Origin of the sequence: Amycolatopsis sp. NPDC051128 (assembly GCF_040682715.1) — a bacterium.
In the GTDB taxonomy this organism is placed as follows: domain Bacteria; phylum Actinomycetota; class Actinomycetes; order Mycobacteriales; family Pseudonocardiaceae; genus Amycolatopsis.
On record NZ_JBFBBN010000022.1, the window covers coordinates 1 to 56,448 of the forward strand.

The window sequence follows — 56,448 nt, forward strand, 5'->3', positions numbered from 1 at the left end:
GGGCGCCGTCCGGTCTTCAGACCGCGGCCCCCTGCTGCAACCGGAGGCCGATCACGGTGGCCTCGCGGAGCCGTGAATGTCGCATTGAGGGACTTGAAGTCCCTCAATGCGACATTCACGGACTTACGCCTCGGCGAAGTCGTCGTATGCGGCGGTCATGCGGCCCATGGTGCCCGAATCAGCGCGACGGCGTCACGAAGCCCGTGTCGTACGCGCGGATCACCGCCTGGGTGCGGTCCCGCGCCCCCAGTTTCGCCAGCACGTTGCCCACATGCGTCTTCACCGTCTGGACGCCCACGTAGAGCTCGCCCGCGATCTCCACATTGGACAGTCCGCCGGCCATCAGCCGCAGCACTTCGCGCTCGCGTTCGGTCAGCCCGGCCGTGGCCAGGCCGTCGCCGGCCGGGGCGGGGGCGTGCTGGGCGGCCAGCCGGCGGATCGCCGCCGGGAACAGCAGGGATTCCCCGGCCACGACGGTCCGGATCGCCGCGATGATCTCCTCCGGGCGGGCGCGCTTGAGCAGGAAGCCGCTGGCTCCGGCGACGAGCGCGTCGTAGACGTAGTCGTCGTTCTCGAAGGTGGTCACCACGATGACCTTCGGCGGCTCGTCCACAGTGGACATCAGGTGAGTGGTGGCCCGGATCCCGTCGACCGCGGGCATCCGCACGTCCATCAGCACGACGTCGGGGCGCAGCCGGGCGACCAGCCCGGGCACCTCGGCGCCGTCGGTGGCCTCCCCGACCACCGAAAGGCCGTCCTCGCTGTCCACGATCGCGCGGAGCCCGGCCCGGATCAGCGGCTCGTCGTCCACCAGCAGCACACCCACGCTCATCGCCCGCTCCCCCACGGCACCCGCACCACGACCTCCCACGCCCCGTCCACCGGCCCCGCCGACAGCTCACCGCCCAGCACCGCCACCCGCTCGGCCATCCCCCGCAGGCCACGGCCGCCCCCGGCCCGGCGCGGACTGCTCCCGAGCGGGTTGGCGACCCGCGCGCGGAGCTCGTGCGCCGCGACGCCGACGACCACCGTCACCGGGACCCTACCGGCGTGACGCACCGCGTTGGTCAGGCATTCCTGCAGGATCCGGTACACCTCGCGGGACACCACCGGCGGCACGGCGGCCAGGTCGCCGCCGAGGTCGGCGGTGACGTCGGTGCCGGCGAGCCGGGTCGTTTCGAGCAGCGCCGGCAGCGCGGCGAGCGTCGGCAGCGGTGCCCGGCCGGCCGCCTCCTCCCGCAGCAGCCCGAGGACGTGGTCGAGGTCGTCGAGCGCGGTGCGGGCGGACTCCTCGATGGCGCCCAGCGCCCGTTCGGTGAAGTCCGGGTCGGTGCGCAGCGTCCGCCGGGCGGCGCCCGCCTGGAGCGTGACGACGCTCAGCGCGTGCCCGACCGAGTCGTGCAGCTCCCTGGCCAGCCGGTTGCGTTCGGCGAGCTGCTCGGTCCGCCGTTCGAGCCGGGCGATCCGGTCCGCGGCGGTCGTCCCGAGCAGCGCGGTCGCGGCCCGGCGCAGCAATCCGCCGGTCACGCTGACGGCGTAGACCAGCACCACCAAGCCGAGCAGGAAGACCACGGGCAGCCACACCGACGGCCAGCCCGTCGGCACGGTGACGGCGTCGCCCTCCTCGGTCTGGAAGAGCCGGCCGGTGAACACGGCGCTGATCGACAGCCCGATCGCGACGGGAGCGGCGAGGCTGAAGAAGCTGACGACGAACCCGGCGCCGACGTGCAGCACGAACATCACCGCGGCGCGCCGCCGCCCCTGGCGGGTGTGCGGTTTCGCGGGCGCGTCCGGCACCGGGTCGTCGAGCAGCTCACGGACCGCGGTCGACTCGAGGACGTGGACGGCGGGCAAGAACGCCGTCCCGGCCAGGACGGCCAAGGTGAGCAGCCCGCCGACGAGGGCGGCCCGTTCCAGCGTGGTGACGAACGGCAGCAGCGACGGCACGGCAACCGCGGAGAACAGCAGGTAGGGCACGCTGATGGCGCCGCCGAGGACGAGGTAGACCCAGCGGCGGTAGGTCGCCTTGCTCGTCAGGGGCCGGAGGATGCGCACCGGCCGATCTTCGCAGCCCGGCACGCGGCCGCGCCTCCCTCTTGCGGTGGAACCGCCTCAGCCCTCGCTCTCGGCCGGGGTGACGACGGTGCGGCGGAAGTGGTTGAAGATGACCGACGTCCGGACGTCGACGATCTCCCGGCGCTGGGTCAGCCGGTCGAGGACGAACCCGCTCAGCTGGTCGTTGTCGGCGACGGCGATGTGCAGCAGGAAGTCGTCACTGCCGGACATGACGAAGACGGAAAGCACCTCGGGCAGTCCGGTCACGAAGGCGCGGAAGGATTCGATGACGGCCCGATCGGGCGGCCGCAGCCGCACGGCGACCATCGCCTGCACGGGCCGGCCGATCTTCTTCAGGTCGACGTCGACGGTGTGCCCGCGCACGATCCCGCGCCGGGTCAGGTCCCGCACCCGTTCGAGACAGGTCGACTGCGCGATGTGCAGGCGGCGGGCGAGTTCCTTGTTGGTCTGCTTGGCGTCCTCCTGGAGGAGGGTCAGCAGGGCCGTGTCAAGTTCGTCCATCGGGCCTTGCTCCGCTTCTCAGACTCGTAATATTCGTGATTTTCGAGAGTTCACCGAATCTAGCACGGCATTCGCCGGTTGCGTTCCGGCTGTTCTTTACCGTGGCGCCATGATCACCGATTCACCTCGCCGGAGCCTGTCCGTCGCCGCCGTCCTGGGCGCGGCGCTGATCTGGAGCAGTTCGTTCGCGGTCACCAAGGTGGCGCTGGCGGAGATCCCGCCGATGACGCTGGGCGCGCTGCGGTTCGTGCTGGCGGCGCTGATCCTGGGGGCGGTGGTGCACACCGGCCCGGAGCGCCGGCGCCTGCCATCAGCCCGGGAGCGGCTGTCCATCGGCTTGGCGGGCCTGCTGGGGATCACGGCGTACTTCGCGCTGGAGAACGTGGGCGTCGATCTCGCGTCGGCTTCCGATGCGACGCTGATCGTCGCGTCCTACCCGATTTTGACGCTGGTCTTGTCCGGCCGCACGGCGTTCTCCCCGGTTCGGCTGACGGGCATGCTGGTGGCGGTCGCGGGCGTGTGGCTGGTGGTCCGGGGCGACGGCTCGCACTCGCTGTGGGGCGACGTGTTCCTCATCGCGGGCGGCGTGGCCTGGGCGGCGTACAACATCCTGGCGCGGCGGGACGGATCCGGCGCTTCGCCGATCGTGGTGACGTACTACCAGACGCTGGCCGGGGCGGGCGGGTTCGTGCTGCTGTCACTGTCCGAAGTGGACCGGTGGAGCGTGCCGAGCGGGGCGAACGTGCTGCGGATCGTCTTTCTGGCGGGACTTTGCTCGGTGGCCGGGTTCTTGCTGTACAACCACGGACTCCGGCAGCTGGAGGCGAGTGTCGCGGTGAACCTGCTGAACATCGTCCCGGTGGCGGGACTGGGGTGGGCGGTCGTGCTGGCCGGGGAGAGGCTCACGCCGTCACAGCTCCTCGGTGGCGCCGTGGTCATCGCCGGGGTCACGCTCGGCCTGCACCGGAGGAAGGACGTGGCCTCCGGTGCGGATGCCGCACCGGAGGCCACGACGAGGTGCCTCAGTGGGCAGCTGTGCGCGTCTCCGCCGTGCCGGCCACCAAGCCGTTGACCCACAACGACTGCACCTTCACCGCCTCACCCGCGGACGGCTTGGCGTTCTTGCACGCCGTCCCCGGGCCGTGGCCCGACATCAGCTCGGTGCACGGGCCGCTGTAGTGGTCCGGCAGGCCCAGGTTGTGCCCCAGCTCGTGGGCCGCGATGCGCGTCGGGTCGTAGCCCTCGGCTACCTGGCTCGTGTCCAGGTAGATCTGGCCGCGGCCGTGGCCGTTCGTGCTCGTGTACGAGCCGCCGCTGTGCACCTCGTGGAACACGATCGTCGCGCCCGTGCTCCGCTTGACCAGCTTCACGTCCGTCACCGCCGCGTTCCAGTTGGCCGCGCCCTGGTCGATCTGGCTCAAGTAGTCCGGGGCGCCCGACGAGCTGTAGTACAGCGTCGTGACCGCGGCCGCCGAGGCGGCCGGGGCGGTGGCCAGGGCCAGGCCCAGCGGGGCCGCGATGGCCAGAGCGACCACCCGGCCCATCACGCGTCCGTTCATCGTGTCTCCTTCGTCCGGTTCAGAGAGCACTTCACCGTGGTTCGCGCGATCAGGTTAGAAGGTCACCACCGCGGCGGCCACGGCCGAAAGTCGTTCCCCCGCAGGAGGGAGACTTCTCCCGCCGCCGCGTGAGCCACCGGGCCCGGCCGCCGTGGTCTGCTCGTTCCCGGCGAAAGGGAACCGATGGACATCTTGCTGGGCCTGCTGACCCTCCCCCTGTACGTACTCCTGCTGTGGCCGCTCGTCGCCGCGGCGCGGCGCGTGCTCGGCGTCCGGATCGGCGTCGTGCGCGCCCTGTGCGCCGCCGCCTTCGGGTGGCTCGTCGCCGGCGGCATCGGGCAGGCGTTCCCCGGTTCGCTGCTGCACAACGGCGGCGCGGCGATCGGCCTGCTGATCCCGTTGGCGGGCAGTGCTTTCCTCGCCACACTGATCTTCCTGTTCGTCGCCGAGATGGCGTTCCCCCACGGCATCGGGCTCGGCCGGCTGCGGGGCCGGCTCTCCCGCACCCGCCGGTACGCGCAGATCAGCCGGATCGCGGTCAAGCACGGCCTCGGCCGCTACCTCACCGGCCGGCGCGAACCCGGCCTCGCACCGGGGCGGCACGCCAAGCTCGCGCGGTCCCTGCGCCGCGCGCTGGAGGAGGGCGGCGTGACGTTCGTGAAGCTCGGCCAGTTGCTCTCCACCCGCGCGGACCTGCTGCCTCCGGTGTTCGCCGACGAACTCGGCCTGCTCCAGGACCAGGTCGCGCCCGCCCGCGCCGACGCCGTGTGGGCCCTGCTCGCCGACGAACTCGGCGGCTCCCCCGACGACGTCTTCGCCGAGTTCGACCCCGAACCCCTGGCTGCCGCGTCGGTCGCGCAGGTCTACCGCGCGAAGCTGCGCGGCGGCGAAGACGTCGTGGTCAAGGTCCAGCGGCCGGGCGTGCGGGAGCAGGCCGAACGCGACATCGCCATCGTCCGGCGCGTCGCCGCGGCGCTGGAGGACCGCGCGGACTGGGCGCGTTCGCTCGGCGTCGCCGAACTGGCCGAGGGGTTCGCCGCCGCGCTGGCCGAGGAACTCGACTTCACCATCGAAGCCCGCAACATCACCGCCGTGGCCGCCACGGGTTCTCCGGACGTTGCGCTCCCGAAAGTCCACAAAGGACTCTCGACCGACCGCGTGCTGGTGATGTCGCGCCTGGACGGCAAGCCGCTCGCCGCGGCGAAGGACGCCCTGCCGCCGGCCGAGCGCAAGCGGCTGGCGCGGTCGCTGCTGCGCTGCCTGCTCGACCAGGTGATGATCGGCGGCGTCTTCCACGCCGACCCCCACCCGGGCAACCTCATGCTGCTGGGCGACGGCCGCCTGGGCCTGCTCGACTTCGGCTCGGTCGGCCGCCTCGACGCCGGGCTGCGCGGCGGCCTGCAGAACCTGCTACTCGCCCTGGACCGCGGCGACCCGGCAGGCCTGCGCGACGGGCTCCTCGAGATCGTCGACCGCACCGTCGAGATCGACGAACAGCGCCTCGAACGCGCCCTCGGCGCCCTGGTCGCCCGGCACTTCGGCCCCGGCCGCACGCCGGACCTCGACCTGTTCACCGGGTTGTTCCGGGTGGTCGCGGACTTCCGGCTCAGCGTGCCGCCGCCGGTGGCCGCGGTGTTCCGCGCGCTGGCCACGGTGGAGGGCACCCTGGCCGCGCTGGACCCCGGCTTCGACGTCGTCGCCGAGTCCCGCGCGTTCGCCGTCGAGCAGGTCGGCGCCGGGCTGCGGCCGGGCTCACTGGGCCGCACGGCGGCCGGCGAGCTGATGGCGCTGCTGCCGGTGCTGCGCCGCATCCCCCGCCGCATCGACCGGATCGGCGCGGCGCTGGAGGAGGGCAGGCTGTCGGTGAACGTCCGGCTGTTCTCCGACGAACGCGACCGCGACGTCGTCACCGGCCTGGTCCACGAAGCCTGCTGGCCTTCGTCGGCGCGGCGACCGGGCTGATGGCGGTGTTCCTGCTGACCGGCTCGGGCGGCCCGCACATCGCCGCGGACCTGACGCTGCACCAGGTGTTCGGCTACAACCTGCTGGTGATCAGCGCCCTGGTGGGACTGCGGCTGCTGTTCGTCGTTTTCCGGCGGTCCGGACGAGCGTCACGATCAGCCCGATGAGCCCGGCGAAGAAAGACGACCACGGCCACGATCCACCAACGGTGTTACCCGGTCCGCGGCGCGTACATGATCACCGCGACCCCCGCCAGGCAGAGCAACGCGCCGATCACGTCGTAGCGATCGGGCCGGTAACCGTCCGCGACCATCCCCCAGACCAGCGACCCCGCCACGAACACGCCCCCGTACGCGGCGAGGATGCGGCCGAAGTGGGCGTCCGGCTGGAGGGTCGCGACGAAGCCGTACACCCCCAGCGCCACCACTCCGCCGCCGATCCACCACAGACCACGGCTTTCGCGGATGCCTTGCCAGATCAGCCAGGCACCGCCGATTTCGCACACCGCCGCGGCCAGGAACAGGAGGATCGACCGCAGGACCACCCCGGGATACTAACCCCGTGCCGTTCACGCTGAGTCATCCCGCCGGCGTGCTCCCGCTGGCGAGGCACCCCCTGATGCCGTCGGCACTCGTCGCCGGGTCGGTCGCGCCGGACCTCTTCTGGTTCCTGCCGGCGCCGGAAGGGTTCGGCCTCTCCCGGACCCACGAGTCCGCGGCGGTCCTCTGGCTCGACCCGCTCCTCGCGCTGGCCCTGCTCGCCGTCTTCCACCTGCTGCTGAAGCGTCCGCTCCTGGCGCTCGCGCCGCGTCCCCTGGCCGAACGGCTCCCCCGCCGTCCGTTCAGCTGGAAACGACCGGGCTGGATCGCCCTGTCGCTCGTGCTCGGCGCCGCCACGCACGTCGGCTGGGACGCCTTCACCCACGAAAACGGCGGGCCGGCGTTCCTGCGGATCCCGATCGTCACCGGTGTCGACGTCGGACGGCTGATCCAGCTGATCAGCACCCTCGGCGGGGCCGCTGTGCTCGCCTGGTGGCTGCGGCACTGGTACCGCACCGCGCCGGTCACGCCGGCACCGCCGGGCATCCACCACCGGAAGACCGTCGCGGTGTTCCTGGCGGGCGGCGCGCTGGCGGGCGTGCTGATTTCCGTCCTGCCGTTCCTGGCCCACCACGACCCGATGACCAGGGCGGGCGTCGTCGGCAACGCCACGTACCTGCTGGCCACCGGCGCCTGCAGCGGTTTCGCCGTGGCCCTTGGCTTCTACGCGCTGGGCTGGCACGCGCGGTATAGGGCGTTATACGCAAAGCGGGCCACCCCGGAGGGTGACCCGCTCGACGCGAACGAACTCAGACGGTGAAGCCGAGGGCGCGCAGCTGCTCGCGGCCGTCCTCGGTGATCTTCTCCGGGCCCCACGGCGGCATCCAGACCCAGTTGATCCGGAAGTCCTTGACCAGGCCGCCGGACGTCAGCGCCGCCGACGTCTGGTCCTCGATGACGTCGGTCAGCGGGCAGGCCGCCGAGGTGAGCGTCATGTCGATCGTCGCCGTGTTGTCCGGCTCGACGCGGATGTCGTAGACCAGTCCGAGGTCGACGACGTTGATGCCGAGTTCCGGGTCGACGACGTCGCGCATCGCCTCCTCGACGTCCTCGAGCTTGGCGAGTTCGAGGTCCTGCGTCGCGGTGGTCTCGGCGTCGAGGTCGGCGGCGGTGCGTCCCTCACGAGTGGCGGTTTCTTCGGTCATGCTTTCTCAGCTCCACTGGTGGTCCGGGCGACGGCGTCTTTGAAAGCCATCCAGCCGAGGAGGGCGCACTTCACGCGGGCCGGGTACTTGGCGACGCCCGCGAAGGCGATCCCGTCCTCCAGCACGTCCTCGTCCGGCTCGACCTTTCCCTTGCCCTGCATCAGTTCCACGAAGGCGTCCATGGTGGTGAACGCCTCTTCAAGCGTGCGGCCGACGACGAGATCCGTCAAGACCGACGTCGAGGCCTGGCTGATCGAGCAGCCCTGGCCGTCGTAGGAGACGTCGGCGACCTTCCCGTCGTCGAGCTTGACCCGCAGCGTCACCTCGTCGCCGCAGGTCGGGTTGACCTGGAACGACTCGGCGTCGAACGGGTCGCGCAGGCCACGCCCGTGCGGGTTCTTGTAGTGGTCCAGGATGATCTCCTGGTACATGCTTTCGAGGTTCACTGGGCCACCCCGAAGAACTTCTGGGCCTCGCGAACACCCGCCACCAAAGCGTCCACTTCGGACAGCGTGTTGTACAGGTAGAACGACGCCCGCACGGTCGCCTGGGCGCCGCACGCCCGGTGCAGCGGCCACGCGCAGTGGTGGCCGACGCGGACGGCGATGCCGAGGCTGTCGAGCACCTGGCCGGCGTCGTGCGGGTGCACGCCGTCGATCACGAACGACACAGTCGCGCCGCGGTCCTTCAGATCGGTCGGCCCGATGATCCGGACGCCGGGGATGGCGGAGATGCCCTCGATGGCCGCCGCGGCGAGCTCGTGCTCGTGCGCCGCGATCCGGTCCATGCCGATGGCCGAGAGGTAGTCGACGGCCGCGCCGAGGCCGATGGCCTGCGACGTCATCGGGACCCCGGCCTCGAACCGCTGCGGCGGCGGCGCGAAGGTCGAGCCCTCCATGCGGACCATCTCGATCATCGACCCGCCGGTGAGGAACGGCGGCATCGCTTCGAGCAGCTCGGTGCGGCCGTAAAGAACGCCGATGCCGGACGGGCCGAGCATCTTGTGCCCGGAGAACACCGCGAAGTCGACACCCAGCGCGTGGAAGTCGACCGCGAAGTGCGGAACCGACTGACACGCGTCGAGCACAGTCAGCGCGCCGACGGCCTTGGCCTTCTCGACGAGCAGCGAAACCGGGTTGACCGTGCCGAGCACGTTGGACTGGTGCGCGAACGCGACGACCTTGGTCTTCGGCGTGATCAGCTCGTCCACATCGGACAGCTCGAGCCTGCCGTCCGCGGTGACCTTGAACCACTTCAGCGTCGCCCCGGTGCGCTGGCACAGCTGCTGCCACGGCACGAGGTTCGCGTGGTGCTCCATCTCGGTGACGACGATCTCGTCGCCCGGGCCGACCACGAAACGCGAGGCTTCGGCGCCGGCCGTCGCGGCGTTGCTCATCGAGTACGCGACGAGGTTGATGCCCTCGGTCGCGTTCTTGGTGAACACCAGCTCCTCGGGGGCGGCGCCGACGAACTCCGCGACCTTCGCACGCGCGGACTCGTAGGCGTCGGTGGCCTCTTCGGACAGCTGGTGCGCGCCGCGGTGCACGGCGGAGTTCGACGTGAAGACGTAGTCGCGTTCGGCGTCGAACACCTGCGCCGGGCGTTGCGAGGTCGCCCCGGAGTCCAGGTACACCAAGGGTTTCCCGTCGCGGACGGTGCGCGACAGGATGGGGAAGTCGGCCCTCAGTGCCGCCACGTCGAGTGGCACAGAACCGGCCGAGGTGGTGGTCATCGGGCCGACTCCTCTCTTCTCGGTGTGATCGAACGTGTCAGAGCGCGGCCGGCTCGGGCTTGCCGACGTACTTGACGTAGCCGTTCTCCTCCAGCTCGTCGGCGAGCTCCTTGCCGCCCGACTCGACGATCTTGCCGCCGGCGAAGACGTGCACGAAGTCCGGCGCGATGTGCCGCAGGATCCGCGTGTAGTGCGTGATCAGCATGACGCCGACCTCGCTGTTCGCCTTGTACTGGTTGACGCCCTCGGACACGACGCGCAGCGCGTCGACGTCGAGGCCCGAGTCGGTCTCGTCGAGGATGGCGAACTTCGGCTTGAGCAGCGCCAGCTGCAGGATCTCGTGGCGCTTCTTCTCGCCGCCGGAGAAGCCCTCGTTGACCGAGCGCTCGGCGAACTCCTGCGAGATCTCGAGCTTGCCCATCTCCTCCTTGACCTCCTTGACCCAGTGGCGCAGCTTGGGAGCCTCGCCACGGACCGCGGTGGCCGCGGTGCGGAGGAAGTTGGACATCGACACGCCGGGCACCTCGACCGGGTACTGCATCGCGAGGAACAGGCCCGCCCGGGCGCGCTCGTCGACGCTCATCTCGAGGACGTTCTCGCCGTCGAGGAGCACCTCGCCGGAGGTCACTTCGTACTTGGGGTGACCGGCGATCGCGTAGGACAGGGTCGACTTGCCGGAGCCGTTGGGGCCCATGATGGCGTGGGTCTCGCCCGACTTGATCGTCAGGTTCACGCCCTTGAGGATCTCCTTGGCGCCTTCGTCGGTGTTGACCGAGGCGTGCAGGTCCTTGATTTCCAGGGTAGCCATTCTTCGTTTCCTAAAGTCTGCGGTGGACGGCGTCAGGCGCCAACGGCTTCGAGCTCGGCCTCGATCGCGGCTTCGAGGCGCTCGCGCACCTCGGGGACGTCGATCTTCACCAGGATCTCGTGGAAGAACCCGCGCACGACCAGACGCCGAGCGGCTTCTTCGGCGATCCCGCGCGACTGGAGGTAGAACAACTGCTCGTCGTCGAACCTTCCCGTCGCGCTCGCGTGGCCGGCGCCTTCGATCTCGCCGGTCTCGATCTCGAGGTTCGGCACGGAGTCCGCGCGCGCACCTGGTGTGAGCACCAGGTTGCGGTTGAACTCGTAGGTGTCGGTGGCCTCGGCCGCGGCCCGGATCAGCACGTCGCCGATCCACACCGTGTGCGCGCCTTCGCCCTGCAGCGCGCCCTTGTAGCCCACGCGCGACTTGCAGTTCGGCACCGCGTGGTCGACGAAGAGGCGGTGCTCCTGGTGCTGGCCGCCGTCGGCGAAGTAGACGCCGAGCATGTCGACGTCGCCGCCCTTGTCGGTGAAGGTCGCCGTCGGCGAGACGCGGACCAGGTCACCGCCCAGGGTGATCACGGTGTGCCGCAGCGCGGCGTCGCGGCCCAGCTTCAGGTGCTGTTCGGAGACGTGCACCGCGTCGTCGGCCCAGTCCTGGACGCTGACCACGGTGACCTTGGCGCCGTCGCCGATGACGAACTCGACGTTGTCGGCGTAGGTGCCGGAGCCGACGTGGTCGAGCACGACCACGGCTTCGGCGAACGCCTCGGCGCGGACCTGCAGGTGCCCGTAGGCGACCTGGCCCTCGCCCGGGCCGTGGATCCGCAGCACGGACGGCTTCGACGCCTTCGTCTCCTTGGGCACCGTCACGACGGTGGCCTTGGTGAACGAGGAGTAGGCCTGGGCGGCGATCCGGTCGCTCGGGACACCGGCCTGGCCCAGCCGCGAGTCGTCGCGGCCGACGGTCTCGATGGTCAGCTCGGGCGCGGCGTCGGCTTCCAGCGTGATCTCGCCGGTGGCGGGCGCGCTGCCGTCGTGCAGGCCGCGCAGCCGCTTCATCGGCGTGAAGCGCCAGTTCTCCTCACGGCCGCCCGGGACCTCGAAGGCCTCGACGTCGTAGGAGGTGAAGCGCTCCGCGCGGGAGGCCGCCGGAATGACAGCCCCCTCGCGAAGAGCCTCGGAAACGTTGTTCTCGGTAACCGACATGACTAGCCGACGGACCCTTCCATCTGGAGCTCGATCAGGCGGTTCAGCTCGAGCGCGTACTCCATCGGCAGCTCACGGGCGATGGGCTCGACGAACCCGCGCACGATCATCGCCATCGCCTCGGCCTCGTCGAGGCCGCGCGACATCAGGTAGAACAGCTGCTCTTCGCTGACCTTGGAGACCGTGGCCTCGTGTCCCATGGACACCTCGTCGTTGCGGATGTCCACGTACGGGTACGTGTCCGACCGCGAGATGGTGTCCACCAGCAGCGCGTCGCAGACCACGCTGGAGCGCGAGTGGTGCGCCCGCTTCGCCACGCGGACCAGGCCGCGGTACGAGGTGCGGCCGCCGCCGCGCGCCACCGACTTCGACACGATGGTCGAGGACGTGTGCGGCGCGAGGTGCTCCATCTTGGCGCCCGCGTCCTGGTGCTGCCCCTCGCCCGCGAACGCGACCGACAGGACCTCACCCTTGGCGTGCTCGCCCATCAGGAAGACCGACGGGTACTTCATCGTCACCTTGGAACCGATGTTGCCGTCGATCCATTCCATGGTCGCGCCTTCTTCGCACTTGGCCCGCTTGGTGACCAGGTTGTAGACGTTGTTCGACCAGTTCTGGATGGTCGTGTAACGGCAGCGGGCGCCCTTCTTGACGATGATCTCCACGACCGCCGAGTGCAGCGAGTCGGACTGGTAGATCGGCGCCGTGCAGCCCTCGACGTAGTGCACGTAGGCGTCTTCGTCGACGATGATCAGGGTGCGCTCGAACTGGCCCATGTTCTCGGTGTTGATCCGGAAGTAGGCCTGCAGCGGGATGTCCACCTTGACGCCCTTGGGCACGTAGATGAACGAGCCGCCGGACCACACCGCCGTGTTCAGCGCGGAGAACTTGTTGTCGCCGGCCGGGATGACCGAGCCGAAGTACTCTTCGAACAGTTCCGGGTGCGTCTTGAGCGCGGTGTCGGTGTCCAGGAAGAGGACGCCCTGCTTCTCGAGGTCCTCGCGGATCGAGTGGTAGACGACCTCGGACTCGTACTGCGCGGCGACACCGGCGACGAGGCGCTGCTTCTCCGCCTCGGGGATGCCGAGCCTGTCGTAGGTGTTCTTGATGTCCTCGGGAAGGTCTTCCCAGCTCGCAGCCTGCTTCTCGCTGGAGCGGACGAAGTACTTGATGTTGTCGAAGTCGATCCCGGAGAGGTCGGCCCCCCAGTTGGGCATGGGCTTCTTCTCGAAGAGCTTGAGCGCCTTCAGTCGCGCTTCGCGCATCCACTCCGGCTCGGACTTCTTCGAAGAGATGTCGGTGACGACGTCCTCGTTCAGCCCGCGGCGGGCGGTCGAGCCCGCCTCGTCGGAGTCCGCCCAGCCGAACGCGTACTTGCCAAGGGACTCGATGGTCTCTTCCTGGCTCAGTGGCGTGGTGGTGGGAGTGCGCTGCTCGGCAGCGGCAGTCATGCGGGTTTCCCTCCATTCGGGATCCGTGCTGTGCGCCCGGAGGGCGGCGTCTGGGCCGCCCTCGAAGGCTCGGTGCTTCCCGGCTCGGGGTGGGCCGGGCGACCCGTCGGAACGGGTACGTGGGTGGTGCACGCGGAGTCACCGCGTGCGATGGTCGCCAGCCGCTGGACGTGGGTGCCCAGCAGCCGGGCGAACGCCTCCGTCTCGGCCTCGCACAGCTGCGGGAACTCCGCGGCCACGTGGGCGACCGGACAGTGGTGCTGGCAGAGCTGCGCGCCGGCGTGCTGTCCGGGTCCGGTGCCCGATTTGTCGGACACCGGCAGGCCGACCTGGCGGGTCGACGCAGCGTAGCCCTCCCTGGTCAGCGCGGTCGCGAGGGCCTCGGCGCGGATCACCGGGTCACTGGACGCGGTGATCGCCGGGCGGTGCGGCCCGACCAGCTTCTCGATGCGGCGCTCGGCGAAGGCGCGCACGGCGTCTTCACCGGCGTGCTCGGCGAGGAAGCGGATGGCGGACACGGCCAGGTCGTCGTAGGCGTGCCCGAACCGGGCGCGGCCGGCCTCGGTCAGCAGGAACAGCTTCGCCGGGCGGCCCCGCCCGCGCGGGCCGCGGCGCGGCGCGTCCCGGGTCTCGGCTTCGCCGTCGGCGAGAAGCGCGTCGAGGTGCCGTCGGATGGCGGTCGGGCTGATCCCGAGCTGGTCGGCGACCACGACGGCGGTCATGGGACCCTGTTCCAGCAGCAGGCGGGCGACCTCGTGCCGGGTCTTCCCCTCGGCGCTGACCTGCGAAGGAACGTGCGGAAGCGTGGCACGCGGCATGTCGCCGCCCGCCGGGTCACCTGCCTCCGTCTTTTTCACAACACAAGTGTGTCTTATTTCCCGGCGGTCGGCAAAGGTGGGGTCTCCGGCAGTGACCCGACTCACTCCGGGACGGCACCGATACCCTGCACGCGTGGCAGTGGGCGAACTGGGCGAACATCCTGGGCAGCAGGAGCAGCAAGTGGCACAGCTCGCCACCGAGCGTGCCCACCCGGTGACGCTCTCACCCGTCCGCCCCCGCGAACCGCTCCCCCTCGAGGCCGGCGAGCTGCGCGGGCTGAACGTCGTCCGCCGCTTCGGCACCGTCGGGTCGCTCTTCCTCGCCCTCGGTTCGCTCGGCGCCGGCGCCGCCCCGGTGATCAACCCGGTGCAGGAGATCCCGGTGCTGCGGCTGTTCACCCGGATCCCCACCGTGTCGCTGGCCATCGCCATCTCCGGCATGGGCATCCTGGTGCTGAGCTGGCTGATGCTCGGCAAGTTCGCTCTGCCCGACCGCGACCGGCTCGCCTCCCGGGGCCAGCTGGCGCGCACCATCGCGCTGTGGGTGCTGCCGCTGCTGGTCATCCCGCCGCTGTTCTCCCGCGACGTCTACAGCTACCTCGCCCAGAGCGAGATCGTGCACCGCGGGATGGACCCGTACACCCTCGGCCCGGCGCAGGCACTCGGCGTCGCCGACAAGTTCACCGCGGGCGTGTCGAACATGTGGCGCGAGACGCCGGCGCCGTACGGGCCGGTGGTGCTGCGCCTCGGCGGCTGGCTCGCGCCGCTGGCGGGCAACAGCATCGCCGTCGGCGTCCTGCTGCAGCGGCTGCTCGCGCTCGCCGGCGTGGTCCTGATCGTCTGGGCGCTCCCCCGGCTGGCACGCCGCTTCGGTGTCCAGCCCGCGACCGCGCTGTGGCTCGGCGCGCTGAACCCGCTGCTGATCTTCCACTTCGTCGCCGGCGCCCACAACGACGCGCTCGCCGTCGGCCTGATGCTCGCCGGGCTGGAGGTCGGCATCCGGCGCCTGCCGATCCGGGTGAAGGGCGACACGCCACCGCCGCTCGGGCGCGGGGAACTGCTGTACATCGCGCTCGGGGTCGCGATCATCACCCTCGGCGTCGCGGTGAAGCTGCCCGCGGTGTTCGCGCTGCCGTTCTTCGCCGTGATGGTGGCGCGCCGCCGGCGCGGCAGGCTCAAGGACCTGTTCACGGCCGGTGCGCCGATGGCGCTGTGGTTCGGCGTCGTCCTGGTCGTCGTCTGCTTCGGCACCGGGCTCGGCTTCGGCTGGTTCGGCGCGACGTTCAACACCCCCGGCCTGGTCCGCTCCTGGATCTCCCCCACCGCCGAGCTGGCCAACCTCTCCGGCGTCCTCGGCATCGCGCTCGGGCTGGGCAACCACACCAACGCGCTGGTGCCGATCCTCGGCGCGCTCGGCTACCTCGTCGCCGTCGCGATCACCTTCAAGTTCCTGTGGGACAGCTTCAAGTGGCGCTACCGGCCGATCATCGGGCTCGGCGTCGCACTGGGCGCGGTGATGATCCTGCAGATCAACCTGCAGCCCTGGTACGTGCTGTGGGCGGTGATCCCCCTCGCGGCCGCGGCCGGGACGTCGCGGTTCCGGGTGGCCGCGACGGTGCTCAGCGCGGCCCTGCCGTTCCTGCTCCCGCCGACCGGAAGCACCTTCGACGGCCGTCCGTACGTGCTGCCGTTCGCCTACGTCGCGGCGATCGTCGTGTGCGGCGCGGGGATGCTGATCGTCCGGCGCCTCGCACCCGTGTTGCTGTCCAGGCCGTCCCCGCGGGTGCCCGCGCAGGCTGACGCCGTATCGTGACCCGACGTGAGTGTCCCTGCCGTCGAGATCAGCGGGCTGGTCAAAAGCTACGGCTCCACCCGCGCGGTCGACGGTCTCGACCTGCGGATGGAGCGCGGCGACCTGCTCGCCCTGCTCGGCCCGAACGGGGCCGGCAAGACCACCACCGTCGAGGTCTGCGAAGGCTTCCTGCGGCCTGACGGCGGCACGGTGCGGGTGCTCGGCCTCGACCCGGTGCGGGAGTCGGCCGCGCTGCGCCCCCGCGTCGGGATCATGCCCCAGGGCGGCGGCGCCTACCCGGGCGTCCGGGCCGACGAGATGCTGCGGCTGGTGGCCTCGTGCGCGGCCTCGCCGCTGGATCCCGCGTGGCTGCTGGACGTGCTGGGGCTGGCCGCGGTGCGGCGGACGCCGTTCAAACGCCTCTCCGGCGGGCAGCAGCAGCGGCTTTCCCTGGCGTGCGCCCTGATCGGGCGGCCCGAGCTGGTGTTCCTCGACGAGCCGACGGCGGGCATGGACCCGCAAGCCCGGCGCCTGGTCTGGGACCTGCTGGGCGCGTTGCGCCGCGACGGCGTTTCGGTGCTGCTGACCACGCACCTGATGGAGGAGGCCGAAGCGCTGGCCGACACCGTGGTGATCGTGGACCACGGCAAGGTCGTCGTCTCCGGCACGCCCCACACGCTCACGGTGGACGAGAGCGGCAACGCGGGCCTGCGGTTCAAGGCCCGCACCCGGCTCGACACCGCGCTACTGACCGCGGCGCTGCCGGAGGGCTACGCCGTGCGCGAGTCGGCGCCGGGAACGTACGTGGTGCTGGGCGTGGTCGACCCCCAGGTCGTGTCGACGGTCACGGCGTGGTGCGCGCAGCAGGGCGTGCTGCCGGAAGAGCTGCAGGTCGGCAAGCGGACGCTCGAAGAGGTCTTCCTGGAGCTGACCGGACGGGAGCTGCGGGCATGAGTGTCTTCGAGCCGGGGACGTTCGCCCCGGCGCCCGGGCGCGGGTCGCTGGGCCGCATGCTGCGGACGCACGCGCGGGTCGAGGCGAGCCTGACCCTGCGCCACGGCGAGCAGGTGCTGCTGACCCTGCTCATCCCGCTGGCCCTGCTGATCGGCCTGTCGTCGCTGGACATCCTGCCGGCCACGCAGCTGGGCTCGGCGTCCAAAGTGGACTGGATCACGCCGCGGATCCTCGCGCTGGCGGTGATGTCGTCGGCGTTCACCGGCCAGGCGATCGCCCTGGGCTTCGACCGGCGTTACGGCGTCCTGAAGCGCCTCTCGGCGACGGCGCTGCCGCGGTGGCTGCTGGTGGCCGGGCGGGTGGCGGCCGCCTTGGTCGTCGTCGTGTTGCAGTCGGTGATCCTCGGCGTGGTGGCGGCGTTCCTCGGCTGGTCGCCTTCCGGCTCCGGGCTGGCCTCGGCGGTGCTGCTGCTGGTGGTCGGCACCCTGGCGTTCGGCGCGTTGGGCGTGCTGCTGGGCGGCGCGCTGCGCGCGGAAGCCGTGCTGGCGCTGGCGAACATCGTCTGGTTCGTGCTGCTGCTCGCGGGCGGGATCCTGCTGGCGCCGTCGGCACTGCCGCCGGGGCTGGCGCACGTCGTGGAGCTGCTGCCCTCGGGGGCGCTGGCCGAGGGGATGCGGGCAGCACTGGTGGACGGCGTGTTCGCTCCCGGGCCTCTTGCGGTGCTCGCGGTTTGGGCGGTTGTCGCGGCCGCACTGGCTTCGCGCACGACGAAACTCACCTGAGCTTCTGTAAGGGTTGTGTAAGCGTCCTGTATGGACGGGTAAAACTGACCTCACGACCCCGTGGCGCTCCTGAGAAGGTCATCAGGTCCGGTTCCGAACCCCGAGGGGCAGCCACAATGGTGTCGAAAACGCGTGTCGCTCTGTTCATGGTGGCCATGCTCGCCGTGGCGGGCGGGCTGATCGCCCTGCTCGTGTCGCTCGGCGCGGCGGCCTTCTGGGTCAAGACCGTCCCCGTCGCCGCGATGCTGTTCTGCAGCGTTTTCGCGCAGTCGATGGGGCTGTTCCAGAAGAAGGCCAAGAAAACCGAGTGACCTAGGTCCCTTGCGGCCGCGCCGCCGTGCTGGGCGCCGGGACCTGCCGAAAGCCGGATCCCGGCGCGCTCTACCATCGGTGGGTGCCGTTCACCAGCCTCGTCGCCCGTCTGCCGTACCCCTCCGCCGCCGTGCAGCGGGCCGTCGGGATCGCCGCGGTTCTCGCGCAGGCGCTGATCGGCGTCACCGGCTCCATCGTGCGCGTGACCGGGTCCGGGCTCGGCTGCCCGACCTGGCCGCAGTGCGTCGCCGGCAGCCTCGTGCCGGTGGACCACCCCGGCATCCACGCGCTCAACCAGTGGATCGAGTTCGGCAACCGGATGCTCACCGGCGTCGTCATCGCCGTCGCCGCGGTCGCCGTCATCACGGCGTGGCGCGTGTGGATCGACCACCCGGGCCGCAAGCGCCTGGTGAAGCTGGCCTGGACGATGCCCGGCGGTGTCGTGCTGCAGGCCGTCGTCGGCGGGATCACCGTGCTCGCCAAGCTGGAGTGGTGGACCGTCGCGATCCACTTCCTCGCCACCACACCGCTCGTCTGGCTCGCCGTCCTGCTGCTGCGCGCGTTCCGCGAAGGCGACGAGCCCGCCCGGCCGCTGGTCCCCGCGGCCGGGCGCACGCTGCTGGTCGCGCTCGCCGTCGTCATGTGGCTCGTGCTCGCGGCCGGCACCACGGTGACCGGCGCCGGCCCGCACAGCGGCGACATCAACACGCACCGCCTCGCCGTCCCGGTCGAGGCGCTCGCCCAGGTCCACGGCGGGCTCCTCGTGCTGTACCTGCTGCTGCTCGCGGTGTTCGGCCTCCAGCTGCTGCGCGCCGGCGCGCCGAAGAGCCTGTGGCAGCGCTACACCTGGGTCTGGGTGGTCGCGGTGGCGCAGGGCGGCCTCGGCTCGCTGCAGTACGCGCTGGGCGTGCCCGAGGCGATGGTCTCCTTCCACGTCCTCGGCGCGATGGCGGTCATCGTCGCGACGGCGTCACTGTGGACAGGCAGCCGCGACCGCGGCCCGGTCGTCTCGCTGGCGCCCGCGCCCCGGGAACTCACCGCCGCCTGACGGCAACGCGGGCTTAATCCCGCGTCGGCGTACGTGTCCCGGCCGTGGGTTACTGTTCGCGCCATGACGTCGCGCACCGCGCCCAAACCGCTGATCTCCCACCGCCGCGGCACCGGGGAGATGATCGTGCTCAAGACCTTCCTGCTGGTGCCGTTCGTGGCACTGCTCGTCGCGGTCCCGCTGGTGTGGGGCTGGGGCATGAGCTGGATCGACCTCATCCTCGCGGCGGCGTTCTACGCGTTCGCGACCCTGGGCGTGACGGTCGGGTTCCACCGCTACTTCACCCACGGCGCGTTCAAGGCGAACCGGCCACTGCGGATCGTGCTGGCCGTCGCGGGCAGCATGGCGGTGCAGGGCTCGGTGATCTTCTGGGTGGCCAGCCACCGCCGCCACCACGCCTTCGCCGACCGCGAAGGCGACCCGCACTCCCCGTGGCTGTTCGGCACGTCGCCGTCGGCGCTCCTGCGCGGTTTCTGGCACGCGCACATGGGCTGGATGTTCGGCCGCGAGGTGACCAACGCGGACCGCTTCGCCCCGGACCTGGTGGCGGACGCCGACCTGCGCCTGGTGAGCCGGCACTTCTGGCTGTGGATCACGTTGAGCCTGGCCCTGCCGGCGGTCCTGGGCGGCCTGCTCAGCTGGTCGTGGTGGGGCGTGGTGACGGCGTTCTTCTGGGCGGGACTGGTCCGGATCGCGTTCCTGCACCACGTGACGTGGTCGGTGAACTCGGTGTGCCACCTGATCGGCGAGCGCCCGTTCGCGAGCCGCGACAAGGCGGCGAACTTCTGGCCGCTGGCGATCCTGTCGATGGGCGAGTCGTGGCACAACTCGCACCACGCGGACCCGACGTGCGCGCGGCACGGGGTGCTGCGGGGGCAGGTTGATATATCGGCGCGGGTGATCTGGGCGTTCGAGAAGCTGGGCTGGGCCACGGATGTGCGGTGGCCGAGGGCGGACCGGCTGGCCGCGAAGCGAGTGGCAGCCACGAATCAGTAGCGCGTTCCCGCGCCTGCGCGCATTACTTCCCTTTCGCTCGCTTCGGATCTCGAGGAGGCGGCGGTCGCCGGCCGGCGGCCGCCGCAGTCGTTCGTGTTCGGTCTGCTCCGCATACCACCGGCAGGTAGTGCGAGTCGAAGACCACCTGCACGGTCAGCCCGGCGACCGGCCGGCCTCAGCGAGGGTTCCCGGCGCGATGCCGTGGTGATCCACAACCGCGATCGGAGCGGTCGTAGCGCTCGCCCTGGTGGCCGTGCGAGCGTTCCGGTGACTACGCCAGCTGCTGCCGCACCGCCGAGGCGAACCGCATCGCCGCCGCCGGGTCCGTCTGGCCGAAGCCCAGTGACGGCTCCGTCAGCTCCAGCTCCAGCAGCAACGGCTTGCCGTCGGCACCGCGGACCAGGTCGACCCGGGCGTAGAGCAGCTCGGCCCGCAGGACCCCCAGCAGCGCCGACGCCGCGTCCAGGACGTCCTCCGCCAGCGCGACCGCGTCGGCGGGCGGCTCGGCCTTGGCCAGCGTTTCGGAAAGGTACAGCCCGGAAGCGTCCATTGTGGACCCGAGCATCGCGCCCTTCGCGAAGGCGTGGGAGTAGATGCCGCCCAGGTAGACCAGGGCCAGCTCGCCCTCGCTGTCCACACTGGACTGGTACGGCTGGATCAGCGCCGGGTGGCCGTCGGCGTGCAGGGCGGCCACGTGCGCGGAAGCGTCGGCGCCCGCGGCGAACCGGGCCGCTCCGCGCGAGCCGGCCCCCACCGCGGGCTTCACCACGAATTCGGCCGATGGGCAACGGGCCGCGTCACCCGGCGAGACGAGCGTAGTCGGCACCACGGCCAGACCCGCGTCCAGCAGCTCCGCCAGGTAGGACTTGTCCGTGTTCCAGCGGACCACCGCCGCCGGGTTGTACAACGCGGGCACCGACTCGCACCAGTCGAGGAACTCCGCACGGCGCTCCGCGTAGTCCCACGTCGCGCGCAGGATCACGGCGTCGGCGGCCGTGAAGTCGGCACCGGAGTCCCAGGCCGCCCACGACACCGAGAAACCCAGCTCGGCCAGCGCGGGCACCACGGCGTCGTCGTCACCGTCGCCTTCGGGGAGCTCCGCGCAGCTGACGAGGATCGCCGTGCGGTTCACCGGCCCGCCATCTTGCGCCGGTGCTCCGCGCCGATCTTCGTGGCCTGCACGGTCTCGGCGTCCCACGAAGCGGCTTCGAGGTCTTCGACGGCCTCGACCAGCGCCTCGCCGGTCGCGACGGCCGGCACGAGGACGTCGCCCATGGCGCCGTCCGCTCCGACCAGCACGACCCGGGCACCCGCCCGGCCGATGTTCTCGACCACCGCGCGTGACGGCTTGCCGTGCGCCTTCACGAACTTGCGCGCCGCACCGAGCTGCGCGCTCGACGGCGGAACGAACTTCTCTTCGGAATCCGGATCAGCCACATCCCGAACGATATCCAAGATGCCGCCGGAACGCGGAACAGCGTGGCCTCGGCCATAGTTGCACCGGGGAGAACCGACCCGAGGAGGACGCATGCCCACCGCAGTGCAGGTGACGAAGACCGGCGGCCCGGAAGTGCTCGAAGCGGCCGAAGTGGACGTCCGCGCCCCAGAGGCCGGCGAACTGCTGGTCGACGTCGCCGCGGCCGGCGTCAACTACATCGACACCTACCAGCGGCAGGGCATCTACCCGATGGAGCTGCCGGTCGTGCTCGGCCTCGAGGGCGCGGGCACGGTCGTGGAGGCGGGTGCCGGCACCGACTTCGAGCCCGGCGACCGCGTGGCCTGGCAGGGCTCGATCGGCAGCTACGCGGCCCGCAAGGTCCTCCCCGCGTCGCTGGCGGTGAAGGTGCCCGAAGGCGTCTCCCTCGAGACCGCCGCCGCGACCATGCTGCAGGGCATGACCGCGCACTACCTGGTCGCGTCGACCTTCGAGGTCAAGCCGGGCCACGACGTGCTCGTGCACGCGGCCGCGGGCGGCGTCGGCCTGCTCCTGGTGCAGCTGGCGAAGGCCCGCGGCGCCCGCGTGATCGGCACGGTGTCGACCGAGGAGAAGGCGAAGCTCGCCCGCGAAGCCGGCGCCGACGACGTGATCCGCTACGACCGCGAGGACTTCGCCAAAATCACCCGCGACCTGACCGGCGGCGAGGGCGTCGACGTCGTCTACGACGGCGTGGGCAAGGACACCGTCGACGGCAGCCTCGCCAGCCTCAAGATCCGCGGCCTGCTCGCGCTGTTCGGCGCCTCGAGCGGCCCGGTGCCGCCGATCGACCCGCAGCGCCTCAACTCCGGCGGCTCGCTCTACCTCACCCGCCCGACGTCGGTCCACTACACGCGCACGCGTGAGGAGATCGACTGGCGGTCGAAGGAACTGTTCGACGCCATCCAGGCGGGCAAGCTGAACGTCCGCATCGGCGGCAAGTACCCGCTCGCCGACGCGCGCAAGGCCCACGAGGACCTGCAGGGCCGCCGCACCACCGGCAAGCTCCTGCTCATCCCCTGAACGCCGTGAATGTCGCATTGAGGGACTTGAAGTCCCTCAATGCGACATTCACGGACTTGGGGCTCAGCCGGCCGGGACCGAGACGGCGTCGGTGACGAACACCAGCGTCTCGTTGGGCTCGATGCCCCGGCCGCCCTGGCCGTAGGCGAGGTCCGGCGGGATGATCAGCAGGCGGCGGCCGCCCTGCTTGATGCCGGCCAGGCCCTGGTCCCAGCCCGGGATGACCTCACCGGCGCCGAGGTTCAGTTCGAAGGGCTTGCTGTCGAAGGAGCTGTCCAGGACCTGCTTGTTCGACCACGTCACCAGGTGGTAGTTCATCTGCAGCTTCTGGCCGGCCTTCGCGCCGTTGCCGGTGCCCTCGGACAGGTCCTTCGTGATCAGCTTCTTCGGCGGGTCGCAGTCGTCCGGGATGGTGATCGTCGGCTTTTCGCCGAACTTCCCCGTCGTCTTGATGTCGTCGGCGGCGCACTCGCGCCCCTTGCTCTGGGGCGCCGGCGCCGCGCTGGACGGCGGGACCGGCGGCCCCGCCGGGGCGGCGGCCTGGGTCTTGGCGCCCTGACCGCACGCGGCCAGCGACAGCGTCGCCGCGGCGACGACCACGATCTTCCCGATGTTCTGCATGCCGGGCACCCTAGCCAAGCACGGAGAGTGCCGGCACATCGTCACCGGCGGCGACGGTGGAGACCACGCCGAGCCGCCGGGTCGCGCGCGTCAGGGCCACGTACAGGTCGTTGAGCCCCCGTGGCGAGCCCGCGACGACCTCGTCCGGCGCGACCAGCACCACCGAGTCGAACTCCAGGCCCTTCGCGCGGTCGACGGTCATGACGCTCAGCCGCTCGTCGTGGCCCGAAAGCCACGCCGACACCTCGCCGAGGCGGCCGGGAGGCACCAGCACCGCCACCGTGCCACCGTCCACAGCGGACAGTTCGGCCGCCACCAGCGCGGGCAGCTCCGCCGCGAGGTCGGCCGGGCGCGCCGACCACGGCGGGACACCGGTCTCCCGCACCGAAGACGGCGCCGACAGCGCCGGGTCGACCTCGGCGAGCACACGGGCGGCGACGGCCATGATCTCGGCGGGCGTGCGGTAGTTCACGGTCAGCTGCTCCAGCCGCCACCGGTCCTCGACGTACGGCGAAAGCACCGCGCCCCACGACCGCGCCCCACCCGCGGCACCGGTCTGCGCGACGTCCCCGACGAGCGTCATGGACCGGTTCGGCGAGCGGCGCATCAGCAGCCGCCAGTCCATCGCCGACAGCTCCTGCGCCTCGTCGACGATCACGTGCCCGAACGTCCAGGTCCGGTCCTGCGCGGCCCGCTGGGCGGCGGTCAGCTCGCTGCGCGCCTGCTGACGTTCGGCGAACAGCTCGGCGTCGAGGACGTCGGAGACCCGCAGCAGTTCCTCGTCGATGATCTCCTCGTCCTGCTCGAGGATGTCGAGCACGCCCTCGGCGTACGCCCGGTTCTCGCGCTCACGGCGTTTGCGCTCGACGCGGGCCTCGGTGTCGTCGACGCCGATCAGCTCGGCCAGCTCGTCGAGCAGTGGCACGTCGGCCGGCGTCCACGTCGTCTCGCGGCCGCTCTCCAGCAGCGCGCGGTCTTCGGCGGACAACAGCCTTCCGGCCGCGCTCGAGAGCCGTTCGCGGTCGGCGAACAGGTCGTCGAGCACGCCTTCGGGCGTGAGCACCGGCCACAGCTCGTCGAGGGCGGCGGCGACGTTCTCGTCGGCGGCCAGCTCGGCCCGGATGTCCTGCCGGTCCTGGCCGTCGAGGAGATCGTCCCCCAGCTTCCGCGCGGCCTGGCGGGTCAGCGCGTCGAGGACGTCGGAGACGAACAGGCGCCGCGCCGGGTTGTGCGGGCGCCGCGACCGGCGGGCGCGGGTCCGGGCGTCGGCGCACGTCTTGCGGTCGAGCTTGAGGACGTCGTGCTCGTACTCGATCTCCATCACCGGCTCCGGCACGCGCTGGCGGTCGCGGACCGCGTTGGCGAGCACCTCGGCCATCACCGGCCGGCCCTTGACCTCGGTGGTCTCCCGCGGCTCGGTGCCCACGGCGTCCAGGCCCGGGTACAGCTGGCCGACAGTGGCGAGCAGCACACCGGTCTCACCGAGCGACGGCAGCACCTGGCCGATGTAGCGCAGGAACGTGCTGTTCGGCCCGACGACGAGCACGCCGCGGGTGGTGAGCTGCTGACGGTGCGTATAGAGCAGGTAGGCCGCGCGGTGCAACGCGACGGCGGTCTTGCCGGTGCCCGGCCCGCCCTGCACGACCATGACCCCGCCCAGCGGCGCGCGGATGATGCGGTCCTGCTCGGCCTGGATGGTCGCGACGATGTCGCTCATCTCACCCGTGCGCCGCTGTTCGAGGGCGGCCAGCAGCGCGGCCTCGCCGGCCAGCCCGAGGTCCTGGCCCTGGTCGGCGGCGGTGAGGTCGAGGATCTCGTCGTCGAAGCCGGTGACCTTGCGGCTCAGCGACCGCAGGTGCCGACGGCGGCGCACCCCTTCCGGTGACGCGGCGGTGGCGAGGTAGAACGGCCGCGCGACCGGCGCGCGCCAGTCGACCAGCAGCGGCCGGTAGTCGTCGTCCTCGTCGAACAGCCCGAGCCGGCCGATGTAGGTGGTCTCCTCGGCGCTCTCGGGGACGAAGTCGAGCCGTCCGAAGGCCAGGCCCTGCTCGACGGAGCCGAGCTGGGCGAGCCGGTCGGTGTAGAGGGTGGTCGCGACGTCGCGCTCGGTGCGGGCCTGCGGGGTGCCGCCGGTCTGGCGCAGGGTCTCGTCGAGGCGCCGCTGGGCCGCGACGCGCTCGGCGTCGAGCTTCGCGTAGAGGGTGGTGACGTACGCCTGCTCGCGGGCGAGCTCGGCGCTGTGGTCGGTGGGGTCGTCCGAAGGGCCGGACAAGAGCATCCTGCTTTCGCCTCAAGGAAAAGGGCCGAACCAGTCTAACGGCGGCCGGGACCCGATCATTCCGGACCGAGCGCGCAGTACGGGTACACCTCGGCGGACGGGACGGCGGCGGAAACCTCCCGCTCCCCCGGTGCGCACGACACGCTCGCCGGGGGCAGCTGGTCGCCGCCGGTGATCCGGCCGGCCCCGTCGCGGACGAGCACCGCGGCTCCGCGGCTGGTCAGCGCCCGGCAGTTCGCCGAGTGGTAGCGGACGCCGCCCGGCACCACGGTGGCCGTCACGGGCGTGAAGCCGCCCAGCGCCTCGGGCGCGAGCCAGACGACCGGACCGGGCACCGGCCGGTCGAGCGCGACGCCGATCCGCTGCCCCGGGGTGAGCACCGGCACTTCGACGGTCCGGGCACCGGACGTCACCGGGATCCGGTAGGCGGCCAGGGTGCTGGTGTTCTCCAAGACCGCCGCGCCCGGGCCCTGTTCGGCGACCCGGACGGCGCCGCCGTCGGGCGCCGCGCCCGGCAGGGCCGTGATCCGGGACGGGATGGCGCAGCCGCCGGTGAGCAGGCTCTCGTCCAGGGCCGGGAGTTTCCCGCGGCCGAGGAGGACCAGGAGACCCAGGACGACGACCGCGGCTACCGCGGTCCCGATCCGTCTCAGAACGGCAGGCCGAGGGTGGGCAGGCCGATCGCCGAATCGACGGCCAGTGCGACGAACACGATCATCAGGTACGTGTTGGACCGGTGGAACAGCGCCATCGGCTTCGTCTCTTCGCCGCGCCGCACCGCGGCCTGCAGGCTGTGCGCGTAGAAGAGGAACCAGCCGCCGGCCAGGATCGCGAACGTGCCGTACAGCCACGAAGTCACCGGGAGCAGCAGCAGCGTCCACGCCACCATCACCCACGAGTAGATGACGATCTGGCGCGCGACGTGCTGGGCCGTGGCGACCACCGGCAGCATCGGGACGCCCGCGCGCTCGTAGTCGTCGCGGTACTTCATGCCCAGCGCCCACGTGTGCGGCGGGGTCCAGAAGAAGATCACGCCGAACATGACGAACGCCGGCCACTGCACGGTGCCGGTGACCGCCGCCCAGCCGATCACCACCGGCATGCAGCCCGCCGCGCCGCCCCAGACGACGTTCTGTGACGTGCGCCGCTTCAGGCCGAGCGTGTAGACGAAGATGTAGAAGAGGATCGTCGCGACCGCGAGGATCGCGGAGAGCAGGTTCACCGTGAGATAGAGCACCACGGCCGACGCGACGCCCATCACCAGCCCGAAGACCAGCGCGCCGCGGCGGGGCACCGAATCCTTCACCAGCGGACGCCGCTTCGTGCGGTTCATCACCTTGTCGATGTCCGCGTCGATCACACAGTTGAGCGCGTTCGCGCTGCCCGCGGCCATCGTCCCGCCGACGAGCGTGGCCAGCACCAGCCACGGCGAGGGGATCTCACGGCCGGCGAGGAACATCGCCGGGATGGTGGTGACCAGGAGAAGCTCGATCACCCGCGGCTTCGCGAGCGCGGCGTAGGCGCCGACGGTCCTGCGGAAGCTTCGCCGGTCACCGTGCGGTCGCTCACCGGTCGGGTGCACGGCGCTGGTGTCGTCACTGCGACCGTGCGCAGCGTTCACCAACGACATTTCACTCCCTGCGTCAGGTTCGGGGCGGGACCAGTCCGGGTAGGCGGATGGTGCCGATGAACCAGCCCTACTGAACCCTCGAACGATGTTAGACGTGGTGATTCCCGTGGGTGATCGCGGGTCCTCGACGGGGCCAAGCACTAGGCTGGCCGCGACGGGCCGCGATTGCCCCCGCGCAGGGTCGCGAGCAGGAATATCGTCCCTTCGGGATCGATTGAGATAGATGACCCCGCGCACGGGTAACCGGAACGAGGAAGACCAGCCGCAACCATCATGACCGGGAGTTGGAGTTCAGTGTCCGAGACTGCCCCTACCAGCGAGAACAACCCACTCCTCCGGCGTAACACGCCCGCCGACTGGACCGACACCGACACCCGCGCCGTGGACACCGTCCGGGTGCTCGCCGCGGACGCGGTCGAGAACTGCGGCAGCGGCCACCCCGGCACCGCGATGAGCCTGGCGCCGCTGGCCTACACGCTCTTCCAGCGCACGCTGCGGCACGACCCGAACGACCAGCACTGGCCGGGCCGCGACCGCTTCGTGCTGTCGGCCGGGCACAGCAGCCTGACGCTCTACATCCAGCTGTTCCTCGCCGGCTACGGCCTCGAGCTCGAGGACCTCAAGCAGCTGCGCAAGTGGGGCTCGAAGACCCCGGGTCACCCGGAGTACCGCCACACCGACGGCGTCGAGACCACCACCGGCCCGCTCGGGCAGGGCCTGGCGAACGCCGTGGGCATGGCGATGGCCGCCCGCCGCGAGCGCGGCCTGCTCGACCCCGACGCGGCGCCCGGCGAGAGCATCTTCGACCACCACGTCTACGTGATCGCCTCCGACGGCGACATCGAAGAGGGCGTCACCTCCGAGGCCTCGTCCATCGCGGGCCGCCAGGAGCTGGGCAACCTGATCGTCTTCTACGACGACAACAAGATCTCGATCGAGGACGACACGAACATCGCGCTCTCGGAAGACACCGTGAAGCGCTACGAGGCCTACGGGTGGCACACCCAGGTCGTCGACGGCGGCGAGGACGTCGTCGCCATCGAAGAGGCGATCGAGGCCGCCAAGGCCGAGACGCAGCGGCCGTCGTTCATCGCGCTGCGGACCGTGATCGGCTACCCGGCGCCGAAGAAGATGGGCACCGGCAAGGCGCACGGCGCCGCGCTGGGCGCCGAAGAGGTCGCCGCGGTCAAGAAGATCCTCGGCTTCGACCCGGAGCAGTCGTTCCAGGTCGATGACGACGTGCTCACGCACACCCGCCAGGCGCTCGACCGCGGCAAGGCCGTGCACGCCGAATGGCAGGAGAAGTACGAGGCGTGGGGCGCCGCGAACCCGGAGCGCAAGAAGCTGGCGGACCGGCTGTCCACCCGCACGCTGCCCGAGGGCTTCGCCGACAACCTGCCGAAGTGGGAGCCGGACGCCAAGGGCATCGCGACCCGCAAGGCCTCCGGTGAGGTGCTGAACGCGCTGGCCGACCCGCTGCCGGAGCTGTGGGGCGGCTCGGCCGACCTGGCCGAGAGCAACAACACGACGATGAAGGGCGCCGACTCGTTCGGGCCCGAAAAGGCCGCCACCGACATGTGGCAGGCCACGCCCTACGGCCGGACGCTGCACTTCGGCGTCCGCGAGCACGCCATGGGCTCGATCCTCAACGGGATCGCGCTGCACGGCGGCACCCGCCCGTACGGCGCGACGTTCCTCATCTTCTCCGACTACATGCGCCCGCCGGTCCGGCTGGCCGCGCTGATGAAGGCGCCGGTCACCTACGTCTGGACGCACGACTCGATCGGCCTCGGCGAGGACGGCCCGACGCACCAGCCGATCGAGCAGCTTTCCGCGCTGCGCGCGATCCCGGGCCTCAACGTCGTCCGCCCGGCGGACGCCAACGAGACCGCGTACGCCTGGAAGGCCGTGCTGGAGGACACCGACCACCCGTCCGGGCTGGCCCTGACCCGCCAGAACGTGCCGGTGCTCGAGGGCACCAGCGCCGAGGGTGTCAAGAAGGGCGGCTACGTCCTGGCCGACTACGGCAAGGCGGACGACGAGCACGTGGTGCTCATCGCCACCGGGTCCGAGGTCCAGCTCGCGGTCGAGGCCGGCAAGGCCCTCGCCGAGGAAGGCATCGCCGCCCGCGTGGTCTCGATGCCGTGCGTCGAGTGGTTCGACGCGCAGGACCAGGCGTACCGCGACTCGGTGATCCCGCCGTCGGTGAAGGCCCGCGTGTCCGTCGAGGCGGGAATCGCCCAGTCCTGGCACCGCTTCACCGGTGACGCCGGGGTGAACGTTTCGATCGAGCACTTCGGTGCGTCGGCCGATGCCGCCACACTGTTCCGTGAGTTCGGGTTCACCGCGGAGGCAGTCGTCGAGGCCGCCCGTCGCTCGATCGCCAACACCAAGAATTCCTGAAGGGGATGACAGTAATGAGCAACGACAAGCTCGCGCAGCTGTCCGCAGCCGGTGTCTCGATCTGGCTCGACGACCTTTCGCGCGAACGGCTGAACACCGGCAACCTGGCCGGGCTCGTCCGCGACAAGCACGTCGTCGGCGTGACGACCAACCCGACGATCTTCGCCAACGCGATGTCGAAGGGCGACGCCTACGACGAGCGCACCCGGGAGCTCGCCGCCCAGGGCGCCGACGTCGAGGCGACCATCCGGGACCTGACGACGACCGACGTGCGCAACGCCGCGGACCTGTTCCGCGACGTCTACAACGCGACCGACGGCGTCGACGGCCGCGTCTCGATCGAGGTCGACCCGCGCCTGGCCAAGGACACCGACCAGACGGTGGCCGAGGCGAAGGACCTGTGGAAGACCGTCGACCGGCCGAACGTGCTGATCAAGATCCCGGCGACCGAAGAGGGCCTCCCGGCGATCACCGCCACGCTGGCCGAGGGCATCAGCGTCAACGTCACGCTGATCTTCTCCGTCGAGCGCTACGAGAACGTCATCAAGGCGTTCTTCGCGGGCCTCGAGCAGGCGAAGGCCAACGGCCACGACCTGCGCGGCATCCACTCGGTGGCGTCCTTCTTCGTGTCCCGTGTGGACACCGAGATCGACAAGCGCCTGGAAGCGATCGGCACCGACGAGGCCCTCGCCCTGCGCGGGAAGGCGGCCGTCGCCAACGCGCGGCTCGCCTACGCGGCCTTCGAGGAGCTGTTCTCCTCCGACCGCTGGAAGGCCCTCGCGGCCGACGGTGCCCACGCGCAGCGCCCGCTGTGGGCCTCGACCGGCGTGAAGAACCCGGACTACTCCCCCACCCTCTACGTCGACGACCTCGTCGTGAAGGACACCGTCAACACGATGCCGGAGAAGACCCTCGACGCGGTCGCGGAGCACTCCGAGCTCAAGGGTGACCAGGTGACCGGGCGCGGCGCCGAGGCGCAGGAGGTCTTCGACAAGCTCGAAGCCGTCGGCATCGACATCCGCGACGTGTTCCTGACGCTGGAGAACGAAGGCGTCGAGAAGTTCGAGAAGTCGTGGACCGAGCTCCTGGACACCGTGAACGGCCAGCTGGAAAAGGCGAAGGGCTGAAGCACGACATGACGACAGGGGAAAGGACTGGCGTCGAGATCGTGGACGCCGAACTGGCGGAGCGTGCTGCGCCCTTGGCCGAGCGGCTGGTCGCGGACCAGGCCGCCTCGAAGCTGGGGGCGCGGGACGCGACGCTCTGGGGACCGGACGCCGAACCCGAGGCGTCGATCCGGCTGTCGTGGACGACGCTGCACAAGACGTCCCGGCCGCTGATCGGCGAGATCGAGACGCTGCGGACCGAACTGCGGTCCGAGGGCGTCGACCGCGTCGTGCTGGCCGGGATGGGCGGCTCGTCGCTGGCGCCGGAGGTGATCACCGGAACCGACGCCAAAGAAATCGGACACAGTGCGCTGACCGTGCTCGACACCACCGACCCCGGCCAGGTCGCCGACGCGCTGGCCGGCGACCTCGACCGCACGGTGATCGTGGTGTCGTCGAAGTCGGGCGGCACCGTCGAGACCGACAGCCACCGGCGGATCTTCGCGAAGGCGTTCGCCGACGCGGGGATCGACGCGGCGCGGCGGATCGTGGTCGTCACCGACCCGGGCTCGCCGTTCCAGGAACTGTCCGAAAAGGAGGGTTACCGCAAGACCTTCCTGGCCGACCCGCAGGTCGGCGGCCGCTACTCGGCGCTGACCGCGTTCGGGCTCGTCCCGGCCGGCCTCGCCGGCGCGGACGTCGCCCGGCTGCTCGACCAGGCGGCTTCGGTGGCCGACGACCTCACCGCGGATTCCGTGGACAACCCGGCGGTCAAGCTGGCCGCCGCCTGGGCCGCCGCGCACGAAGCGGGCGCCGAGAAGGTCGTCCTGGCCGACGCCGACTCCGGGATCAAGGGCTTCCCCGACTGGGCAGAGCAGCTGATCGCGGAGTCCACCGGCAAGCAGGGCACCGGCCTGCTGCCGGTCGCGGTCGAGGGCACCGAGGCGCCCGGCTTCGCCGACGCGAAGTCCGACGCCACCCCGGTCGCGGTCGGGAGCCCGCAGGGCGCGGCGAAGATCGCCGTCACCGGCTCGCTCGGCGCGCAGTTCCTGCTCTGGGAATTCGCCACGGCGCTGGCCGGGCGGCTGCTCGGGATCAACCCGTTCGACCAGCCCGACGTCGAGACCGCGAAGAAGGCGGCGCGCGCGCTGCTGGACGACCCGGAGAAGCTGAAGGGCGGCGAGACGGCGTCCAATGTGGACGGCGCGGTCGAGATCTTCGGCAGCGACGGGGTTTCCACCGACGGGAGCCTGACCGACGTGCTCCGCGCGTTCTTCGCTTCGGCGCCGGACACCGGCTACATCGCGGTGCAGGCCTACCTCGACCGGCTCGACGACGCGTCGACGGCGGTGCTGCGCGGCGAGATCGCCAAGCGCACCGGACGGCAGACGACGTTCGGCTGGGGGCCGCGGTTCCTGCACTCCACCGGCCAGTACCACAAGGGCGGCCACCAGAACGGCGTGTTCCTGCAGCTGACCGGGGCCGTCGAGGCGGACCTCGAGGTGCCGGAGCGGCCGTACACGCTGGGGCAGCTGCAGCACGCCCAGGCGCTGGGCGACGGGCAGGTGCTCGCCGAACATGGCCGCCCGGTGCTGCGCCTGCACCTGACCGACCGGGCCGCGGGTCTCGCGGCCGTCGTCCGCGCGGTACAGGAGGCCGGGGTATGACGTGGACCAACCCGCTGCGCGACGAGCGGGACAAGCGGCTCCCGCGCATCGCCGGGCCGTCCAGCCTGGTGATCTTCGGGGTCACCGGTGACCTGGCCCGCAAGAAGCTGATGCCCGCCATCTACGACCTGGCCAACCGCGGGCTGCTGCCCGCCGGCTTCTCGCTCGTCGGGTTCGCCCGCCGGGACTGGGAGCACCAGGACTTCGGCGAGCTCGTGCACGACTCCGTCAAGGAGCACGCGCGGACGCCGTTCAAGGAGTCGGTGTGGAACCGGCTCGCCGAAGGCATCCGGTTCGTGCAGGGCACCTTCGACGACGACAACGCCTTCGACCGGCTCGCGGAGACGGTCAAGGACCTCGACCGCGAACGCGGCACCGGCGGCAACACCGCGTTCTACCTGTCGATCCCGCCCAGCGCGTTCCCGGTGGTGACCAAGCAGCTGGCCCGCTCCGGGCTGGCCAACGCCGACGAGAACACCTGGCGGCGCGTGGTCATCGAGAAGCCCTTCGGGCACGACCTGAAGAGCGCCGAAGAGCTGAACGCGATCGTCAACGACGTCTTCCCCGAGGAGTCGGTGTTCCGCATCGACCACTACCTCGGCAAAGAGACGGTGCAGAACATCCTGGCGCTGCGCTTCGCGAACCAGCTGTTCGAGCCGATCTGGAACGCCAACTACGTCGACCACGTGCAGATCACCATGGCCGAGGACATCGGCCTCGGCGGCCGCGCGGGGTACTACGACGGCATCGGCGCGGCCCGCGACGTCATCCAGAACCACCTGCTGCAACTGCTCGCCTTCACCGCGATGGAGGAGCCGCTGTCGTTCGAGCCGCGGGCCCTGCGCGCGGAGAAGATCAAGGTCCTCTCGGGCACCAACCCGGTCGGGCCGCTGAGCGAGACGACCGCCCGCGGCCAGTACGCGGGCGGCTGGCAGGGCGGCACGAAGGTGCCCGGCCTGCTGCAGGAGGAAGGCTTCGCGAAGGACTCGAAGACCGAGACCTACGCCGCGGTGACGCTGGAGGTGCAGAGCCGCCGGTGGGCCGGGGTGCCGTTCTACCTGCGCACCGGCAAGCGGCTCGGCCGCCGCGTCACCGAGATCGCGATCGTGTTCAAGCGGGCGCCGCACCTGCCGTTCGACTCGACGTCCACCGAGGAGCTGGGGCAGAACGCCCTGGTCATCCGGGTGCAGCCGGACGAGGGCATCACGCTGCGGTTCGGCTCGAAGGTGCCGGGGACCACGATGGAGGTCCGCGACGTCACCATGGACTTCGGGTACGGGCACGCGTTCACCGAGTCCTCCCCCGAGGCCTACGAACGGCTGATCCTCGACGTCCTGCTCGGTGAGCCGTCGCTGTTCCCGGTGAACGAAGAGGTCGAGCTCTCCTGGAAGATCCTCGACCCGATCCTCGAACACTGGGCCAAGGAAGGCGCGCCGGAGCAGTACCCGCCGGGGACGTGGGGCCCGCCGTCCGCGGACGAAATGCTGGAGCGCACCGGCCGGAAATGGAGGCGCCCGTGATCATCGACCTGCCGTCCACCACGACTTCGGCACTCAACAAGAAGCTGGTGGAGATCCGCGAACAGGGCGGGCAAGTCGCGCTCGGGCGGGTGCTGACGCTGGTCATCGTGGCCGACGACGACGCCAACCTCGAAGAGGCCATCGAAGCCGCCAACGGCGCGAGCCGCGAGCACCCGTCGCGGGTGATCGTGGTGGCCAAGGGCGCGCGCACCGCGGCGCCGCGGATCGACGGCCAGATCCGGGTCGGCGGCGACGCCGGCGCGAGCGAGGTCATCGTGCTGCGGCTCTACGGCCCGCTGGCCGCGCAGGGCCAGAGCGCGGTGGTGCCGCTGCTGCTGCCGGACGCGCCGATCGTCACCTGGTGGCCCGGGACCGGCCCGAAGGACCCGGACAAGGACCCGCTCGGCGAGCTGGCCCAGCGCCGGATCACCGACTCGGCCGCGGAGAAGAACCCGGTCCGGGCGCTGACCACCCGGGCGAAGGCGTACACGGCGGGCGACACCGATCTGGCCTGGACGCGGCTGACGCACTGGCGGGCCCAGCTCGTCTCGGCGCTGGACCTGCCGCCGTTCGAGAAGATCACCAGCGCGACCGTCACCGGCGAGGCCGACTCGCCGTCCACCGAGCTGCTGGCCGCCTGGCTGGCCGAGTACCTGAAGGTGCCGGTCAAGCGGGTCAAGAGCTCGGGCGCGGCGGGCATCATCTCGGTGACCCTCGACCGCCGCTCGGGTTCGGTGGAGCTGCACCGGCCGGACGGGCGCGTCGGCACGCTGACCCAGCCGGGCCAGCCGACCCGGCGGATCGCCCTGCAGCGCCGCAGCACCCAGGACTGCCTGATCGAGGAGCTGCGCCGGCTCGACCCGGACGAGGTCTACGAGGCTTCGCTGCACGGCCTCGGCAAGATCACGTCGGGCACGAACGGCAAGACCGGCGCCCCGCCCAAGGCCGACGTCACCTCGCCGGCCGCCGCGGCGGCGGCTCCGGACGCGGCGGCGGCTCCGGCCCGGAAGGCCAAGGCGGGCGCGAACGGCAAGAAGAGCGCTTCATGAGCAAGACCGAAGTCGTCGTCTACGCGAACCAGGACCTGCTGGCGGCCGCCGCGGCCGCCCGGCTGGTCACGCGCCTGGTGGACGTCCAGGCGGCCAAGGGCTCGGCGTCGCTCGTGCTCACCGGCGGCGGCACGGGCATCGCCGTGCTGGCCGAGCTGCAGGCCTCCAGCGCGCGGGACGCGATCGACTGGTCGCGCCTGGACATCTACTGGGGCGACGAGCGGTTCGTCCCGGCCGATTCGGACGAGCGGAACGAGAAGCAGGCCCGCGAGGCATTGCTCGACCACGTCCCGCTCGACCCGAAGCGGGTGCACGCGATGGCGCCGTCGGACGGCGAGTTCGGCGACGACGTGGACAGCGCCGCCGCGGCCTACGCCGAAGTGCTGGCCGCGAACGCGGGGCCGGAGGACCACGGCGACGTGCCGTCGTTCGACATCATGCTGCTCGGACTGGGCGGCGAGGGGCACACCGCTTCGGTGTTCCCCGAGTCGCCCGCGGTCTACGAAACCGAGCGTTCGGTGGTGGCGGTGCGCAACTGCCCCAAGCCGCCCCCGACCCGGATTTCGCTGACCCTGCCGGCCATCCGCCGCGCCCGCGACGTCTGGCTGATGACCACGGGCGAAGCCAAGGCCGACGCGGTGGCGCTGGCACTGGCCGGCGCGGGCGAGGTCCAGCTCCCGGTCGCGGGCGCCCGCGGCCACCGGCGCACGCTCTGGCTCCTCGACCGCACCGCGGCGGGCAAGCTCACGAAGGTGTACCAGCCGCCGACGGCTTAGTTTCGGCGGTCCGTGAAGGCCGTCTTGAGGGATTCGTAGGTCTCTCAAGGCGGCCTTTCGGCTTTCGCGGAACTGTCGGCCCCGCCCTGGACACCAGGGTTCCGGCAAAGTCGCTTCCCGCCGCATCCGGACAGCCACCCCTCGCCAAGAGACTTGCCGAGCCCCCGCCCTTCCCTGGGCTCCGGGACGCCGGGGCTGACGCTGCTCGGCGACGTCCGGGCGGACGAGGCCGCGGCAGCGTGCGCGGCGGAAGCAGCCGCCTATGCGGTCCGCGGCCCTCGCGTCGGCGGTCAGCCGGGTGTTCGTTACCCCCGAACAGAGCAATCTTCTGCGGAATCGGGACGTTGATCCGCGGGCGGGGGGTGAAACTTACCGTCTTCGTACCCGACCTCGTTAGCATCCGCACATTTCTCGGCGGCCGCGCGTCCCGATCGGGCCTTGAGCGCCTCTCACCACCAAGTCCACAAGACGAATGGGGTCGCCAGCGATGAGTACAGAGGGACTCTCGATTCCAGGCATCTCGATCGCCGGCTCGGGGCCGTCGGCCGCCGAGCGGGTCCGAAGGCGTGGGCTGAGCCTGTTCAGCTCGGTGCCCCGCCCCGCTGTGGTCACGTTCGCCATCGAGGCGGCCGCGGTCATCCTGGCCGTGCTCGACGTCTGGCTGGTGATTCCCGAGAAGGCCCAGCCGTACTCGATCTACCTGTCCGGCGCCGCCTGCCTCGCGGTGGTGTTCCGCCGGAAGTTCCCCTTCCTCGCGGTGCTCGTCGCGGTCCCGGGTTTCCTGGCCGGCTGGGCCCAGCTCGCGTCGATGATCACGCTCGGCATGCTCGCCACCCGCCGTCAGCTGCACTGGCAGACGTGGGTCGGCGCCGCGCTGGTGTGGATGTGCCGGTTCGTGCAGTGGCCGCTGGAGGACTTCGCCGAGCTGAGCTGGCGCGAGCACATCCTCGACGGCATCTACGGCGTCCTGGTCGCCGGCATGCCGATCGCGATCGGCCTGCTCATCGGGGCGCGGGCGGAGGTTTCGCACAAGCTCGCCGAGCTGGCCACGAGCCGCGACCGCGAGCGCCGCTTCCACGCCGACGCCGTCCGCGCCGAGGAGCGCGCCCGGCTGGCCCGGGAGATGCACGACGTCGTCTCGCACCAGATCACGCTGATCGCGATGCAGGCCGGCGCGCTGCAGGCCCAGACCACCGACGACCGGTCGCTGGAGACCGCGCAGGTCATCCGCATGCTCAGCAAGCGGACCCTCGAGGAGCTGCGCTCGCTGGTCAGCGTGCTGCGCGCGGGTTCGGACGACGACGGTCCCCGCCCCGGCATCAACGAAATCGACCGGCTGATCCGCACCGCGGACGTCCCGGTGCACCTGACCGTGGAGCACCTGCCGGACGCGCTGCCCAACCAGGTCTCCGCGGCGGCCTACCGGACGGTGCAGGAGTGCCTGACGAACGTCCACAAACACGCGCCGGGCGCGACCGCGACCATCCGGATCCAGGGTGAGCACGGAGCGCTCAAGATCGAGGTCCGCAACGAGCGCGCCGACCGCCCCGCCGAGGCCCTACCGTCGGGCGGCCACGGCCTGACGGGTCTCGCCGAGCGAGCCCGCCTGCTGGGCGGCAGCTTCGAGACGTCCGGCACCGAGGACGGCGGGTTCCGGGTCCGCGCCCGCTACCCCCTGGACCGCTGAGGGCCCAATCGCTCCCGGGCATTACGCGTGATTGAGCGGGCATCTCGCGTGATTGGGCGGGCATCGTGCTGATGCCCCTTCAATCACGCGAGATGCCTCTTCAATCACGCGTGATGCCCTTTCGAACATGACTGAAACCCGCTCAAGCGCGCGAAAAGCCACCTCGAGGGGTCCGCTTTCCCTCGGGGTGGCTATATCGGCTGCAGCCGCCTAGATGATTTCCCGGCGCTTGCGCAGGCGGTCGAGCGCTTCCGCCAGGATGGCCTCGCCGTCGGCGTCGCTGCGCCGCTCCTTCACGTAGGCCAGGTGCGTCTTGTACGGCTCGGTCCGTGGCGCGGCCGGCGGGTTCTTCTCGTCCTGCCCGCCGGGGAGCCCGCAGCGGGGACAATCCCACTCGTCGGGAATCTCGGCGTCGAGCGCGAACGACGGCTTGGCCTCGTGCCCATTGGCACACCAGTAGGAAATACGGCGCCGTGGCGCCGACTCACCCCGTTCCGATTCGCCCGTAGGACCGGCACCCACCCGCGTGCCTCGAATCGCGTTACCGCCAACCATGAATCCTCACACCTAGGAATCGGCGGCGCGCCCCCCAATAGGCACGCCGAATCGCTGCGCCCCGCCGCCTGAGACCCGGTCGCGGCCGACGACGGAACGCCGGACGCCTCACACCTTGAGCAGCAGACCCAGGCCCACGATGCTGATCAGCCACACCGCGCCCAGCAGCAGGGTGATCCGGTCGAGGTTCTTCTCGGCCACGCTCGACCCGGCCAGGCTCGACTGCATCCCGCCGCCGAACAGCGACGACAGGCCACCGCCCCGGCCACGGTGCAGCAGCACAGCGACCACCAGCAGGACGCTGGAGACGATCAACAGGATTTGCAGGAACAGCTTCATGTCATCCTCTGGGCTCTAGGAGAATGCAGGGGCACGGCATGGTCGTTTCCGATCCCCACCGTACCCCTGGACTCGTCCACTGCTGTGTGACGGACCGGATACACAGGCTACCCGGTCGTGGCCCCGATCAGGGCAGCGGCCCGCCCGCGGCGAGTGCGCAGAGTTTCGTGAACTCCTCGCCGTCGAGGCTCGCTCCGCCGACCAGGGCACCGTCGATATTGTCGCAGGCCACCAGTTCGCTGATGTTGCCCGACTTCACCGATCCCCCATAGAGCACCCGGACGGACGAAGCGATCTCGTCGCCGTACTTCTCCTGGAGGGTGGCGCGGATGGCCTTGCAGACCTCTTCGGCGTCGGCCGACGACGCGACCTTGCCCGTGCCGATCGCCCAAACCGGCTCGTACGCGACGACCACGCTCTTGACCTGTTCGGCCTTCAGGCCCTTGAGGCCCTCGATCAGCTGCGTCGTGGTGTGGTGGATGTGCTCGCCGGCCTCGCGGACCTCGAGCTTCTCCCCGATGCAGAGGATCGGCGTGATGCCGTGCTTGAGCGCGGCCTTGACCTTCTTGTTGACCAGCTCGTCCGACTCGGCGTGGTACTCGCGGCGCTCCGAGTGCCCGACGGCGACGAACTTGCAGCCCAGCTTCGCCAGCATCAGACCCGAAATGTCACCGGTGTAGGCCCCGGAGTCCTGCGGCGCGATGTCCTGCGCGCCGTAGGTGAGCGACAGCTTGTCGCCGTCGACCAGGGTCTGCACGCTGCGGATGTCGGTGAACGGCGGCAGCACCGCCACGTCGACCTTCGCGTAGTACTTCTCCGGCAGCGCGAAGGCGATCTTCTGCACCAGCGCGATCGCCTCGAGGTGGTTCTGGTTCATCTTCCAGTTGCCGGCGATGAACGGCTTGCGTGCCACTAGTTCTTCTCCTCCAGGGCGATCACGCCCGGCAGTTCCTTGCCTTCGAGGTACTCGAGCGAGGCCCCGCCACCGGTGGAGATGTGCGAAAAGCCGTCCTCGGGCAGGCCCAGCTGCCGCACCGCGGCCGCCGAGTCGCCGCCGCCGACCACGGTGAACGCGTCGCTCGCGACGAGCGCTTCCGCGACGGCGCGGGTGCCGCCGGAGAAGGCCTCGAACTCGAACACGCCCATCGGGCCGTTCCAGAACACGGTCTTGGCGTCGGCCAGCTTGCCCGCGAACAGCTCACGGGTTTCCGGGCCGATGTCGAGGCCCTCGCGGTCGGCCGGGATCGCGGTGGCGGCGACGACCTCGTGCTCGGCGTCGGCCGCGAACCCCGTCGCGGCCAGGACGTCCACCGGCAGCACCAGCTCGACGCCGCGCTTCTCGGCCTCGGCGAGGAAGCCCTTCACCTGGTCGAGCTGGTCGGCCTGCAGCAGCGAGTTGCCGACCTCGTGGCCCTGGGCCTTGAGGAAGGTGTACGCCATGCCGCCGCCGATCAGCAGCCGGTCGACCTTGGTCAGCAGGTTCGCGATGACGCCGAGCTTGTCGGACACCTTCGCGCCGCCGAGCACGACCACGTAGGGCCGCTGCACGTCGTCGGTCAGCTTCTTCAGCACGTCCAGCTCGGCCAGCACCAGGCCGCCCGCGTACGCCGGGAGGACCGACGCGACCTCGTAGACCGAGGCCTGCTTGCGGTGCACCACGCCGAAGCCGTCCGAGACGAACGCGCCGCCCGGGACGAGCGCGCCCAGCTCGGCGGCCAGCTCCGAGCGGTCCACGGCGTCCTTGCTGGTCTCGCGCGCGTCGAAGCGCACGTTCTCCAGCAGGACGACACCGCCGTCGGCCAGGCCGCCGGTCAGCGCCTTCGCGGACTCGCCGACCAGGTCACCGGCCAGCGCGACCTCGGCGCCGAGCAGCTCGGAGAGCCGCTTGGCGACGGGCGCGAGGGTGTACTTCGGGTCCGGCTCGCCCTTCGGGCGGCCGAGGTGCGCGGTGACGACGACCTTCGCGCCCACGTCGGCGAGCTGCTTGATCGTCGGCAGTGCGGCGCGGACCCGGCCGTCGTCGGTGATGCGGTCCCCGTCGAGCGGGACGTTCAGGTCGCTACGCACGAGCACGTAGCGACCCTGAACGCCCTCGCCCAGCAGGTCGTCGAGGTTCTTGACGCTCATCGGGCTCAGGCGAGCTTCGAACCGACGAGCTTGACCAGGTCGGCGAGGCGGTTGGAGTAGCCCCACTCGTTGTCGTACCAGCCGACGACCTTGACCTGGTTGCCGATGACCTTGGTCAGCGGCGCGTCGTAGATGCAGGACGCCGGGTCGGTGACGATGTCCGCCGAGACGATCGGGTCGTCCGAGTAGCGCAGGATGCCGGCGAGGGGGCCCTCGGCGGCGGCCTTGTAGGCGGCGTTGATCTCCTCGACCGTGGCGGCCTTGGTCAGGGTGACGGTGAGGTCGGTGGCCGAGCCGGTCGGGATCGGGACCCGCAGCGCGTAGCCGTCCAGCTTGCCCTGCAGCTCCGGCAGGACGAGGCCGATGGCCTTCGCGGCGCCGGTCGAGGTCGGGACGACGTTCAGGGCGGCGGCGCGGGCGCGGCGCAGGTCCTTGTGCGGGGCGTCCTGCAGGTTCTGGTCCTGCGTGTAGGCGTGGACCGTGGTCATCAGGCCCTGCTCGATGCCGAAGGCGTCGTGGAGGACCTTGGCCAGCGGGCCGAGGCAGTTGGTGGTGCAGGAGGCGTTCGAGATGATGACCTGCGAGCCGTCGTACTTGTCGTCGTTGACGCCGAGGACGACGGTCAGGTCCTCGCCCTTGGCGGGCGCGGAGATGATGACCTTCTTGGCGCCGCCGGCGATGTGCGCCTTGGCGGCGTCCGCGTTGGTGAAGAAGCCGGTCGACTCGAGGACGACGTCGACGCCCAGGTCGCCCCAGGGCAGGTTGGCCGGGTCGCGCTCGGCCAGGGCCTTGATGGTCTTGCCGTCGACGACGATGCCCTCGTCGCTGACGCTGACCTCACCCGGGAACCGGCCCAGGATGGAGTCGTACTTCAGCAAGTGGGCCATGGTCGCGACGTCGCCGAGGTCGTTGAACGCGACGACCTCGATGTCGTGGCCGCTGGCCTGCACGGCGCGGAAGAAGTTGCGGCCGATGCGGCCGAAGCCGTTGACACCTACGCGAACGGTCACTGCTGCCACTCCTCTGAGGATCGGCCGGAGACCCGGCCGTGACTTGCGGGCTCGGCGTCACCCTAGCGTGCGGGCACGCGCGTCCCTGACTGCCCTGACGAGACTTCCACCACTTGGCGAACGGGTCAAGAATCGATTAAGAAGCGAGCCGTCCGGTTCACGTGGTCGTCACCCGGACCACGGCGGAGCGGTACGGCCGGGGCCGGGCCGTTTCGGCTGGGAGCACCGGGTGCGGAAGAGGCCGGGACGGCGGGCCCGGCGCTCGTCTGTAACGATTCAGTGGATCACGGTCGGCGGAGCCGGTTCGAAGGTGCGTACTGACGGCCCACGGGCCTGGGCGTGAGGTCGATGACTCGACCGATCCAGCGCCAGGCCGGATCCCCACCTCGACCGGTCAGGGGACGGGCCGGTCGATTCCGGTCAGCCGGGCGAGCGCCGCGAAGCCGTCGTCGGTGCCGGGCCAGTGGGCCCGGACGGCGTCGAGGCCGGCGCGGCGGACGACGCCGCGCAGGACCGCGGTGACGATGATGGCGTCGTCGGCGTAGCCGAGGACGGGGATGAAGTCGGGGACCAGGTCGATCGGCATCGCGAGGTAGGCCAGCAGCAGGCCGAGCCGGACCCGGACGCCGCGCGGCAGGGTCCGGTCGGCGGCGAGGCGCCGGACGAGCCGGAGCACGTCGGGCAGCAGCCGGAGCGCCTCCCGCAGCAGCCCGCCGCGCGGCCGGACGAGCACGAGCGCCACGAGAAGGGCGAGCCAGGCCACCAGCACGGCGACGGCGACGCCGATCAGCAGATCACCCCAGAACGATCCGGTCATGACCGATCCCTTTCAGCCGGCCAGCTCACGCTCCAGCGGCGTGCGAACTGAGGCGCCACACCGACGACCACGAACCCGGCCAAGGCCGATCCTCTCAACCGGCCAGCTCACGCTCCAACGGCGTGCGGAACCTAGGCGTCACGCGGACCTCGCCGAACCACTCGGCGCACCGGTCCGCCTCCTCCGCCACCTTCGCCTTCATCTCCGCACCCACGTCCGCCAGCAGGCGGAACGCGATCTCGCCCGAGCGGCGCTGGGCCCAGCCGCCCACGACGCGGCCGTCCAGCCAGACGGTGGGGCCGATGTTGCCGCTGCGGTCGAACAGGGCGGGCCGGTGCGGGCCGAGGAACCAGTCGCGGTCCTGCCAGCCCATCGGAGTCGGGTCGAGCGCGGGCAGGAACGCCACCCACGGCGGTGGCGGCTCCACCGGCTCGAGGTCGTCCGGCAGGGCCACTCCCGCCACGCCGTCCAGGTCGACCTCCGCCGGGGCCAGCGACGCGAGGGCCTTCTTCGTCTGGCCCGCCGTCCAGCCCGTCCACCAGCGCAGGTCGGAAACCGGCGCCGGGCCGAACGCGCGCAGCCAGCGCCGCGCCAGCTCGACCCGCGCCGCCTCCGCGTCCCACGAAGGGAGCCCGCCCGGCACCCACTCGTCGAGCGGATGCCAGACGTACTGGCTGCTGAGCCAGCTGCCGCGCGGCCGGCCGCGGACGATCCGGCCGTCGGCCGCCAGGAGGAACAGCACCCGGCTGGTGACGTTGCCGATCGCTTCGTACGGCTTCCCGGCCGCCATCAGCAACTGCTGGCGCAAGCGAGGCTCGTCCTCGCTCAGCTGCTGCGCCGTCGCCGAGCCACGGGCCCGCAGCGCCGCCTCGACCGCCGTTTCGACGTCGGCCAGCCACTTCCCCGGCTCCGGCACGTTCTCCGGGTGACCCTGTTCCCCGAGGTGCTGCTCCAGCAGCTTCCGCTGCTTGACGGCGATGTCCGCGGAGCACCCGGCCTGCACGAGCGCCGCCGTGTCCCGGCCGGTGACGAACACCGTGCGGCGCATGCCGAGCAACCTCAGCAGCGCGCGGTCTTCGTACAGGGCCTGCTCCACCTCCGCGATCGCCGGCGACGCGAGCCGGGCGCACGCCGAGAGGTGGACGGTCGCCGGGTCGGTGGCGTGCAGCGCGACGACCCCGGCCACGGCGTCCGGCACCGTGGCCGCGGGCGCGGCCAGGTGGTGACGGGCGGCGAGGCGGGCCCGGCGCTGGTCGGTGCTGATCTTCGGGGGCACCCGGTGTTCTTATCACCCGGCACCGACAAAACCGCCTCGTCGTTCCGGCGAGCGCGGCGCAGGACGCCGGCCTTCACCGGCCGGGGTGACTGAGCACCAGGTCCAGCAACCCCGGGAAGGCCTCGTCGAATTCCGGACGGCGCAAGCGGTTCAGCCGCCGGGGGCCTTCGTCGCGCTGCTCGATCAGGCCCGCCGCGCGCAGCACCGTGAAGTGGTGGCTGCGGGTCGCCTTGGTCACCGGCAGGTCGAACGTGCCGCACGCCTTCGTCCACTCCGGCACGGCGGCGAGTTCGCGCAGGATGCTGCGGCGCACCGGGTCGGCGACCGCGGCCAGCGCGTCCTGCAGGGACACCTCCGCCGGGAGCACGTGGGTCAGGCCGCGTGCTCGCGCGGTGTTCGATGGTTGTCGTACACTCATTTGGTCGACCTCCATCGAACACTCTAGAAGGAGCAGCCGTGCCCCGGCACCTCGACGAAACCTACGGCACCGACGCGCGCAACCGCCTCGGCGAAGCGACGAACCCGGGCCGGGAAGGCGCGCTCGCCGCGCTGGAGACGTTCTACTTCGCCTTCAACCAGCGCGACCTCGACGTGTTCCGCCAGGTCTGGACGGCCGATCCGCTGGCCCAGCTGAACAACCCGCTCGGCGGCATCCTGCGCGGCGGCGACGCGATCACGGCGTTGTACGACAAGGTCTTCCACGGCCCCGCCCGCGTCACCGTGACCCTTGGCGACATCGTCGAGTACTCCGGCGAGGGCCACGCGGTCTTCGCCGGCCGCGAGACCGGCGAGTACCGCGTGACCGAAACCGTCCCCCTGAGCATCCGCACGACACGGTTCTTCGCCTACGAGGACGGCCGCTGGGTGCAGGTCCACCACCACGGCAGCATCGACGACGCCGAAGCGCTCGCCGCGTACCAGAAGGCGATCCGCGGCTAGACCAGGGCCTTGACCAGTTCCGGCCACCACTCGCGCGGCACGCCGTCGAGCGGGACGACCACCTGGTCGGCGCCCGCGGCCCGGTACTCGCGCAAGCGCGCGACGACGGCGTCGAAGTCCCCCCACACGGTGAGGCCGTCGACGAGCCGGTCGGACAGGTCCGCGATGTCCGCGTCGGTGAACCCCATCCGCCGGAAGTTGGCCGCGTAGCCCGGCAACCCGGCCAGGAACTTCAGCGAGCCACGGCGCGCGACGTCCCGCATCGCGGCCACGTCGGTCGCCGCGACGACATTCATCAGGACCGCCAGCTGCGGGCCGGTGCCCAGGATCTCCCGCGCGGAGGCGACGTAGTCCGTCGTCACCAGGTACGGGTACGCGCCCGAGGCACGGTCGCGTGCCAGCTCGAGCATCCGCGGCCCGAGCGCCGAGAGGATCCGCGCGGTCGGCGGCACGGCCTGCTCGATCTCGTCGAGGTAGTCGTTCAGCGCCGCCAGCGGGCGCGCCCCGTGCGCCCCGCCGAGGCCGACGACGAACCGCCCGGCGGGCAGGTCCGCGTACGCGGCGACCACCTCGGCCGACGGAACGCGGTCGACCGACAGGATCCCGCTCGCCACCTGGATGCGGGAAGTCCCGCGGACGACCTCGGCGATCCGCGGCAGGTTGTTGCCCTGGCCGCCGGCCAGCCACAGCGTGGCGTAGCCCAGTTCCTCGAGCTCCGCCGCGGTCGCCACGGCGGCATCGGTGTCCAGTGTGCTGTGCGTGGCCCCCAGCGGCCCCAGTTTCGTCATGCGCCCGGCAACCACGGACGCGACCGGATTGTTCCCGTCAGGCCGTTTGTTCGTCCTCGGCGGAATCGGCGGGATCGGCGGTCCGCGTGAACATCCGCGTCGCCGAAAGCCGCGCGACGCCGTCGGGCTCGCCCAGGTCGTCCAGGGAGTTGCGGACGGTCGAATCCACCGACAGGTACTTCCGGCCCGCCCGCAGGTCGGCGTCGTTGCGCAGCCGCACGATCAGCGGGAACTCCGACAGCGCGCCCGCGTCGAACAGGCCTGTCGTGTAGATGAGCTGGACGCCCAGCGCCTCGGCCACCGCCCGCTGCAGCTCCAGCAGGTAGCCCGCCGAGGCGCGGCCGATCGGGTTGTCCAGGAACAACACGCCCGAGTGCCGGTTGCGGACCTTGCCGCGGTTGTTGGCCCGCAGCGCCGCGAGGGTGCAGTACAGGATGATCGCCGCGGTCAGCTGCTGGCCGCCGGAGAACACGTCGCGGATCTCCGAGACGCGCTGGCGTTCGGTCCGCAGCACCGAGTCCGGCTTGAGCATGTCGACGCGGAACCCCTTGGGCGCGGCCGCCCGCACCCCGCGCAGCACCAGGGAAAGCCCGTCGCGCTTGACGTCGCGGCCGTCCGCGGTCTTGCCGACGGCGGCTTCGTCGACGACCTCGCCGAGCTTCTCGGTGAGCGCGTTGTCTTCCAGCTCGGTGAAGCGGATGCGGAGGAACTCCTGCCCGGACCAGTCGCCGAGGCCGTCCGGCAGCCGGGAGACGCGCTGCGCCGACCGCAGCGTCCGGAGCGCGCCGTCGACCATGCCCTGCAGCCGGGTGATGATGCCGCCGCGGTGCCGGTCGATCTGCGCGAGGTCGTCGGTGAGCGAGCGCAGCCGGGGCCGCAGCGCCTCCGCCCACTCGGCGGCGTGCCCCGGCAGCTGGTCGCGCTTGACCGAGATGACCTGCTGCCGCACCGGCGTGCTCAGCTTCTCGAACCGTTTCTCGGTCGCGTACTGGGCGAGCCGGTCCGCGGCCTCGCGCACGCGCCGGTCGCCCGCGTCGGCGGCTTCCTGCGCTTCGCTCAACGTGGCGTTCAGCCGGGTGTGCTGGGCGCGGGCGGTGTCGACGTCGCCGTCGTAGGCGGCGGCAGCGCTGTCGGTCACCAGGTGCGCCATCGACTCCGCGAGCAGCGCGAACCCGGACGCCGAGGCGCGCGCGGACGCCAGCGTCGCTTCCGCGGCCGCCCGGCGTTCCTGCAGCTCTTCCCACTTCCGCGCGGCCGCCGAGGCCTCCAGGCCCGCGGCGTCGATCAGTTCCAGGCCGTGCTCGATGTCGCGCGGTTTCTCCCCGGCGGCGCCGGACTGCAGCGGCAGCGCGTCCAGCTCGGCACGCCGCGTCGAGACGAGCCCGATCGCCTCCGTGCGCTCGTCTTCCAGGCCGTCAACGACGCGGCGGGCACGCGCCAACGCCGCCGCGCGGGCCGAGGCGTCGGAGCCGTCGGGCGTCTCCAGCAGCTCGGCCGCCCGGGCGCGGACGGCTTCGTCGAGGGACTCGACGGCCGAACCGGCCGCCGCTTCGGCGGACTCCGCCTGCTCCAGCTCGCTCCGGAGGTCGCTGCCGACCTCGACCTTCGCGTAGGACTCGGACGCCGACAGGTAAGTGCGGCGCAGCGCGTCGACCGGTTCGCCGGGCGCCGGCCCTTCGGAAGCCTCGGCGGCGCCCGGCACCTCGGCCAGCTCGGCCCGCGCGGTGGTCGCGGTCCGGCGGTGCCCGTCGGCGGTGCGCTGCTCCTCCCCCGCCTGTTCGCGCAGCCGCGCGGCCTTGCCCGCCGCGTCGGCCGCCTGCAGGTCGGCGCGCTCGGCGATCTCGATGGCACGCTCGGCCTCTTCGGTCCACTCCGCGATCCGGGCGCCGCGGGCCCCCAGCTCCCCGAGCCGCCGGGCCTTCTCCTCGGCCGCGGCCGCGGCCGACCGCAGCTCCGGGACGCGCTCCCGCAGCGACGCGGCCTTTTCGCTCAACCGCGTGAACTCCGCCTCGGCCTGCGTGAGCGCGGTGCGCGCGGTCTCGCGGGCGGCCCGGGCCGCCTGGGCCTGCTCGGCCAGGGTCGCGATGGCGCCGGGCGGGTAGTCCTCGCGCCACGTCGTGAGCTTCCACGTCAAAGCGCCGTCCGCGGAGAGCTTGTGGGCCAGCGCCTCCAGGCGCCGCTGCCGTTCGGTGTGCCGCCGCGCCACGGCTTCGCGCTCGGCGTCCGCGGCTTCTTCGTCGTACATCGCGGGGTTCGGCGGCACGAGGAACTCGACGCCGGGCGCGGCGGGCACCTCGGCCTGCAGCGCTTCGGTGGTGCCGACGGCGATGGTCGCGCTCGGCAGCAGCCGCCGCTTCGCCAGCACCTCGCGGGCCCGGCCGGCGTGCGCGGCCTCGTTGAGCAGGACGCCGGAAACCAGCTGCGGCAGGGTTTCCAGCACTTCGGCGCGGCGCGAAGCGTCCAGTTTGGACAGATAGCGCCAGCCGGACCACGCGGTGATCCCGGCTTCTTCCAAGGCGTCCAGCACGGCTTGGACGTCCTCCGGCGGCGGAAGCAGCCCACCGGAGCCGAGCGCGGCCAGCGCGCGCTCGTCGGCGGACTCCTCCATCCGCAGCGCGGTTTGTTCCTTCTCGACGGCCGCGCTCGCCTCGCGCAGCCGTTCCAGCAGCACCGGCAGGTCGCTTTCGAGGGCGACGTCGTCCGCGCCGAGCAGCTCCACCAGACGGCCTTCGGCGGCGAGGGCGTCGGTGCGGCGGTGCGCGCGGTCGAGGTCCTCGGTGGCGCGCTCGAAGCGGTCCTGGGTGGTGCCCGCGAGCTGGTGCGCCTCGTTCACGGCCCGTTGCGCCGCTTGGAGGTCCGCCGCGACGCCGTCGAGCTCCTGCTCCCGCCGGGTCAGCTCGGCGGTCGCCGACCCCGCGGCCGCACGCGCGGCCCGCGAAGCTTCGGCGACGTCGGCGCCCGAGGGCAACAGCCCGCCGCGGACGGCTTCCTGGATTTCCTCGCGCAACTCCGTGATCCGCGTGGTCAGCCCGCGTGCCTCGGCGCGCCGGCCGGCCGCGAGGTTGGCGGCCTCGTCGCGTTCGGTCTGCGCCTTCTCCGCCTCGGCGCGCAACGCGCCCGCGTGCGCCTCGGCCTTGTCCGCCTGGCGCTGGGCGTCCTGCGCCAGCGCGTGCAGCCCGCGGGCCAGCGCGGCCGCCGCGGCGTTGCGCGCCTGCAGCGCGGGGCGCGCCTTCTCCTCCCGGCTGCCGACGAGCTCGCGCAGGTCCTTCGCCTTGCGTGCCGCGTTCAGCTGGTTGAGCACGGTCGCCGTCTCGCGCCAGGCTTCGGCCTCGGTCTTCGCCTCGGCCAGTTCGGCGTCGACGCGCTTGCGGACCTCCTGGGCCTCGTCCAAGCGCAGCACGGCGACCAGCCGGCGCAGCTCCGTCACGGCCGCGGCGAGCCGCCGGTGGTCGCCCTCGGCGAGCTTCTCCGCCGTCTTGACCTCGCCGACGTGGTCTTCGAGCCCGGACAGCCGCGCGTTCTCCAGCTCGTTGCGGGCGACGACGCGCCCGGCCAGCCCGGCCATGTCGGCCTTCGCCGCTTCGGCGATCTTCCGCGACTCCGCGGCGACGCCTTCTTCGGCGGCCAGCGGCGCCAGCAGATCCAGGGCGCCCGCCACGAAGTCGCGCTCGGAAAGGAGGTCCCCGCGCTGCGCCAGGTTGTGCGCGTAGGTCGAGACGACCTCGGCGAGATCCTTCGGCTCGTCTTCGGACATCACCGCGCGCAGCAGGAACTCGACGAACGCGTCGTCGGTGCCGAAGGCGAACGCGTCCGCCGCCTCGCCCTCGCCGGCGTTCATCGCGCGCTGGTAGCGGAACAGCTCGGTGTCGAGGCCGAGGCTGTCGAGCCGGCCGGTCCACTCGTGGTGGCGGCGGGTCCAGGACAGCTCCAGCTCGGGCTCGGCCAGCTGCGCGGCGGTGAGCTTGTCGTGGAAGCCGGACATGGTGAGCAGCCGGCCGTCCTGGGTCATCGGCAACGATTCGAGGCCCAATGCCGAGGTCGGGCGGAAGCAGTACCAGGAGTCGACGAGGTTCTCCGAGTCGGCGGACACGACGTGGCCGCGCCATTCGGAGACCTTGCCGGTGATGATCCGGTGCCCGCTCTCGACGTGCAGCCACTCCAAGACGACGTGCGAAACGTCCTTGGCAGCGACGAACTTCTCGAGCACCTTCGTGCTGGTGGTGCCGACGACCTGGCGGCGGCCGGGCAGCATGACCGAGAAGATCAGCTTGATCAGGACGGACTTGCCACCGCCGTTCTCCAGGAACAGCACGCTCGCCGGCGACGGGCGGCGCGGCTCGGCCGGGCCGGTGGCGTGGATGCCGGCGCTGAACAGCGCGTCCTGCTTCGGCGCGGTGATCCTGGCGCCGACGCCGCTGAAGTCGAGCACGACGTCCTGGTAGCGGGCACCCGCCGGGCCCACCGAATGCAGGCGGACCCGCGAAAGCTCGTACATCTACTCCCCTTTTACAGCGTGTCAGACGCGGCCGCGCGCAGCGTTCCGCCGGTGTTCGCGACGGTGACGACGTCCAGCGCGAGCAGATCGTCGAAGGCGGCGTCGGCGGCGAGCTCGCGGACCTGGATCTGGTAGCGCGGTGTGGTCCGGTAGGTGCCGCCCTGCTCGTCGCTGACCGGGACCAGGAAGCCCTGGTCGGCCAGGAACCGCAGGGCGCGCGACACCATGCCGCGGGTGGTGTCGGCGGCGAGCCTGCCGTCCTTGGTGGCCGCCGCGGCGGGACGGCGGGTGTAGGCCCGCCAGGCCTGTTCCAGCTCGGGGGCGTCGGCCAGAGGGTCGTTGTTGGCCTCGGCCTGGGCGGCGCGTTCGTCGAGCATCCGGGCGGCTTCGCGGACCATCGCGTCGACCTGTTCGACGCTGACGCGGCCGATGTAGGTGTCGTTGGCGAGGTCGTCCGGGCGCGGGTAGCCGAGGGCGGCGGTGGCGAGGTGGATGAGGCCGTGCAGCACCTTTTCCGTCTCGCGGCGCTCGCGGATCTTGGCCTGGCGGGCGTAGGAGTCCATCTTGATCTCGAACACGGACTCGTCGGTGGCCGCGAGGACGGCGCCGGCCTGCTGGTTGACTTCGAGGACCATGAGCCCGAGACCGGCGGCGACGGCGTGGGTGAGCGCCTTGAACGCGTTGTCCTCGCCGTAGCGGCGCACGAGGTCGCCGTACACGACGTCGCGGGCCGGCAGCTGCTTCGGCCGCATGCCGAAGGCGACCAGCCGGGCCGCGGCTTCGGCGTCCACGCTGCTGTGGGACAGCGCCATGTCAGGCGACCTCCTCGTTTTCTTCTTCGTCGGCGCGCTCGACGGCCGCCGTGGACAGCAGCAGGTCGGCGCCGCCGAAGTCCGGGTCGTCGAGCAGCGTGCCGTCGTCGACGGCGAGCAGCACCGAGCGGTCGCCCTGGCGCCGGGCGGCGCCGATCCCGGGACTGTATGCGTGCACCGCGCGCAGCGCGACCAGGGCCGGGAGGCCGGGCTGACGGCCGCGGCGGGCTTCCTCGAGGAGGCCGGACAGCCGTCGTGGCACCTCCGGCAGGTCGAGCAGCTCGTCGGCGGCGCGCCAGACGTCGTCGCCGAACTTGTCGGTGACCTCGGCGGGCATGAGTTCCGGTTCGGGGATCTCCCCGACGAGCTGGTCGCGTTCCGGCGCGGGGCGCAGCAGCAGCGAAACGAGCGCCGACAGGGACGGGACGACCGGCGGGGTGATCCCGGCGACGGCGTGGAAGAAGTGCTCGGCCGGCGCGACGGCGTCGGCGAGCGGCAGCCCGAGCGTCGGCACGAGGAGCTGGCCGAAGAGGTCGAGGGTGGCGCGCTGGGGCGGGCCGGAGAACTGCTGGCGGTCCTGTTCCGCGCGGAACACCGCGCCCGCGTCGGCCAGCCGGGACTGCAGCCGGGTGTGGCGGCGGATGCAGTCGCCGACGATGTCGACGAGTTCGGCGGCGCGGCGCTTGCGGTCGAGGTCCTCGGTCTCGTCGCGGGCGGTGGTGATGTTCTTGAGGATGGCGTTCTCGGCGCGGAAGCGGGCCTCGATGTGGCTGAGCGCGCTGTCCAGCAGTTCCGGGACCTCGCGCTCCCAGTCGACCGAGCGGACGTCGCGGCGGGTCGCGTCGAGTTTCGCGCGCAGGGTCTCGCCGTACTGGACGGTCCGGTAGCGGGCCTGCTCGGCCGCGAGCTTCGCGTCGGCCAGCCGGCCGCGCGCGATGAGGTTCTCCAGCTTGACCTCGGCCGCGATCTGCGCCGATTCGACGTCGGTGTCGAGCGCGCCGACCAGCACGTTGATCGCCTCGTCGGTGGCGCGCAGGTAGACCTCGCCGTCCCGGGCGGCCAGCTCGACGAGCAGCTTGAAGTCGAACTGGCGGCGCTGGTAGCCGTCCGGCCCGACCGAGCCGTAGACGCGCCGGAACCCGCGGTCGGTGGTGCCGACGTTGATCAGGTTGTCGAGCACCCACTTCGCGACGCGGACGTGTTCCTCGGGCATCCGCGACGGCGCCTGCTGGGCGATGAACGGCAGCAGCCGGTCGATGACCTCGTCGTGACCGGCGCCGGTGTCGAAGTCCATCGCGATGGTGACCTGGTCGATCGTGTGCAGCGCGATCTCGGCCATCTGGTAGACCGTGGCGTCGGCCCAGTCGAGCTTCGCCTTCCGCGCGTCCAGGTCGTGCAGGGGCGCGGTGCAGGCCAGAGCCTTGAGGCGGCGGGTCAGCCCCTCGTCGGCCAGTCCCATCGCCGCCCTGTCGTCGTCTCGCACAGCAGGCCAGGCTAGTCGGCCACCCTCCGCGCACGCGCGGGTGACGGGATAACGTCCCTCGCATGCGTGAAATGACTCGTGCCGAGTGGTGGCGCTTCGCCTCCGAAGGCACCCGCACCGGCAAGCTGGCCCTGGTCCGGGCGAACGGCGCCGCGATCGTCACCCCGATCTGGTTTCTGCTCGACGAAGGCCCGGACGGCGACGAACTCGTCTTCACCACCGGCACCGAGACCCTCAAGGGCAAGGCGATCCGCCGCGACCCGCGGATCTCCCTGGTTGTCGACGACCAGGAGCCGCCGTACTCGTACGTGCAGTTCACCGCCGATGCGCGGCTGACCCACGACCACGACGAGATGCTGGCGTGGGCGACCAGGCTGGGCGGCCGGTACATGGGCGCCGACCGGGCCGAGGAGTACGGCAAGCGCAACGCCGTCCCCGAGGAGTCCCTCGTCAGGGCGAAGATCACGAAGGTGATCGCGCGGGCGGAAATCTCCGGTTGACCGCGGTTCGCTGGTAATCTGCCCCCTGGGGGTGGGGGAATGCCTTCAGGGGACAGACTCGACGCCGTCAAGGCGATCTTCAGCGCAGGCCAGCGGGAGCTGGTGGCCGAGCTGGAACGCCTCGACGGCGGGGCGCGCTTCGGCCGGTCCGCGCGCACGCGGCGGCTGGAGGACGGGGACGTCTTCGAACGTGCCGTCGTCAGCGTGGCCTTTTCGGACGAGTTCTTCGCGGCCGGGCTGTCGGTCGTGCTCCACCCGCGCAACCCGTACGTCCCGGCTTTCGAGGCGCACTTCCGCTACCGCGAAGCCGTCGACGCCTGGTGGTTCGGCGGCAGCGTCGACCTCCTCCCGTGCTACGGCTTCGCCTCGGACGCGACGCACTTCCACCGGGCGTTGAAGAACTACTGCGACACGCTCGACCCGGCGTTCCACGCGCAGGCCAAACGGGCGTGCGACGACCGTTTCCGGCTCCCGCACCGCGACGAGGCACGCGGGATCGGCGGTATCCTCTTCGACCACCTGTGCCTGCCCGGCCCGGACGGCTGGCGGCGGGCGGCCGCCTTCATGGCGGCGGGCATCGCCACGATCGCGCCGGCGTACTTCCCGATCGCCCGGCGGCGGAAGGACCTGCCGCACGGCGAGCGCGAGCGGCAGTGGCAGCTCTACCGCCGCGGGCGGTACGTGGAGTTCGCGCTCGTCCACGACGCGGCGGCCGCCCTGCCGCGTGACGCGGAAGCCGTCCTGATGGCGCTGCCGCCACTGGCGCGGTGGGAGTCGGAGTTCACGCCCGAGCCGGGCAGCCCGGAGGCGGAGCTGGCCGCCTTCCTCGTTCCGCGCGACTGGGCGGCCGGCCTGCCCGTGGCGGCAGGCTGACACCCCAAGCGCCCCAATGTGGCGTTGGGTGCGTCCAGCGCACCCAATGTGGCGTTGGGTGCGTCCACCGCACCCAATGTGGCATTCGGTGCGTCCAGCGCACCCAATGTGGCGTTCGGTGCGTTGGGCGCACCCAAAGTGGCGTTCGGTGCGTCCAGCGCACCCAACGCCACATTGGGGCGGATGGACCGGCGCCCGTACGGCCGTCCGGGCGCGGCCGCCCCGCTGAGCGGGAACACGTTTTCACGGTGGGTGAGGCATCGTGTCCGGTATTGACACGACCCGCTCGGAGGGTGTGAGATCTGTCCCATAGATAGGAAAGTTTCCTAACTATTACCCGGATATCGCCGCCGGTGGTCCGCCGACCATTCCGCCCCCGGTCACCCCCTGTCCCCCCGACCCACGCAGGAGGCTCCCAGTGGCACCCCGTCCACCGTGGCGCGTGGTACTGGCCGGTACCGCCGTCGCGGCGCTCGGCCTGACCGCGCTCAGCCCGGTAACCGCTTTCGCCGCGGACGCCGAGTACGAAGCCGAGAACGCCTCGATCTCCCAAGGCGTCGTCGAGTCGAACCACGCCGGCTACTCCGGCACCGGGTTCGTGAACTTCGACAACGTCGTCGGCAGCTACGTCGAATACTCCGTGAACGCCGCGCAGGCGGGCACGCACACGCTGACCTTCCGCTACGCCAACGGAACCGCCGACAACCGGCCGGTGAAGCTGACCGTCGACGGCGGCGACAAGGGCACCGTCGACTTCCCCGGCACCGGCGCGTGGACGACCTGGAAGACCGTCACCACGACCGTCCAGCTGACCGCCGGGGTCAACAAGATCCGCACCACGTCGACCACCGCCAACGGCGGCCCGAACGCGGACAAGCTCACCGACACCTTCACCGCGCCGGTGGACCCCGAACCGCCGTCGGCGCCGACGAACCTCAAGGCGAGCAACATCCTGCCGACCGCCGCGACCTTCACCTGGACCGCCGCGACCGACAACGTCGGCGTCGTCCGCTACGAGATCAACCGCGGCGGCAACACCCTCAAGACCGTCGACGGGAACACGACCAGCGCGACCGTCGACAACCTGACGCCGAACACCGCCTACGACATCTCCGTCGGCGCGTTCGACGCCGCGGGCAACCCGTCGCAGCAGAGCAACGTGGTCACCTTCACCACCCCGCCGAGCGACGACACCACCCCGCCGACCGTGCCGGGCGACCTGCGCTCCACCGGCGTGACCGCGAACAGCGTTTCCCTGGCGTGGAACGCTTCCACCGACACCGGCGGCACCATCGCCGGCTACGACGTCTACCAGGGTGCCACGAAGGTCGCGACCACGACGTCGCTCGGGACGACGGTCACCGACCTCAGCCCGAACACCTCCTACACCTTCACCGTCAAGGCCCGCGACCCCAACGGGAACAGCTCCGCGGCGAGCAACGCGGTCACCGTGAAGACCGCGGCTCCGGGCGGCGCCGGGGGCATCCCGCAGTACGACAAGGACATCGCGAAGGTCGACCTCGGCTGGTCGGTGGGCTTCCTCCCGAACGGCAACGCGCTGGTGACCGAGCGGGACCGGTTCGAGATCCTGCTGGTGACGCCGTCCGGTCAGAAGACCACGCTGGGCAAGGTGCCGGGCGCGGTCGGCACCAACGGCGAAGGCGGCCTGCTCGGCCTGGCGATCTCGCCGAACTGGGCGTCCGACCATGCGATCTACCTGTACCACACCGCTTCCGGCGACAACCGGATCGTGAAGATGACCTACGACGGCAGCACGCTGTCGTCGACGTCGACGCCGGTGCTCACCGGGATCGCCAAGAACCGCTACCACAACGGCGGCCGGATCAAATTCGGTCCGGACGGCAAGCTCTACGCCACCGTCGGCGACGCGAAGAACAGCGACAACGCGCAGAACAAGAGCTCGCTCAACGGGAAGATCCTGCGGCTCAACCCGGACGGCTCCGCGCCGAGCGACAACCCGTTCTACGCCACCGGCGGCAACGCGCGGTACGTCTGGAGCTACGGACACCGCAACCCGCAGGGCCTGGCCTGGGATTCCCGCGGCCAGCTGTGGACGGCGGAGTTCGGCGAGAGCAGCCAGGACGAGCTCAACCTGATCCAGAAGGGCGGCAACTTCGGCTGGCCCAGCTGCGAAGGCACGCAGGGCAGCTGCAGCGGCTTCATCGCCCCGAAGAAGACCTGGTCGACGTCGCAGGCCGGCCCGAGCGGGGTGGAGATCGTCAACGACTGGATCTACATCGCCGGCGTCACCGGTGAGCAGCTGTTCGCCACGCAGATCAACGCCGCCGGCACCGGCGTCGGCACGGTGTCGACGGTGTTCTCCGGCCGCTGGGGCCGGCTGCGCTCGGTCACGAAGACCCCGGACGGCGGGCTCTGGCTGACGTCGACGAACAACGACAAGAACGGCGGCACGCCGTCGGCGCTGGACAACGTCATCGTGCGGCTGAAGTTCCCCGGTGGCACCACGCCGGGCGGCTTCAAGCTGACCAGCTCCGCCTTCGCCGACAACGCCACCATCCCGGACAAGTACACCTGCGCCGGCGACGGCACGGCGGGCCAGGACCCGTCACCGCCGCTCGCGTGGGGCGCGTCCGACGGCGCGAAGGGCTACGCCATCGTGTTCGCCGACGTCGCCAACGACGGCAACAAGCTGCACTGGGCGATCTGGGACATCCCGGCTTCGGCGAAATCGCTGCCGGAGGGCCTCGGCGCGGGGTACACCGTGCCGAACCAGAGCGGCGCCAAGCAAAAGGCGATGGGCAGCGGCGCGAACGCGCAGAAGTATTTCGGTCCCTGCCCGGGCGGGTCCAGCCACCCGTACACGTTCACGCTTCACGCGCTGAACACCGCGACGGTCCCCGGCCTGAGCTCGTCCTCGACGATGGCCCAGATCGAGACGGCGATCAAGGGCGCCTCGACGGCCACCGTGAAGCTGCGCGGCAAGTCCAGCGCGGCGGCCGGGTAGAAGCCGCGGCAGGGGTGACCGGAGCGGCGCCGGTCATCCCTGCCGCCCTGGCGCCGAGCAGCGCCTCAGCCCGGCTCGGCGAGACTGCGGAGGTGGGCGTCGACGTCGAAGCCGTGCTCCTCCAGCCGCCGCCGGGCCAGCAGCAGCTCGTCGGAGGTGAAGAGTTCGGCGTACTCGTCCCGGAGCATGGTCGCCTCGGAGCTGCGGCCGAGCTGGTTCTTCGCCCAGAGCACGGTGAACCCGCCCGCGGTCCCGGCCCCGCGCAGCAGCAGGCGGGCCGCTTCGACACCGCCGTGCTCGCGCACCATGCGCTCGAACTGGGCCGGCCGGTAACCGTAGTCCCTGGCCAGCACCCGGCACCCGTCGAGCAGATCCTCGGTGAACCTCGCGGCGAGCCGGGGATCGGCCGGGACGGGAACGGCTGGTTCGGGCATGGGACACCTCTCGACGGGACGGCTTGCCCCCTTAGTCGCG

51 protein-coding genes and 1 pseudogene are annotated in these 56,448 nt (G+C 71.3%); 21 read left to right on the forward strand and 31 right to left on the reverse strand.

Translation table 11 applies throughout. The features are described 5' to 3' along the window. Positions 1 to 178: 178 nt before the first annotated feature. Genes AB0M82_RS22565 through AB0M82_RS22575 form a run of 3 tightly spaced genes read right to left on the reverse strand, consistent with a single transcriptional unit; the run spans position 179 to position 2,577 of the window. A complete protein-coding gene (locus tag AB0M82_RS22565) occupies positions 179 to 832 on the reverse strand; it encodes a response regulator transcription factor (RefSeq protein WP_364724935.1) in 654 nt (217 codons plus the stop codon). Beyond that, a complete protein-coding gene (locus AB0M82_RS22570) occupies positions 829 to 2,055 on the reverse strand; it encodes a histidine kinase (RefSeq protein ID WP_364724938.1) in 1,227 nt (408 codons plus the stop codon). The genes AB0M82_RS22565 and AB0M82_RS22570 overlap by 4 nt, the downstream gene beginning before the upstream one ends. Before the next feature lie 57 nt (positions 2,056 to 2,112). Further along, positions 2,113 to 2,577, reverse strand: coding sequence for an Lrp/AsnC family transcriptional regulator (locus tag AB0M82_RS22575; RefSeq protein WP_285990082.1), 465 nt, complete (start codon positions 2,575 to 2,577; stop codon positions 2,113 to 2,115). Positions 2,578 to 2,686: 109 nt separating this feature from the next. On the opposite strand from AB0M82_RS22575, the gene AB0M82_RS22580 reads away from it, so the two are divergent. Then, a complete protein-coding gene (locus tag AB0M82_RS22580) occupies positions 2,687 to 3,649 on the forward strand; it encodes a DMT family transporter (protein WP_364724941.1) in 963 nt (320 codons plus the stop codon). Here the strand turns inward: AB0M82_RS22580 and AB0M82_RS22585 are convergent. Next, complete coding sequence (locus tag AB0M82_RS22585) at positions 3,600 to 4,136, reverse strand: snapalysin family zinc-dependent metalloprotease (RefSeq protein WP_364724944.1); 537 nt, start codon at positions 4,134 to 4,136, stop codon at positions 3,600 to 3,602. The genes AB0M82_RS22580 and AB0M82_RS22585 overlap by 50 nt on opposite strands. A gap of 183 nt (positions 4,137 to 4,319) precedes the next feature. Between AB0M82_RS22585 and AB0M82_RS22590 the strand changes: the two are divergent. Further along, positions 4,320 to 6,265, forward strand: a pseudogene (locus AB0M82_RS22590) (AarF/UbiB family protein). A gap of 44 nt (positions 6,266 to 6,309) precedes the next feature. Here AB0M82_RS22590 and AB0M82_RS22595 read toward each other — a convergent pair. After that, positions 6,310 to 6,642: a YnfA family protein gene (locus AB0M82_RS22595; RefSeq protein ID WP_364724947.1), complete on the reverse strand. Its 333-nt coding sequence runs from the start codon at positions 6,640 to 6,642 to the stop codon at positions 6,310 to 6,312. 17 nt (positions 6,643 to 6,659) lie between these two features. Between AB0M82_RS22595 and AB0M82_RS22600 the strand changes: the two genes are divergently transcribed. Then, complete coding sequence (locus tag AB0M82_RS22600; protein WP_364724950.1) at positions 6,660 to 7,457, forward strand: DUF4184 family protein; 798 nt, start codon at positions 6,660 to 6,662, stop codon at positions 7,455 to 7,457. Here AB0M82_RS22600 and AB0M82_RS22605 read toward each other — a convergent pair. From AB0M82_RS22605 to AB0M82_RS22635, 7 genes are read right to left on the reverse strand one after another with little or no spacing between them, the layout of a single operon-like run. Then, positions 7,447 to 7,842 (reverse strand): metal-sulfur cluster assembly factor, encoded by a 396-nt coding sequence (locus AB0M82_RS22605; protein WP_360267617.1) that lies wholly within the window; start codon positions 7,840 to 7,842, stop codon positions 7,447 to 7,449. The two genes, AB0M82_RS22600 and AB0M82_RS22605, sit on opposite strands and share 11 nt — an antisense overlap. Then, positions 7,839 to 8,288 carry a Fe-S cluster assembly sulfur transfer protein SufU gene (gene sufU / locus AB0M82_RS22610; protein WP_364724953.1) on the reverse strand — a complete coding sequence of 150 codons (450 nt, stop codon included), beginning with the start codon at positions 8,286 to 8,288 and terminating at the stop codon, positions 7,839 to 7,841. Before sufU ends, AB0M82_RS22605 begins: the two co-directional genes overlap by 4 nt. Further along, positions 8,285 to 9,574 (reverse strand): cysteine desulfurase, encoded by a 1,290-nt coding sequence (locus tag AB0M82_RS22615; protein WP_364724956.1) that lies wholly within the window; start codon positions 9,572 to 9,574, stop codon positions 8,285 to 8,287. The genes sufU and AB0M82_RS22615 overlap by 4 nt, the downstream gene beginning before the upstream one ends. Positions 9,575 to 9,611: 37 nt before the next feature. Next, positions 9,612 to 10,382: a Fe-S cluster assembly ATPase SufC gene (gene sufC / locus AB0M82_RS22620; RefSeq protein WP_364724959.1), complete on the reverse strand. Its 771-nt coding sequence runs from the start codon at positions 10,380 to 10,382 to the stop codon at positions 9,612 to 9,614. A gap of 32 nt (positions 10,383 to 10,414) precedes the next feature. Further along, on the reverse strand, positions 10,415 to 11,587 hold the full coding sequence (gene sufD / locus AB0M82_RS22625; protein WP_364724962.1) for a Fe-S cluster assembly protein SufD: 1,173 nt from the start codon (positions 11,585 to 11,587) through the stop codon (positions 10,415 to 10,417). A 2-nt stretch (positions 11,588 to 11,589) separates the two neighbouring features. Further along, positions 11,590 to 13,038, reverse strand: coding sequence for a Fe-S cluster assembly protein SufB (gene sufB / locus AB0M82_RS22630; protein ID WP_364724965.1), 1,449 nt, complete (start codon positions 13,036 to 13,038; stop codon positions 11,590 to 11,592). Then, entirely contained in the window at positions 13,035 to 13,856 is an 822-nt protein-coding gene (locus tag AB0M82_RS22635; protein ID WP_364725261.1) for a metalloregulator ArsR/SmtB family transcription factor, read from the reverse strand. Before AB0M82_RS22635 ends, sufB begins: the two co-directional genes overlap by 4 nt. 181 nt (positions 13,857 to 14,037) lie before the next feature. Between AB0M82_RS22635 and mptB the strand changes: the two genes are divergently transcribed. The 6 genes from mptB to AB0M82_RS22665 all read left to right on the forward strand — a co-directional run bounded on the left by mptB (position 14,038) and on the right by AB0M82_RS22665 (position 19,740). Then, positions 14,038 to 15,669, forward strand: coding sequence for a polyprenol phosphomannose-dependent alpha 1,6 mannosyltransferase MptB (gene mptB / locus AB0M82_RS22640; RefSeq protein ID WP_364725264.1), 1,632 nt, complete (start codon positions 14,038 to 14,040; stop codon positions 15,667 to 15,669). Positions 15,670 to 15,675: 6 nt separating this feature from the next. Then, on the forward strand, positions 15,676 to 16,602 hold the full coding sequence (locus AB0M82_RS22645; protein ID WP_364724968.1) for an ABC transporter ATP-binding protein: 927 nt from the start codon (positions 15,676 to 15,678) through the stop codon (positions 16,600 to 16,602). Continuing rightward, entirely contained in the window at positions 16,599 to 17,384 is a 786-nt protein-coding gene (locus AB0M82_RS22650) for an ABC transporter permease (RefSeq protein ID WP_364724971.1), read from the forward strand. The genes AB0M82_RS22645 and AB0M82_RS22650 overlap by 4 nt, the downstream gene beginning before the upstream one ends. Before the next feature lie 146 nt (positions 17,385 to 17,530). Continuing rightward, positions 17,531 to 17,695: a hypothetical protein gene (locus AB0M82_RS22655; RefSeq protein ID WP_364724974.1), complete on the forward strand. Its 165-nt coding sequence runs from the start codon at positions 17,531 to 17,533 to the stop codon at positions 17,693 to 17,695. Positions 17,696 to 17,778: 83 nt separating this feature from the next. Beyond that, positions 17,779 to 18,744 (forward strand): COX15/CtaA family protein, encoded by a 966-nt coding sequence (locus tag AB0M82_RS22660; protein ID WP_364724977.1) that lies wholly within the window; start codon positions 17,779 to 17,781, stop codon positions 18,742 to 18,744. Positions 18,745 to 18,807: 63 nt separating this feature from the next. Further along, complete coding sequence (locus tag AB0M82_RS22665; protein WP_364724980.1) at positions 18,808 to 19,740, forward strand: acyl-CoA desaturase; 933 nt, start codon at positions 18,808 to 18,810, stop codon at positions 19,738 to 19,740. Between the two features lie 271 nt (positions 19,741 to 20,011). Here the strand turns inward: AB0M82_RS22665 and AB0M82_RS22670 are convergent, their stop codons facing one another. Continuing rightward, entirely contained in the window at positions 20,012 to 20,872 is an 861-nt protein-coding gene (locus tag AB0M82_RS22670; RefSeq protein ID WP_364724983.1) for a hypothetical protein, read from the reverse strand. After that, positions 20,869 to 21,177 (reverse strand): hypothetical protein, encoded by a 309-nt coding sequence (locus AB0M82_RS22675; RefSeq protein WP_364724985.1) that lies wholly within the window; start codon positions 21,175 to 21,177, stop codon positions 20,869 to 20,871. Before AB0M82_RS22675 ends, AB0M82_RS22670 begins: the two co-directional genes overlap by 4 nt. Positions 21,178 to 21,268: 91 nt before the next feature. On the opposite strand from AB0M82_RS22675, the gene AB0M82_RS22680 reads away from it, so the two are divergent. Then, positions 21,269 to 22,237, forward strand: a complete 969-nt coding sequence (locus tag AB0M82_RS22680) for a quinone oxidoreductase (RefSeq protein WP_364724988.1) — start codon at positions 21,269 to 21,271, stop codon at positions 22,235 to 22,237. Between the two features lie 63 nt (positions 22,238 to 22,300). Here the strand turns inward: AB0M82_RS22680 and AB0M82_RS22685 are convergent, their stop codons facing one another. From AB0M82_RS22685 to AB0M82_RS22700, 4 genes are all read right to left on the reverse strand, one after another. Continuing rightward, on the reverse strand, positions 22,301 to 22,858 hold the full coding sequence (locus tag AB0M82_RS22685; protein ID WP_364724991.1) for an FKBP-type peptidyl-prolyl cis-trans isomerase: 558 nt from the start codon (positions 22,856 to 22,858) through the stop codon (positions 22,301 to 22,303). A gap of 10 nt (positions 22,859 to 22,868) precedes the next feature. Further along, positions 22,869 to 25,136, reverse strand: a complete 2,268-nt coding sequence (locus tag AB0M82_RS22690; RefSeq protein ID WP_364724994.1) for an ATP-binding domain-containing protein — start codon at positions 25,134 to 25,136, stop codon at positions 22,869 to 22,871. A 56-nt stretch (positions 25,137 to 25,192) separates the two neighbouring features. Further along, on the reverse strand, positions 25,193 to 25,588 hold the full coding sequence (locus AB0M82_RS22695; RefSeq protein ID WP_364724997.1) for a hypothetical protein: 396 nt from the start codon (positions 25,586 to 25,588) through the stop codon (positions 25,193 to 25,195). A 197-nt stretch (positions 25,589 to 25,785) separates the two neighbouring features. Continuing rightward, positions 25,786 to 26,766, reverse strand: a complete 981-nt coding sequence (locus AB0M82_RS22700; protein WP_364725000.1) for a heme o synthase — start codon at positions 26,764 to 26,766, stop codon at positions 25,786 to 25,788. A gap of 294 nt (positions 26,767 to 27,060) precedes the next feature. On the opposite strand from AB0M82_RS22700, the gene tkt reads away from it, so the two are divergent. The 7 genes from tkt to AB0M82_RS22735 all read left to right on the forward strand — a co-directional run bounded on the left by tkt (position 27,061) and on the right by AB0M82_RS22735 (position 36,974). Then, positions 27,061 to 29,169, forward strand: coding sequence for a transketolase (tkt, locus tag AB0M82_RS22705; RefSeq protein ID WP_364725003.1), 2,109 nt, complete (start codon positions 27,061 to 27,063; stop codon positions 29,167 to 29,169). A gap of 14 nt (positions 29,170 to 29,183) precedes the next feature. After that, a complete protein-coding gene (tal, locus tag AB0M82_RS22710; protein WP_364725005.1) occupies positions 29,184 to 30,296 on the forward strand; it encodes a transaldolase in 1,113 nt (370 codons plus the stop codon). Positions 30,297 to 30,304: 8 nt separating this feature from the next. Continuing rightward, positions 30,305 to 31,942, forward strand: coding sequence for a glucose-6-phosphate isomerase (locus AB0M82_RS22715; protein WP_364725008.1), 1,638 nt, complete (start codon positions 30,305 to 30,307; stop codon positions 31,940 to 31,942). Then, positions 31,939 to 33,462, forward strand: a complete 1,524-nt coding sequence (gene zwf / locus AB0M82_RS22720) for a glucose-6-phosphate dehydrogenase (RefSeq protein ID WP_364725010.1) — start codon at positions 31,939 to 31,941, stop codon at positions 33,460 to 33,462. The genes AB0M82_RS22715 and zwf overlap by 4 nt, the downstream gene beginning before the upstream one ends. Then, the gene (opcA, locus tag AB0M82_RS22725; protein ID WP_364725012.1) at positions 33,459 to 34,511 is read left to right on the forward strand and encodes a glucose-6-phosphate dehydrogenase assembly protein OpcA; all 1,053 of its coding nucleotides are present in this window, start codon (positions 33,459 to 33,461) and stop codon (positions 34,509 to 34,511) included. The genes zwf and opcA overlap by 4 nt, the downstream gene beginning before the upstream one ends. Next, complete coding sequence (pgl, locus tag AB0M82_RS22730; protein ID WP_364725015.1) at positions 34,508 to 35,287, forward strand: 6-phosphogluconolactonase; 780 nt, start codon at positions 34,508 to 34,510, stop codon at positions 35,285 to 35,287. The genes opcA and pgl overlap by 4 nt, the downstream gene beginning before the upstream one ends. 487 nt (positions 35,288 to 35,774) lie before the next feature. Continuing rightward, entirely contained in the window at positions 35,775 to 36,974 is a 1,200-nt protein-coding gene (locus AB0M82_RS22735; RefSeq protein WP_364725018.1) for a histidine kinase, read from the forward strand. 210 nt (positions 36,975 to 37,184) lie between these two features. Here the strand turns inward: AB0M82_RS22735 and AB0M82_RS22740 are convergent, their stop codons facing one another. The 8 genes from AB0M82_RS22740 to AB0M82_RS22775 all read right to left on the reverse strand — a co-directional run bounded on the left by AB0M82_RS22740 (position 37,185) and on the right by AB0M82_RS22775 (position 43,516). Next, the gene (locus tag AB0M82_RS22740) at positions 37,185 to 37,529 is read right to left on the reverse strand and encodes an RNA polymerase-binding protein RbpA (RefSeq protein WP_364725021.1); all 345 of its coding nucleotides are present in this window, start codon (positions 37,527 to 37,529) and stop codon (positions 37,185 to 37,187) included. Positions 37,530 to 37,637: 108 nt separating this feature from the next. After that, entirely contained in the window at positions 37,638 to 37,868 is a 231-nt protein-coding gene (gene secG / locus AB0M82_RS22745; protein WP_003071471.1) for a preprotein translocase subunit SecG, read from the reverse strand. 127 nt (positions 37,869 to 37,995) lie between these two features. Continuing rightward, positions 37,996 to 38,781 carry a triose-phosphate isomerase gene (gene tpiA / locus AB0M82_RS22750; protein WP_364725023.1) on the reverse strand — a complete coding sequence of 262 codons (786 nt, stop codon included), beginning with the start codon at positions 38,779 to 38,781 and terminating at the stop codon, positions 37,996 to 37,998. Beyond that, a complete protein-coding gene (locus AB0M82_RS22755; RefSeq protein ID WP_364725026.1) occupies positions 38,781 to 39,995 on the reverse strand; it encodes a phosphoglycerate kinase in 1,215 nt (404 codons plus the stop codon). The genes tpiA and AB0M82_RS22755 overlap by 1 nt, the downstream gene beginning before the upstream one ends. A 5-nt stretch (positions 39,996 to 40,000) precedes the next feature. Next, entirely contained in the window at positions 40,001 to 41,005 is a 1,005-nt protein-coding gene (gene gap / locus AB0M82_RS22760) for a type I glyceraldehyde-3-phosphate dehydrogenase (RefSeq protein ID WP_364725029.1), read from the reverse strand. 394 nt (positions 41,006 to 41,399) lie between these two features. Further along, positions 41,400 to 41,822, reverse strand: a complete 423-nt coding sequence (locus tag AB0M82_RS22765; RefSeq protein WP_364725032.1) for a DUF1232 domain-containing protein — start codon at positions 41,820 to 41,822, stop codon at positions 41,400 to 41,402. 94 nt (positions 41,823 to 41,916) lie between these two features. After that, positions 41,917 to 43,098, reverse strand: coding sequence for a winged helix DNA-binding domain-containing protein (locus tag AB0M82_RS22770; RefSeq protein ID WP_364725034.1), 1,182 nt, complete (start codon positions 43,096 to 43,098; stop codon positions 41,917 to 41,919). Positions 43,099 to 43,171: 73 nt separating this feature from the next. Further along, positions 43,172 to 43,516, reverse strand: coding sequence for a transcriptional regulator (locus tag AB0M82_RS22775; protein ID WP_364725037.1), 345 nt, complete (start codon positions 43,514 to 43,516; stop codon positions 43,172 to 43,174). A gap of 38 nt (positions 43,517 to 43,554) precedes the next feature. Here AB0M82_RS22775 and AB0M82_RS22780 point away from each other — a divergent pair, with 38 nt between their 5' ends. Beyond that, positions 43,555 to 44,037: a nuclear transport factor 2 family protein gene (locus AB0M82_RS22780; protein ID WP_364725038.1), complete on the forward strand. Its 483-nt coding sequence runs from the start codon at positions 43,555 to 43,557 to the stop codon at positions 44,035 to 44,037. Here the strand turns inward: AB0M82_RS22780 and AB0M82_RS22785 are convergent. Genes AB0M82_RS22785 through AB0M82_RS22800 form a run of 4 tightly spaced genes read right to left on the reverse strand, consistent with a single transcriptional unit; the run spans position 44,034 to position 51,591 of the window. Next, a complete protein-coding gene (locus tag AB0M82_RS22785) occupies positions 44,034 to 44,825 on the reverse strand; it encodes a TIGR03620 family F420-dependent LLM class oxidoreductase (RefSeq protein WP_364725041.1) in 792 nt (263 codons plus the stop codon). The two genes, AB0M82_RS22780 and AB0M82_RS22785, sit on opposite strands and share 4 nt — an antisense overlap. 37 nt (positions 44,826 to 44,862) lie before the next feature. Further along, positions 44,863 to 49,320, reverse strand: a complete 4,458-nt coding sequence (locus AB0M82_RS22790) for a hypothetical protein (RefSeq protein WP_364725044.1) — start codon at positions 49,318 to 49,320, stop codon at positions 44,863 to 44,865. 11 nt (positions 49,321 to 49,331) lie between these two features. Then, entirely contained in the window at positions 49,332 to 50,132 is an 801-nt protein-coding gene (locus tag AB0M82_RS22795; RefSeq protein WP_364725047.1) for a hypothetical protein, read from the reverse strand. A 1-nt stretch (position 50,133) separates the two neighbouring features. After that, on the reverse strand, positions 50,134 to 51,591 hold the full coding sequence (locus tag AB0M82_RS22800; protein WP_364725267.1) for a hypothetical protein: 1,458 nt from the start codon (positions 51,589 to 51,591) through the stop codon (positions 50,134 to 50,136). 86 nt (positions 51,592 to 51,677) lie between these two features. Here AB0M82_RS22800 and AB0M82_RS22805 point away from each other — a divergent pair, with 86 nt between their 5' ends. From AB0M82_RS22805 to AB0M82_RS22815, 3 genes are all read left to right on the forward strand, one after another. Further along, positions 51,678 to 52,115, forward strand: coding sequence for a PPOX class F420-dependent oxidoreductase (locus AB0M82_RS22805; RefSeq protein WP_364725050.1), 438 nt, complete (start codon positions 51,678 to 51,680; stop codon positions 52,113 to 52,115). Positions 52,116 to 52,154: 39 nt separating this feature from the next. Further along, positions 52,155 to 52,988: a coproporphyrinogen III oxidase gene (locus AB0M82_RS22810; protein ID WP_364725052.1), complete on the forward strand. Its 834-nt coding sequence runs from the start codon at positions 52,155 to 52,157 to the stop codon at positions 52,986 to 52,988. Positions 52,989 to 53,406: 418 nt separating this feature from the next. Further along, on the forward strand, positions 53,407 to 55,974 hold the full coding sequence (locus AB0M82_RS22815; protein WP_364725055.1) for a PQQ-dependent sugar dehydrogenase: 2,568 nt from the start codon (positions 53,407 to 53,409) through the stop codon (positions 55,972 to 55,974). A 65-nt stretch (positions 55,975 to 56,039) separates the two neighbouring features. Here the strand turns inward: AB0M82_RS22815 and AB0M82_RS22820 are convergent, their stop codons facing one another. Further along, positions 56,040 to 56,408: a hypothetical protein gene (locus AB0M82_RS22820; RefSeq protein ID WP_364725058.1), complete on the reverse strand. Its 369-nt coding sequence runs from the start codon at positions 56,406 to 56,408 to the stop codon at positions 56,040 to 56,042. Positions 56,409 to 56,448: the final 40 nt, after the last annotated feature.

Excerpts from the sequence above, each read along its gene's own strand:
- AB0M82_RS22565 (WP_364724935.1), bottom strand. The coding sequence starts at position 832 with ATGAGCGTGGGTGTGCTGCTGGTGGACGACGAGCCGCTGATCCGGGCC.
- AB0M82_RS22575 (WP_285990082.1), bottom strand. The coding sequence starts at position 2,577 with ATGGACGAACTTGACACGGCCCTGCTGACCCTCCTCCAGGAGGACGCC.
- AB0M82_RS22580 (WP_364724941.1), top strand. The coding sequence starts at position 2,687 with ATGATCACCGATTCACCTCGCCGGAGCCTGTCCGTCGCCGCCGTCCTG.
- AB0M82_RS22585 (WP_364724944.1), bottom strand. The coding sequence starts at position 4,136 with ATGAACGGACGCGTGATGGGCCGGGTGGTCGCTCTGGCCATCGCGGCC.
- AB0M82_RS22605 (WP_360267617.1), bottom strand. The coding sequence starts at position 7,842 with ATGACCGAAGAAACCGCCACTCGTGAGGGACGCACCGCCGCCGACCTC.
- AB0M82_RS22615 (WP_364724956.1), bottom strand. The coding sequence starts at position 9,574 with ATGACCACCACCTCGGCCGGTTCTGTGCCACTCGACGTGGCGGCACTG.
- sufC (WP_364724959.1), bottom strand. The coding sequence starts at position 10,382 with ATGGCTACCCTGGAAATCAAGGACCTGCACGCCTCGGTCAACACCGAC.
- sufD (WP_364724962.1), bottom strand. The coding sequence starts at position 11,587 with ATGTCGGTTACCGAGAACAACGTTTCCGAGGCTCTTCGCGAGGGGGCT.
- sufB (WP_364724965.1), bottom strand. The coding sequence starts at position 13,038 with ATGACTGCCGCTGCCGAGCAGCGCACTCCCACCACCACGCCACTGAGC.
- AB0M82_RS22635 (WP_364725261.1), bottom strand. The coding sequence starts at position 13,856 with ATGCCGCGTGCCACGCTTCCGCACGTTCCTTCGCAGGTCAGCGCCGAG.
- AB0M82_RS22650 (WP_364724971.1), top strand. The coding sequence starts at position 16,599 with ATGAGTGTCTTCGAGCCGGGGACGTTCGCCCCGGCGCCCGGGCGCGGG.
- AB0M82_RS22655 (WP_364724974.1), top strand. The coding sequence starts at position 17,531 with ATGGTGGCCATGCTCGCCGTGGCGGGCGGGCTGATCGCCCTGCTCGTG.
- AB0M82_RS22665 (WP_364724980.1), top strand. The coding sequence starts at position 18,808 with ATGACGTCGCGCACCGCGCCCAAACCGCTGATCTCCCACCGCCGCGGC.
- AB0M82_RS22680 (WP_364724988.1), top strand. The coding sequence starts at position 21,269 with ATGCCCACCGCAGTGCAGGTGACGAAGACCGGCGGCCCGGAAGTGCTC.
- AB0M82_RS22685 (WP_364724991.1), bottom strand. The coding sequence starts at position 22,858 with ATGCAGAACATCGGGAAGATCGTGGTCGTCGCCGCGGCGACGCTGTCG.
- AB0M82_RS22690 (WP_364724994.1), bottom strand. The coding sequence starts at position 25,136 with ATGCTCTTGTCCGGCCCTTCGGACGACCCCACCGACCACAGCGCCGAG.
- AB0M82_RS22700 (WP_364725000.1), bottom strand. The coding sequence starts at position 26,766 with ATGTCGTTGGTGAACGCTGCGCACGGTCGCAGTGACGACACCAGCGCC.
- tal (WP_364725005.1), top strand. The coding sequence starts at position 29,184 with ATGAGCAACGACAAGCTCGCGCAGCTGTCCGCAGCCGGTGTCTCGATC.
- AB0M82_RS22715 (WP_364725008.1), top strand. The coding sequence starts at position 30,305 with ATGACGACAGGGGAAAGGACTGGCGTCGAGATCGTGGACGCCGAACTG.
- zwf (WP_364725010.1), top strand. The coding sequence starts at position 31,939 with ATGACGTGGACCAACCCGCTGCGCGACGAGCGGGACAAGCGGCTCCCG.
- pgl (WP_364725015.1), top strand. The coding sequence starts at position 34,508 with ATGAGCAAGACCGAAGTCGTCGTCTACGCGAACCAGGACCTGCTGGCG.
- AB0M82_RS22735 (WP_364725018.1), top strand. The coding sequence starts at position 35,775 with ATGAGTACAGAGGGACTCTCGATTCCAGGCATCTCGATCGCCGGCTCG.
- AB0M82_RS22740 (WP_364725021.1), bottom strand. The coding sequence starts at position 37,529 with ATGGTTGGCGGTAACGCGATTCGAGGCACGCGGGTGGGTGCCGGTCCT.
- secG (WP_003071471.1), bottom strand. The coding sequence starts at position 37,868 with ATGAAGCTGTTCCTGCAAATCCTGTTGATCGTCTCCAGCGTCCTGCTG.
- AB0M82_RS22755 (WP_364725026.1), bottom strand. The coding sequence starts at position 39,995 with ATGAGCGTCAAGAACCTCGACGACCTGCTGGGCGAGGGCGTTCAGGGT.
- AB0M82_RS22765 (WP_364725032.1), bottom strand. The coding sequence starts at position 41,822 with ATGACCGGATCGTTCTGGGGTGATCTGCTGATCGGCGTCGCCGTCGCC.
- AB0M82_RS22775 (WP_364725037.1), bottom strand. The coding sequence starts at position 43,516 with ATGAGTGTACGACAACCATCGAACACCGCGCGAGCACGCGGCCTGACC.
- AB0M82_RS22785 (WP_364725041.1), bottom strand. The coding sequence starts at position 44,825 with ATGACGAAACTGGGGCCGCTGGGGGCCACGCACAGCACACTGGACACC.
- AB0M82_RS22790 (WP_364725044.1), bottom strand. The coding sequence starts at position 49,320 with ATGTACGAGCTTTCGCGGGTCCGCCTGCATTCGGTGGGCCCGGCGGGT.
- AB0M82_RS22795 (WP_364725047.1), bottom strand. The coding sequence starts at position 50,132 with ATGGCGCTGTCCCACAGCAGCGTGGACGCCGAAGCCGCGGCCCGGCTG.
- AB0M82_RS22800 (WP_364725267.1), bottom strand. The coding sequence starts at position 51,591 with ATGGGACTGGCCGACGAGGGGCTGACCCGCCGCCTCAAGGCTCTGGCC.
- AB0M82_RS22805 (WP_364725050.1), top strand. The coding sequence starts at position 51,678 with ATGCGTGAAATGACTCGTGCCGAGTGGTGGCGCTTCGCCTCCGAAGGC.
- AB0M82_RS22810 (WP_364725052.1), top strand. The coding sequence starts at position 52,155 with ATGCCTTCAGGGGACAGACTCGACGCCGTCAAGGCGATCTTCAGCGCA.
- AB0M82_RS22820 (WP_364725058.1), bottom strand. The coding sequence starts at position 56,408 with ATGCCCGAACCAGCCGTTCCCGTCCCGGCCGATCCCCGGCTCGCCGCG.